The 57671-nt window shown below is 42.1% G+C and carries 44 protein-coding genes (2 of these 44 cut by a window edge); 12 read left to right on the top strand and 32 right to left on the bottom strand.

The window, feature by feature from the left end; all coding sequences use genetic code 11:
• Together M3629_RS23480 and M3629_RS23475 are read right to left on the bottom strand one after the other, a co-directional pair.
• Positions 1-1310 carry the 5' portion of a sensor histidine kinase gene (locus M3629_RS23480; protein ID WP_251510775.1) on the bottom strand. The gene continues 67 nt to the left of window position 1, outside the view, so the window shows 1310 of its 1377 coding nt (coding positions 1-1310); it begins with the start codon at positions 1308-1310; its stop codon lies off the left edge, out of view.
• The gene (locus M3629_RS23475) at positions 1303-2001 is read right to left on the bottom strand and encodes a response regulator transcription factor (protein WP_251510773.1); all 699 of its coding nucleotides are present in this window, start codon (positions 1999-2001) and stop codon (positions 1303-1305) included. Before M3629_RS23475 ends, M3629_RS23480 begins: the two co-directional genes overlap by 8 nt.
• 159 nt (positions 2002-2160) lie before the next feature.
• On the opposite strand from M3629_RS23475, the gene M3629_RS23470 reads away from it, so the two are divergent.
• Both M3629_RS23470 and M3629_RS23465 read left to right on the top strand, forming a co-directional pair.
• A complete protein-coding gene (locus tag M3629_RS23470; RefSeq protein ID WP_251510771.1) occupies positions 2161-2991 on the top strand; it encodes a TVP38/TMEM64 family protein in 831 nt (276 codons plus the stop codon).
• 122 nt (positions 2992-3113) lie between these two features.
• Positions 3114-3740 (top strand): GNAT family N-acetyltransferase, encoded by a 627-nt coding sequence (locus tag M3629_RS23465; protein ID WP_251510769.1) that lies wholly within the window; start codon positions 3114-3116, stop codon positions 3738-3740.
• A gap of 139 nt (positions 3741-3879) precedes the next feature.
• On the opposite strand, the gene hemG is transcribed toward M3629_RS23465, so the two are convergent.
• The 5 genes from hemG to M3629_RS23440 all read right to left on the bottom strand — a co-directional run bounded on the left by hemG (position 3880) and on the right by M3629_RS23440 (position 10317).
• Positions 3880-5436, bottom strand: a complete 1557-nt coding sequence (gene hemG, locus M3629_RS23460) for a protoporphyrinogen oxidase (RefSeq protein ID WP_251510767.1) — start codon at positions 5434-5436, stop codon at positions 3880-3882.
• A 24-nt stretch (positions 5437-5460) separates the two neighbouring features.
• Positions 5461-6651: a TIGR04053 family radical SAM/SPASM domain-containing protein gene (locus tag M3629_RS23455; RefSeq protein WP_435368261.1), complete on the bottom strand. Its 1191-nt coding sequence runs from the start codon at positions 6649-6651 to the stop codon at positions 5461-5463.
• Positions 6652-6838: 187 nt separating this feature from the next.
• Positions 6839-7999 carry a cobalamin-independent methionine synthase II family protein gene (locus tag M3629_RS23450; protein WP_251510766.1) on the bottom strand — a complete coding sequence of 387 codons (1161 nt, stop codon included), beginning with the start codon at positions 7997-7999 and terminating at the stop codon, positions 6839-6841.
• Positions 8000-8146: 147 nt separating this feature from the next.
• Positions 8147-9256, bottom strand: a complete 1110-nt coding sequence (locus M3629_RS23445; RefSeq protein ID WP_251510764.1) for a winged helix-turn-helix domain-containing protein — start codon at positions 9254-9256, stop codon at positions 8147-8149.
• A 491-nt stretch (positions 9257-9747) separates the two neighbouring features.
• Positions 9748-10317 carry an SF0329 family protein gene (locus tag M3629_RS23440; RefSeq protein WP_090923218.1) on the bottom strand — a complete coding sequence of 190 codons (570 nt, stop codon included), beginning with the start codon at positions 10315-10317 and terminating at the stop codon, positions 9748-9750.
• A 229-nt stretch (positions 10318-10546) separates the two neighbouring features.
• On the opposite strand from M3629_RS23440, the gene M3629_RS23435 reads away from it, so the two are divergent.
• Positions 10547-12697, top strand: a complete 2151-nt coding sequence (locus M3629_RS23435; RefSeq protein WP_251510762.1) for an ATP-binding protein — start codon at positions 10547-10549, stop codon at positions 12695-12697.
• Positions 12698-12701: 4 nt separating this feature from the next.
• Positions 12702-13388, top strand: coding sequence for a response regulator transcription factor (locus M3629_RS23430; RefSeq protein WP_251510760.1), 687 nt, complete (start codon positions 12702-12704; stop codon positions 13386-13388).
• A gap of 261 nt (positions 13389-13649) precedes the next feature.
• Here M3629_RS23430 and M3629_RS23425 read toward each other — a convergent pair whose 3' ends face one another.
• Positions 13650-14651, bottom strand: a complete 1002-nt coding sequence (locus M3629_RS23425) for a tRNA dihydrouridine synthase (protein WP_251510758.1) — start codon at positions 14649-14651, stop codon at positions 13650-13652.
• Between the two features lie 289 nt (positions 14652-14940).
• On the opposite strand from M3629_RS23425, the gene M3629_RS23420 reads away from it, so the two are divergent.
• Both M3629_RS23420 and M3629_RS23415 read left to right on the top strand, forming a co-directional pair.
• Complete coding sequence (locus M3629_RS23420) at positions 14941-15159, top strand: DinB family protein (RefSeq protein WP_353056772.1); 219 nt, start codon at positions 14941-14943, stop codon at positions 15157-15159.
• A gap of 110 nt (positions 15160-15269) precedes the next feature.
• Complete coding sequence (locus M3629_RS23415; RefSeq protein WP_251510756.1) at positions 15270-15476, top strand: DUF2536 family protein; 207 nt, start codon at positions 15270-15272, stop codon at positions 15474-15476.
• Between the two features lie 223 nt (positions 15477-15699).
• Here the strand turns inward: M3629_RS23415 and M3629_RS23410 are convergent, their stop codons facing one another.
• The 18 genes from M3629_RS23410 to M3629_RS23325 form a co-directional block, all read right to left on the bottom strand.
• Complete coding sequence (locus M3629_RS23410) at positions 15700-17664, bottom strand: ABC1 kinase family protein (RefSeq protein WP_251510754.1); 1965 nt, start codon at positions 17662-17664, stop codon at positions 15700-15702.
• Between the two features lie 794 nt (positions 17665-18458).
• On the bottom strand, positions 18459-19586 hold the full coding sequence (locus M3629_RS23405) for a glycosyltransferase (RefSeq protein WP_251510752.1): 1128 nt from the start codon (positions 19584-19586) through the stop codon (positions 18459-18461).
• Between the two features lie 6 nt (positions 19587-19592).
• Entirely contained in the window at positions 19593-20981 is a 1389-nt protein-coding gene (locus M3629_RS23400; RefSeq protein WP_251510750.1) for a CDP-glycerol glycerophosphotransferase family protein, read from the bottom strand.
• Between the two features lie 48 nt (positions 20982-21029).
• Complete coding sequence (locus M3629_RS23395) at positions 21030-22382, bottom strand: glycosyltransferase family 2 protein (protein WP_251510748.1); 1353 nt, start codon at positions 22380-22382, stop codon at positions 21030-21032.
• Positions 22383-23629: 1247 nt separating this feature from the next.
• On the bottom strand, positions 23630-24874 hold the full coding sequence (locus M3629_RS23390; protein ID WP_251510746.1) for a glycosyltransferase: 1245 nt from the start codon (positions 24872-24874) through the stop codon (positions 23630-23632).
• 11 nt (positions 24875-24885) lie between these two features.
• Complete coding sequence (locus tag M3629_RS23385) at positions 24886-26202, bottom strand: glycosyltransferase family 2 protein (protein WP_251510744.1); 1317 nt, start codon at positions 26200-26202, stop codon at positions 24886-24888.
• A 38-nt stretch (positions 26203-26240) separates the two neighbouring features.
• The gene (locus tag M3629_RS23380) at positions 26241-27587 is read right to left on the bottom strand and encodes a Gfo/Idh/MocA family oxidoreductase (RefSeq protein WP_251510742.1); all 1347 of its coding nucleotides are present in this window, start codon (positions 27585-27587) and stop codon (positions 26241-26243) included.
• Positions 27584-28369 (bottom strand): adenylyltransferase/cytidyltransferase family protein, encoded by a 786-nt coding sequence (locus M3629_RS23375; RefSeq protein WP_251510740.1) that lies wholly within the window; start codon positions 28367-28369, stop codon positions 27584-27586. Before M3629_RS23375 ends, M3629_RS23380 begins: the two co-directional genes overlap by 4 nt.
• 2 nt (positions 28370-28371) lie before the next feature.
• Positions 28372-29592, bottom strand: coding sequence for a hypothetical protein (locus M3629_RS23370; RefSeq protein WP_251510738.1), 1221 nt, complete (start codon positions 29590-29592; stop codon positions 28372-28374).
• Positions 29593-29620: 28 nt separating this feature from the next.
• Positions 29621-30763, bottom strand: coding sequence for an FkbM family methyltransferase (locus M3629_RS23365; RefSeq protein WP_251510736.1), 1143 nt, complete (start codon positions 30761-30763; stop codon positions 29621-29623).
• A gap of 1 nt (position 30764) precedes the next feature.
• Positions 30765-32165, bottom strand: coding sequence for a glycosyltransferase family 2 protein (locus M3629_RS23360; RefSeq protein ID WP_251510734.1), 1401 nt, complete (start codon positions 32163-32165; stop codon positions 30765-30767).
• Positions 32152-33318 (bottom strand): LicD family protein, encoded by a 1167-nt coding sequence (locus M3629_RS23355; RefSeq protein ID WP_251510732.1) that lies wholly within the window; start codon positions 33316-33318, stop codon positions 32152-32154. The genes M3629_RS23360 and M3629_RS23355 overlap by 14 nt, the downstream gene beginning before the upstream one ends.
• Positions 33302-34867: a hypothetical protein gene (locus M3629_RS23350; RefSeq protein ID WP_251510730.1), complete on the bottom strand. Its 1566-nt coding sequence runs from the start codon at positions 34865-34867 to the stop codon at positions 33302-33304. Before M3629_RS23350 ends, M3629_RS23355 begins: the two co-directional genes overlap by 17 nt.
• A 53-nt stretch (positions 34868-34920) precedes the next feature.
• Positions 34921-35772: a LicD family protein gene (locus M3629_RS23345; protein ID WP_251510728.1), complete on the bottom strand. Its 852-nt coding sequence runs from the start codon at positions 35770-35772 to the stop codon at positions 34921-34923.
• Positions 35762-36490 (bottom strand): glycerophosphodiester phosphodiesterase, encoded by a 729-nt coding sequence (locus M3629_RS23340; RefSeq protein ID WP_251510911.1) that lies wholly within the window; start codon positions 36488-36490, stop codon positions 35762-35764. The genes M3629_RS23345 and M3629_RS23340 overlap by 11 nt, the downstream gene beginning before the upstream one ends.
• Positions 36490-37800 (bottom strand): metallophosphoesterase family protein, encoded by a 1311-nt coding sequence (locus tag M3629_RS23335; RefSeq protein ID WP_251510726.1) that lies wholly within the window; start codon positions 37798-37800, stop codon positions 36490-36492. Before M3629_RS23335 ends, M3629_RS23340 begins: the two co-directional genes overlap by 1 nt.
• Before the next feature lie 60 nt (positions 37801-37860).
• Complete coding sequence (gene glf / locus M3629_RS23330; protein WP_251510724.1) at positions 37861-38961, bottom strand: UDP-galactopyranose mutase; 1101 nt, start codon at positions 38959-38961, stop codon at positions 37861-37863.
• Positions 38961-41555 (bottom strand): hypothetical protein, encoded by a 2595-nt coding sequence (locus tag M3629_RS23325; RefSeq protein WP_251510723.1) that lies wholly within the window; start codon positions 41553-41555, stop codon positions 38961-38963. Before M3629_RS23325 ends, glf begins: the two co-directional genes overlap by 1 nt.
• Positions 41556-41913: 358 nt before the next feature.
• Between M3629_RS23325 and M3629_RS23320 the strand changes: the two genes are divergently transcribed.
• Both M3629_RS23320 and M3629_RS23315 read left to right on the top strand, forming a co-directional pair.
• Positions 41914-42798, top strand: a complete 885-nt coding sequence (locus tag M3629_RS23320) for a GNAT family N-acetyltransferase (protein ID WP_251510721.1) — start codon at positions 41914-41916, stop codon at positions 42796-42798.
• Between the two features lie 203 nt (positions 42799-43001).
• On the top strand, positions 43002-44867 hold the full coding sequence (locus M3629_RS23315; protein ID WP_251510719.1) for a leucine-rich repeat domain-containing protein: 1866 nt from the start codon (positions 43002-43004) through the stop codon (positions 44865-44867).
• Positions 44868-45044: 177 nt separating this feature from the next.
• Here the strand turns inward: M3629_RS23315 and M3629_RS23310 are convergent, their stop codons facing one another.
• Positions 45045-49022 carry an S-layer homology domain-containing protein gene (locus M3629_RS23310; protein WP_251510717.1) on the bottom strand — a complete coding sequence of 1326 codons (3978 nt, stop codon included), beginning with the start codon at positions 49020-49022 and terminating at the stop codon, positions 45045-45047.
• A gap of 335 nt (positions 49023-49357) precedes the next feature.
• Here M3629_RS23310 and M3629_RS23305 point away from each other — a divergent pair, with 335 nt between their 5' ends.
• Positions 49358-50191 carry a helix-turn-helix domain-containing protein gene (locus M3629_RS23305; RefSeq protein WP_251510716.1) on the top strand — a complete coding sequence of 278 codons (834 nt, stop codon included), beginning with the start codon at positions 49358-49360 and terminating at the stop codon, positions 50189-50191.
• 102 nt (positions 50192-50293) lie between these two features.
• Here the strand turns inward: M3629_RS23305 and M3629_RS23300 are convergent, their stop codons facing one another.
• The gene (locus M3629_RS23300) at positions 50294-50743 is read right to left on the bottom strand and encodes an InlB B-repeat-containing protein (RefSeq protein WP_251510714.1); all 450 of its coding nucleotides are present in this window, start codon (positions 50741-50743) and stop codon (positions 50294-50296) included.
• 293 nt (positions 50744-51036) lie between these two features.
• Here M3629_RS23300 and M3629_RS23295 point away from each other — a divergent pair, with 293 nt between their 5' ends.
• Positions 51037-51447 (top strand): serine hydrolase domain-containing protein, encoded by a 411-nt coding sequence (locus tag M3629_RS23295; protein ID WP_285888985.1) that lies wholly within the window; start codon positions 51037-51039, stop codon positions 51445-51447.
• Here M3629_RS23295 and M3629_RS23290 read toward each other — a convergent pair.
• A complete protein-coding gene (locus M3629_RS23290) occupies positions 51432-51761 on the bottom strand; it encodes a CPCC family cysteine-rich protein (protein WP_251510910.1) in 330 nt (109 codons plus the stop codon). The two genes, M3629_RS23295 and M3629_RS23290, sit on opposite strands and share 16 nt — an antisense overlap.
• 281 nt (positions 51762-52042) lie before the next feature.
• Positions 52043-52627, bottom strand: a complete 585-nt coding sequence (locus M3629_RS23285) for a TetR/AcrR family transcriptional regulator (RefSeq protein WP_251510711.1) — start codon at positions 52625-52627, stop codon at positions 52043-52045.
• A gap of 158 nt (positions 52628-52785) precedes the next feature.
• Between M3629_RS23285 and M3629_RS23280 the strand changes: the two genes are divergently transcribed.
• Complete coding sequence (locus M3629_RS23280) at positions 52786-53721, top strand: ketopantoate reductase family protein (protein ID WP_251510709.1); 936 nt, start codon at positions 52786-52788, stop codon at positions 53719-53721.
• A gap of 133 nt (positions 53722-53854) precedes the next feature.
• On the opposite strand, the gene rlmD is transcribed toward M3629_RS23280, so the two are convergent.
• On the bottom strand, positions 53855-55570 hold the full coding sequence (gene rlmD, locus M3629_RS23275) for a 23S rRNA (uracil(1939)-C(5))-methyltransferase RlmD (RefSeq protein ID WP_251510707.1): 1716 nt from the start codon (positions 55568-55570) through the stop codon (positions 53855-53857).
• 186 nt (positions 55571-55756) lie between these two features.
• Positions 55757-56641, bottom strand: a complete 885-nt coding sequence (locus M3629_RS23270) for a diacylglycerol kinase (RefSeq protein ID WP_251510705.1) — start codon at positions 56639-56641, stop codon at positions 55757-55759.
• 566 nt (positions 56642-57207) lie between these two features.
• Between M3629_RS23270 and M3629_RS23265 the strand changes: the two genes are divergently transcribed.
• Positions 57208-57671 carry the 5' portion of an NPP1 family protein gene (locus M3629_RS23265; protein WP_251510909.1) on the top strand. Its footprint extends 235 nt past the window's final position, so 464 of the gene's 699 nt are visible here — the first part of the coding sequence; the start codon lies at positions 57208-57210; its stop codon lies off the right edge, out of view.

The following is a 57671-nucleotide window of genomic DNA, read 5'->3' as shown; positions in this document are numbered from 1 at the left end:
ATGGGCATTTCGATCTGTAAGATAAATGTGTCCTTTTGCTCAGATATCTTCAGTGTTCCGTTATGCTGTTCGATGATTTTCTGGCAACTAACGAGTCCGATCTCGTTACTGTCCTTCGTTCTGTCGACAGGTTTAATTCGATTCCGCGTGGTCATGATTAAGGTTTGTTGCTCTATAGATAAATCGATATCCACTGGATGAGAGCGATCCGCGTATTTCTTTATATTCGAAAATATGTTATCAAACACACGACGGATTGCTACCAGGTTCAACTCGATCAGAAAAGCCCGCTCCCCATATTTCTGCTTCGTCTCAACATTGAAATCTCCCATTAGGGCCAGCTGCTCATCCAAGAGCTGATCAAACAACTCCCGCCCATCATAGATTTCGGATTCCACTTCCTCTTCCTCTGACGCAGAAGATACCGTGAAGTACTCGAACAGCTTATCTGATAAAATCTTGATCTGATACGCTTTCTCTCGGCTATTGTGAATATACTGGTGCAGATCCTCCTGTGTCTTGTATTTGCCCAGTTCAATAATATCCATGTATCCAAGCAGAATCGTGAGCGGTGTGCGCAAATCATGAGAAATCGCCGTAATCAACTCTCGATTCGCACTTCTCACCCTCTCCTCGCTGCCGAGCCGTTCCACAAAAGATTTTCGCATCTCGTCAATACTCCATGCCAGCGATGACAGCTCGTCGTTACCTGACACCGTAATCTTATAATCCAGATTGCCGCCTTCCAGTATTTTGATTTCCCGCTCTAGCTTGCCAATATAGGATATTTTCCGATTAATCATGAGCAAGAACGCAACAATAAACACAATCAAAGCTGCGAATACCGTCAAAATCAAAAGCAGGTTATAGTACTGATATTCATAGAAACCAACCAGATAAATCTGAGCCGGCTGATCTGCAAACTGGACGGTTGTGATCGGTGTTCTGGACGGTAAGAACTGAGTTATTAGCTCTTTATTTATCTCAGGATCCGCTTCCGTGTTGGATGCATAAATCAATTTATCCTGTTCAAATATGAATAGCTCCAAGTACCGCTCCCCACGAATCCATTCCGAGAGTCTCTGATGATCCTGCGTGGACAAGTGCTCACTGCTTACCATGGTCTGGAATCGTCTCAGCGCATCCTGCTGCCTGTTTTCGATAAACGTCGATTTGCTGAGATAACTGTCCAGTGCCGTCTCACCAACCACCTGCAAGACGATGAATGTACCTACGGCAACGAACAGCGAGAGAATTATGGCAAGTACCAGCTTGAGCTTCAGTTTTTTTCCGATGAGCAGTTTATTCAATTTTGTACCCCTTCCCCCAAACGGTCTGCACATATTTAGGATGCTGCGGGTCGTCTTCCAGCTTGTTTCTCAAATTCCGAATGTGAACCATTACCGTGTTATTACAAGTATAAAAATAAGGCTGCTGCCACACGCTCTCATAGATATTTTCGGCTGAGAAAACCTTTCTTCGTTTGGACGCCAAGAGCAACAGAATCTGATACTCAATTTCCGTCAGCGAGATTTCTTTCTCACCGATATACACCGATTTCGCATCCTTGTGAATGGTCATATCCTTCACCGCAATGTTCTCAGCCTCTTCGATCTTCTCCTTGCCCCGGTAGACATAATATCGGCGAAGTAGCGCTTTGACCCTTGCCACCAGTTCGGTATACGAGAACGGCTTGGACAAAAAGTCATCGCTCCCCGACGAAAAGGCTAGTTGTTTATCCGAATCCTGTGTTTTTGCTGTCAGGAACAGGATCGGCGCACTCGTTTTTTCACGAATCTCCAGACATGCCTTCAATCCAGACTTATTAGGCATCATCATATCCAGAATAATCAGATCTGTCTCTTCCGTTACTTTATCTACCGCGTCTTGGCCGTCGACGGCTTCAATGACTTCGTAATTTTCACTTTCCAGTAAAATCTTCACGATCTCACGAATCTCACTATTATCATCTGCAATTAAAATCTGCTTGTTGTTGTTCATTTGAAATCCCTCCGTTCATTCCAGTATAGTCTGCGTGTTTTAACAGAGCCAGCGGATCAGGATTGCCTTAAGAATTCTTAAGAAGTTAATTAGGTATCTCTTCATGTTTTCGTTTTATACTGTTAATAGTCAAAGTAATTAAAAAAGGAGTCCTCAGCTATGCCGCAAACTTCAAAACGTATCGTGATGAAAGTACTGCTGGGTCTGATCGCTGTCGTATCCACAGCTCTGCTGATCTATTATGCACCAGCTATCATTAAAATCATGTCGTCGATGGATAATTTCAGAGCTTATATTCATTCAACGGGACACTGGGGCCCGATCATGTTTATTTTATTTCAAATTCTACAGATCGTCGTTGCGCCTATTCCCGGAGAGGTCGTACAGATTGCCGGTGGATATATCTACGGTACTGCACTCGGCTCCTTCTATACTACGGTCGGTCTGATCATAGGATCAGCGATCGCATTCTATTTCACCCGTTTTATCGGTCGTGACTTTGTATCGCGCCTGCTACGGAAGCAAAATATGAAATGGATGTCATTCATGCATGATGAGCGAAAATTTGCTGCCTTTTTATTTATCTTTTTCCTCGTTCCCGGGTTGCCCAAAGACATGCTCGTCTTTGTCGCTGCGCTGACATCCATCAGCTCTTTACGCTTCTTCACTATTCTGCTGATTGGACGTTTGCCCTGGATTATCGCTTCGGCCGTGGTAGGTTCCAACCTTCATATGCAACAATATACCATTGCCATCATCATATCGGTTATTGCTGTCGTTGGATTTATATTCGGATACATCTACAAGGACAAATTAATGAATCTGTTCTCCAAAGCGGATAAAACGAATCCGACAATCGAGAATATGGAGAACAATGAAGATAGTGAGATCAAGGAGATAAACGAGACAAAGGGAGTCCATACGACGTTAAAAACAAAAACTGCGCCTGCTTTAGTTAAGCCGAGAGACTTGGCACCGAAAAAAGGATAAAGATTACAGAAGATTTGAATACGTACGATGTCATCACACACACAACAAAACACGAAATACGGAATATGGAATATGGATTAGATATGCATGATCTATTTCCGTCATCATTGGAGGAATCATATATGCAAAACATTGTAACGGATCGATTGATTTTACGTAATTTTGCCGTAACGGATGCTGCCGGATTGCTCGAATATACCGCGAATCCACGAGTGAACTGCTTTATGGATCATCAGATGTCAACACTTGAGGAAGCAATCGCTGAGGTAGAGAAACGAAGCAAGGACGACTCCCATATCGCCGTCTGTCTGAAAGACAGCAATGAAATCATTGGAGAATTGTTTGGGATGACAGAGGGCCATGATCCAGATCCAGATCCAGATTCAGATTCGGACTCGAAATCGAAATCGAAATCGAATTCAGACTCAAAATCAGACCCAGATACGTATAGTGTCGGCTGGAATTTTAACGGGAGGTTTGAGGGAAAAGGATACGCCAGTGAGAGTGCTCGTGCCTTCATGGAATACCTCTTTATGGAGCAGGGAATTCGGAGAATTTACGCTTACGTGGAAGACGATAACTTTCGGTCTCAGAAACTATGTGAGAAACTCGGCATGCGCAGGGAAGGTCTGTTCCTTGAGTTTATTTCTTTTGTGAAAAATGAAGACGGCACGCCCAAATACGAGAACACGTATCAATATGCGATATTAAAAAAAGAATGGCTGGCGCAGCAGGCTACTGCGAAATAGCGTGATCCAAATCCCCGGATCGTGTGAATATATTCCTTGAGCCGATCATTACAGCGTAAGTAAATTCAGCGCCCTGCCAATAAAAAAAGCGGCAGCTTCCCCCGATTGAATTTCGGGACAGGCTGCCGCTTCTTTATGTTTATCTAGTTCCCAACAACTTGCCAATGACTTTCTCCGCCATAGCCTTGCCCTGAGAGATACAATCCGGAACGCCAATTCCGCGGTAACCTCCGCCACCAACGTACACTCCAGGCATAACATCTTCCAGTAACTTCTCAACCTCTGCGATTCGTTTTAGATGCCCGACTTGATATTGGGGCATGGATAACGGTAATCGGTTGATCTCTGTAAAAACAGGCTCTGCGGAGATCCCCATGGTATCCTGTAATTCCCGGCGTACTTCAGCAATGATTTCTTCATCGGTAAGCTGATGACTCATCGGGTCACGGCCGTATTTCCCCACATAGGCTCGCAAAAGAATGTGACCTTTCGGCGCTGTATGCTCCCACTTAGATGATGTCCAGGTGCAGGCTGTAATTTTGCGTTCTTCCTTGCGCGGTACAACAAAGCCGGATGCATTCAGGGAAACACCCACATCCTGTTCGCGATAAGCAAGTACGACGTTCATCACCGAAGCATACGGGATCGCACGCAGGTGTTCTGTAATCGCCTCATGCTCATGTGCAAGCATATCCGCTGCTGCATACGCTGGAGTCGCAATCACTACCGCATCCGCCGCAAGTGTCGTTCCATTGTTAAACTGAACCGTATAACGTATAGTGTCTTTTCCTTGCTCTTGTTCTGCTTTCGACACACGGGAAATTGCCGTGTTCCTGATCAAATGTGCTGTGGAAGAAAGTGTCTGTTCAAGTTGCGTTACCACACCTTCCAGTCCGCCACGTGCACTCAAAAACATGCTTCGAGTGGCCGTGCCCGATGGTTTTGATGCGGGTTTGAGAGCTGGACGGGTTGCCGATATAGTTGTAGGTTGTGACGTAGACTCCGTTGTGGTTTGAGCCGTAGGCTTGACTGTTTGCTTTGGGGCGCGGCTTTTTCTCACACCCAGCATGCCCACGATCAGGCTACGGTGTTTTTGCTCCGTTTCCTGTAGCATTGGAAACGTTGCTTGTACACTCAGTCCGTCCGCATTGCCAGCATAGATGCCTGCCAATAGCGGCTCGGCGATCTGCTCCAGTACTTCATCGCCAAGGCGTCTGCGTAGCAGTTGCCCCAAAGACTCATCCTCCCTGCTCGACCTCCGCGGCAAAACAAGATCTGCCGCTGCTCGCACCTTGCCTCGAAGGGACAATAAACGCGTTGTTACGAAGGGTTTCCACTTCGTAGGCACACCGAGCATAAAGCCATCCGGGATCGGATGCAGTTTATTCCGATAGGCGATATAGCTATGCGACACCCCTGGACGCGTGCCAACAATCTCATCCCCCATGCCGAGCTCTTGCATAAGCTCAATGATCGATGTTTTCCGTGCGAGAAACGAATCGGGCCCCCGTTCGATCACGAATCCATTCCTTTTACCGGTGTGCACATGTCCACCGAATCGATCATTTTTTTCAACAATAATAAGTTCTGCTGCAACATCATTCGCTCTGCAAAACTGTTCGATATAATAAGCTGCGCTCAATCCGGTAATGCCACCGCCAGCGATGACAACTTGTTTCGTGCGTTGATTATCCATGCTACACTTCCCGCCATATAAACTTTAACGCAGCGCCGCCGGGATATAGGCACAGGAAGGATCACTGGCCATATAATCTCCCGTCATTGCGTACGCTCTTGCTCTGGAGCCACCACACATCGTTTTGTACTCGCAGACTGCACATTTTCCGTTCAATTTCGACTTATCCCTCAAGGTCTGCATCACCGGTGAATTCCGGTACACCTCAATCAGCGACTCATTCTTCACATTACCGCACACCACGGGCAAGAAACCGCTAGGATAGACGTCCCCCGTGTGACTTATAAACACAAACCCGTCCCCATCATTGACCCCTTGCGGTGCACGTCCCAGCATATCTTTGCGTTTGGCGAGACCCTTGGCAAGATCTGCATGATTTCCTGCGCTCTGCTCGGATTGAAGTTCTAAGCCTTGCTTGGAGTTCTGCTCTGAGGCCTGTTCTGCTCCTGCTTTCCGTTGCTGTATCATTACCCGTCTGTAGTGAGGCGCCTCCGTTGATTTCACGCCGTAAGGCATCTCATGAGCAAGCTGCACCATCCACTTCATGACCTGTTCATGCTCTTCCGCTGTGATCATATCTTTCTGCTGAGCTCTGCCTGTCGGAATGAGGAAAAACAGACTCCACAGCACAACGCCCATCTCTTTCACCTTACGGCTGATGGCCTCCAGATCGTGGAGGTTATAACGGGAAACGGTCGTGTTGATTTGAATCGGAATGGCTGCTTCCTGCAAAAATCGAATGCCCCTCATCGTCATATCATAAGAACCTCTGGTTCCGCGAAAATGATCATGAATCTCGGCCGTTGACCCGTCCAGACTAAACGCCCAGCGGGATAAACCGACTTCCTTCGCCTGCATAATTGCCGCTTGAGTGACCTTCGGGGTGGCACTAGGCGTCATGGACACGGGTAGCCCCTTCTCCCGAATCGCATACTCCGCCAGTTCAAACAGATCAGGCCGCATTAGCGGGTCACCCCCCGTGAAAACAAATAACGGTTGTTCCTGCATAGCAGCGATATCATCTATCAGCCTTTTTCCCTGTTCGGTGGTCAGTTGACGTGGATCAGCCCTATACTGGGCCTCTGCCCGACAATGTACACATTTCAGCGCACATGCCCGGGTCACTTCCCAGATCACGATGAACGGATATTGGGTATAATCACGTGGCTTCATCTGCGGCCTTAACTGCTGCATTTGCGCCTTGATCTGTGGCATCGTCATCCATTCTCCCCCTATCTACATGCCATTAAGTGTAGAGCAGATGTCGGGTAAGGAAAGTGAGAAGAATCACAAAACAGACATAACGATCACGCGGCAACGAATCAGGCAAAATAAAAAAGCGACCTCTCCCGAATCCTGCTCGGAAAAGATCGCCCTATGAAAATATCTATATGTTATAGAATTAGTTGCCCCAGTATTGCTTCGCAATCTGCTGACCCTGATGAATCTTCGCCCACTGCTGGGCTTCGCTCAGTTCGTTCCCGCCATCACAGGACGCAAAACCACATTGGTGAGACAGCAGTAGCCTATCTTTGTCAATGATCTTGGAGGCTTCGTCCAGCAGACGAACCACGCGCTCCTCATCATCGAGCGTACTTGTTTTGGAGGACAGCAGACCCAGTACAATTTCTGTATCCGGTCTGTCTTTGAACACTTCCAGCGCTTCGATGGAACCCGCACGATCATCATCCCACTCCAGGAAGAAACGGTCATACTTCAATTGCTTCAGGAACAGATTCGCAATCTTCACATACGATCCGCCGCCCATGTTACGGGAGTCATAGTTGCCGCGGCAGTTATGTGTCCACATTTTCAGACCCAGACTATGACCGAAGTCAATGACCGTATTGTTGATATCGATAAACTCCGTGGCGAGACCCTGTACTTCCTCTTGATTAATATGCTCTCCGGTAAACGGCGAGTTCGGATTGTCATCGGCAAACAGCTCCCAGAGACAGTCATCCATTTGCAGAATTTTACCACCCGCAGTTGCAAACTCCTGCACAAATTCCTTATAAGCACTTACCAAGCCGGCTTTCAGCTCCTGTGTATTCTGGTATACGGCATCCTTGCCCCCAATGTTGTCCGACCACGATAATTCACCGAAAATATGGGACGGCGATGGAATGCAGAGTTTGGTCTGCTGGTCACCCGCTTGGTCTTGCAACTGCTTGAACAGTTGAATGAAATGATGATTCTTGCCGCTCAGTTGCCCCGTAATACGCAGCCCGATATCTTTACGTGTTTCATATTTAGAAGTGCCGTCCACATCCCGGAAAAAGTACCCATGATCCGCAATATACCGCTCCACTCCGCCAAATCCCCACACAAAGTCGAGATGCCACATCGATTTGGAAAATTCGCCGTCCGTGATAACGGACAAGTCGTTCTCAATCTCTTTTTGGATCACTTGTTCAATCGCTTTCGTCTCACATTGCTGGTATCCTTGAAAGTTTTCATAGAATGGATACTGGATATCATCCCGGTGTTCAATCTGTGCTTTATATGTCAGCAGCTCTTCCGGCCGCAATAAACTGCCTACGATCTGGAACTTGTCAGTCATGTAAATAACCCCCTCGTTGTATATGATTATCATATCACGCGGAGCGGGGTTAGAAGAGATACCAAAAATGTATGACTGGTTATAGCTTCAGGCTATAACAACTAGGGAACAAACACATGTATGCTCTTCAATTTTGATGTTTAGTTTTTAGTCTTTTCCCTCTATTGAAATCGTCTCACAGTCATTGAATATTGCAAACCGCTCGAAACATTCCTTCACCACGGCTACAAGTTCTTCGGTTGGCTGCATGTCTTTTTCGTACCAGACATGTTTAACAACAAGCCTTCCAGATTTCCGTTCCACGATAATCTCGGCTCTCCCAATGAACCGGTCTCCATACAGTAAAGGCAACACATAATAACCAAATTTCCGTTTGAGAGCTGGCGTATAGATCTCCCATTTGTAGTCGAACTCAAACAATGCATAAATAAGCTTTCTATCCCACATTAAATTATCCAGTGGAGCAATTAATTCGCAACGCTCTTGTAACTCCGGATTTTGCAGTATGTGTTCAATCATAGGTAAGTCTTCTGTCCGGCAGTATAAACGTTCCTTGAGTTGTTCTACCTCAACAGCAATAATGCGATCTTCCAGCAATAGCTCATGAAAAGCCCTGTTCCGCTGCTCTGTCTTTAACCCCCATATATTAAGCCAGGCATCGGATGCACGATTCCACAGTAAACCAACCGCACCGATTCGGCGCGATACTCTCCACTTGTGATGATCTAATTCGTTCAATAACGGTTCCGGGGCGTGCAATAAATCAGATTGTATGTGCTTCTCAGCCAGATCATAATATTTACGTGTTCCTTTTTTATGATGGATAACCAGTTCACCTGTCGAATACATCTGCTCCAACACCGAGCGCGAAACATTGTTCCCACTACTCCAGTGAATGGCTGAACGCCAAGTGAAATCTCCTTCTAGTTGCAATGCATTTAATTCATTCGAACTTACCGGACCAACTTGCTGTATGTAATCCCGTACTTGCCTTGTGAGCGTCTCCATCTGGGGATAGCTTTCGGCATGTTGCCTGGACGCTTGTCTGTACCGTTCGAAATAAGGCCAGTCCTCAATAGAGATTATAGCGAGATTCTTATCGGGATAATCCATCAGTAATCGATCTTCATACAATAACTCTTCGAGCATGTTCTTGCTAAACCCACGAATGCGTGACTGCAATACTAACTCGGCATTTTTTCCACAGATATCGATAGGATCATATTGAAGACAACCAACCTGTCTTGTAAATTCCATGACCCCTGACTTTCCGACATATTGATGCTCCCCCAATAACCCATGCTTTAACAATAAAAATCGCCTGGCTTGCCGTCTGGTTAATTGTATCATTGGACGTATTCACCCCTTAACAAGTTCAACCACAGTCATCCCCCGAATATGTATAAAATATAGCATGAACAAAACGTATGTTCTTATTATATTTTATCTTTGTTGAAGTATAAAAACAATAAGTAGTACAACATATTTTGTTCTAAACTACATTAGATTCTCTACTCTTTGAGCTTGCCGATAATAACCTTTGGTTGGCTAAGTTACAGCGTTGCGGTCCGATAAACACAAGTAGACCGCCCCCTTACAAAGGTCGCGGTCTACTTGGTCGTGTATGCTCTTGTTTGAAGCCCACCGCTCTTAGAAGCGGCTATTTCGGCAAAGAGTCGTGTTACAGCACGGCTCTCTTTGCTTTATAAGCTGTTTGTAAGCTTGATTTAACATGCGAAATAACGATTTCACACTGTCCTGCGGCGCAGTTCGTAAAAATACTGCACGGCAGAGTGCTTCATTTTAATCGAATCCGACATGTTCAGAATCCGCTTTTTGCCCACCCGTCTGTCGATCAGCGCCAAAATATTGAGCAGAATGTCATTGCTCTCCAGATTGTCCTCGATTGAAGTGGCCAGAAACGTTGTTGCTACCGACGTAAAATTCGATTTGCTCAATGCGGCTTGAGCCGCTAACAGTTCCTTAGCATGAGATGTGCTTTTTCTACCTCGCACCATGATCTCAAGTCGTTCTTCCGGTACAGCCCCTTTCGTTTCTTTACGAATGGCTTCAATCTCTTCCATACTTACAGGAATTACGATATTGGGATCATTCTTGATCTCCTGATCGGTCTGATACCACCGTATGGGTGTCGTCGTATCCGCCATATTAAGGATATTCTTCTGATCCACGGTCAGATAACCACTCCCTGATTTATCCGGTGAATAGCGGTAACTGGTTGCCCGGTACGCTACTGTGCCGGCCAGTGCGGGGCTAAGGAAACTCTCTAATTGTTGTTTTAATTTACTCCAGGACATAGTTCCTCCTATTCTCAGAAAAGCTTCAACAGAACATTTACATAAAGTATAGCACAGCACAACGATACGCCCCTCTAATAGCTACAGCACAAAAGAATAGTTCACCTTTGAAGTCATCCGGGTCTTTCTTGAAGTTTTTATCTCCATGACTCACACATTTTCTTTTGTTGATGCTATCATGAAGATATTCAGATATTTATAGCGAATTTTGTAGATTGGGGTCAACTTCATGTTCAGGGATATTCTGCGAGTCAGTTCTCGTACGATCTTGCTTCACATCATTTTTGTCGTTGTTATCGGTTTGGTCATAAGCTACGCCGTGATGTCTGCACCAGATTCCCCTCCCGTTAGAAGCGAACAAGGCATACTCGATTTAACTCAGGGTCATATTCGTACAAATCCTGTACAGTTAGAGGGAGAATGGACATTCTACTGGCATCAGTTGCTTTCGCCTGAGGATATACGAAGTCGTATGGAAATGGGTGGACAGTCTGACCGATATATCAATATACCTGGATCATGGCTAGGCTACCGATTGGATGGTCAAGAATTGACAGGAGAAGGCTTTGCCACTTTTCGTCTGCTCATTAAGCTTAGCGAGCAGGACAGAAATGAGCGACTTGCGCTGCGGTTACCTACCATTTTCCATGCTTATAAACTATGGGTGAATGGAGAACTGCTTGCAGAAGCAGGTAGGGTTGGTCAGGACAAAAGTAACATGACACCGCAATTGGCAACCAAACTGGTGTTCTTCCAGCCCGAGAGCGATACGGTAGAACTCGTGATGCAAGTATCCAATTTCTATCATAATCGTGGCGGTATCACCAAAGAAATAGAACTAGGTGGCAGTAACGTATTAACGGTCCAGACTAAACTGAAGGTTGCCACAGACATGTTTGTAACAGCAAGTCTGCTCGTCATTGGCTTGTATAATCTGATGTTGTTCTTGCTCCGCCGTCAGGACAGAGCACCGTTATACTTTGGTCTGTTTACCTTGTTGTTTGGCATCCGATCCATGCTGAATGGCGAGCTGATGTTTACACAATTTTTTCCTGATTTCCCGTGGGAATTGCAGTTTAAAATGGAATATCTGACTCTTTGTCTTGGTGGGTATGTCATTACCAAGTATTATGAATGTATTTTCCCGAATTATGTCTCACGATGGTTCCGTCTTGGCAGCCGAATCGTAACGGGATTACTCTGCCTGGTTGTTGTCATAACCCCTGCACTGATCTATACCAAAATGTTAATGTTGATTGGTGCGGTCGTTGTTCTTCATATGGCATATCTGATGGTTGGGCTAGCCAAAGCGGCTATGCAGCATATGGAGGGAGCTCTGATTTTCCTGCTCGTATCCGTGGTTGCTTTGGTTACGGTGATTAACGACTTCTTATACTTCAATGAGTGGTCGCCAATCGGAAATACTTCTCCAGCAGGTCTGTTGATATTCACGATTGCACAGCTGATTCTGCTTTCATCCAGATTTACAAGGGCCGCAACAAACGAGGTGCGGATTGCCCGTGAGCTTCAGGAAGCGAATGACAGGCTTACCGATATGAATATCAATCTGGAGCAACTGGTGAAGGAACGTACACATGCATTATCTGCGGCTCACGAAGACCTGCGTACGTCGTATGAGCAGTTACTCCGCTCAGAGCATGGAAGAAAGAAGCTACTTGCCTACATTACACATGATTTGCGTCTGCCGCTGTCCAGCATGCTTGGTTATGTCGAGGCGGTAAAAGACATGGTAAAGCCAGAACGCAATGAACAGTACCTAAAGTATATTCGTGATAACACGATACGGATTAATCATATGATCGGGGAGTTGTCCTTCTTGTCTCATCTGGAGACAGGACAAGTGGAATACCACATGGAGCCGGTTCATGCAGCCGACTTCTTACATCGTTTTTATGAACAATATGAGCTGGTTGTGCTTGACGCAGGATTGGATTTCACACTGGACATCGGCAGAGGGGAAGATCAACGGGTTGACTTTCCGCACATTGAGATTGATGAGCAAAGATTAGAGCAGGCTTTGTTTAATCTCGTATCCAACGCGATGAAGTTCACCTCTACTGGTGGAATCATACGTCTTGCTCTAGCCGTGGATGAGACAGAAGATCCCTCTATTGTGATCATTAGTGTACAAGACTCTGGCATGGGTATTCCCCCGGATCAACTCGAGCAAATCTTTGATCGCAATTACCGATATGATCGGCCAAGCACGGACATGAAAGTGGAGGGCAGTGGACTCGGACTCGCGATTTGCAGGGAGATTGTTCAGGCACATGGGGGAAGCGTTCATGCAGACAGCGACGGCGAGACGGGATCGATATTTTATATATCGCTGCCGCTCTATTCAATAGTAGGAAGGTGACCACATGAAGGACTCGTACAAAATTATGATCGTCGATGATGATCCCCATATATGTGAGATTGTTCAGGCGTATTGCGAACGTGAAGGTTTTAATTGTACTTATAGTCATACCGGGACAGAAGCCATGCAGCTGCTTACATCGTTTAATCCTGATTTGATTGTACTGGATGTGATGCTAGCCAATGAAAACGGCATTGACTGGTGCAGGAACGCAAGAGGCTACACTGATGCGCCGATCTTGTTTCTGAGCAGCCATGAGGAAGATGAGGTGAAGATCAGTGCATTAACGGATGGCGGCGACGATTATGTGACCAAGCCGTTCAGTCCAGGCGTACTCATGGCCAAAATCAAGGCTCATCTTCGCAGAGTATCGTCAAGCAGGCGGGAACAACTGCTGGAGTTACCAGGGTTGCAACTGGATTTCTATGCTCAGTCCGTCAACATAGGTAGTAAAACCATTTTTTTATCCAAAAAAGAATTCAGTCTCCTGTCCTATATGGCACAGAATGTGAACCGGGTTATCTCGGTCGATACGTTGTTCAATCTCATCTGGGGCATGGAAAGTCTGGAGGATACAAGAACGGTCGCTGTACACATCAGTAATTTGCGCAAAAAAATAGAGGATGACCCTCTCCATCCGGAGAGAATTATTACGATTCGGGGAGCAGGATACATGTTGGCCTCGTCATAGCCATTCCGTTAGTTTTAGCTCAGTGATTCGCTGGTTTGGCGCCAGTCTTTAATAACATTTCGTGTACCTATGAGGCGTGTACTGGAATTTCTGGTCAATGTGATTGACTAAGAATTCAAGTAACGTCTTTTTATTTTAAATGGACATAAACTGCGTGGATTGTAAGGTTGTAACGAGATTCCAGCCGTCCGGAAAATATAAAAAGCCCAAGCGATGGTTCCACTTGAGCAATTCAGAATCGAATATCTATTCATCCAGGCATTACATGCTGCTTCCCTCTACCTCAGCCTTCTCTACCTGTTCCTTCCTTACAAACTCATCGATCAACTCACGTACTTTAGCGGTTGTTTTGGCGTTCATCAAGTTACCTCTCAGCTCACTTGCACCGCGGAATCCACGAACGTAAATCTTGAAAAAACGCGCCAAGGGACTGAACGAACGAGGTTCCAGTTCCGCATATTGATCATGCAGATCCAGATGCAGCCGAAGCAGATGAAGGAACTCCTCCGTTGTATGCTCCCTTGGCTCCTTCTCAAACGCAAACGGATTTTGGAAAATGCCCCGTCCAATCATTATGCCGTCCACACCATATTGCTCTGCCAGTTTCAAGCCAGCTTCCCGGTCGAGGATATCCCCGTTAATGGTAAGCAGTGTATTCGGTGCAATCTCATCCCTCAGTTTTTTGATCTCGGGAATCAACTCCCAGTGGGCATCCACCTTGCTCATTTCCTCTCTTGTGCGCAGGTGAATGGACAGGTTCACGATGTCTTGTTGCAAAATATGAGTTAACCAGTCGCGCCACTCATCGACCTCAGTGAAGCCCAGTCTTGTTTTGACACTCACCGGCAATCCCCCGGCTTTTGCGGCTTGAATAATCTCTGCGGCAAGGGCAGGTCGGCAGATCAAGCCGCTTCCTTTGCCATTCTCCGCTACATTCGCTACAGGACAGCCCATATTAATATCGATGCCTTTGAAACCTTCCTTCGCCATGCCAATGCTCATCTCACGGAAAAACTCCGGCTTGTCTCCCCAAATATGCGCAACGATCGGCTGCTCATCTTCGGTAAACGTTAACCGCCCGCGCACACTTTTGTTGCCCTCCGGGTGACAGTAACTTTCCGTATTCGCAAACTCGGTAAAAAACACATCCGGTCTGCCCGCCTCACTGACGACATGCCGAAATACAACATCCGTCACGTCCTCCATCGGCGCCAATATAAAAAATGGTCGTGGCAATTCACGCCAAAAATTTTCTTTCGTCATATCCAAAACCTCTCTATACATACTAGGGAAATTATTTATCCCGAAATAGCCAATCAGTTGTAGCTCAATTATATCACACCCCTGAACGAAGCATACTTCTCCTGTAAACTGAAAATATTTGACATTATTATTCAATGAAGATATTATAGACATGTTTAATCCTTAATTAAGAAGTGAATAAGTAACCGCTTATAAAGGAGATTAATGAAAATGGATGTACTAACGAGTCAATATGAAATGATTAAACGAACGAGAGAGTCTCTCTTCCGAATGTGTGAGACGATTTGAGATGACAGATTTGCTGGTAGATGAATTCCTCCTTCATTTCAGAACCAACTGGAACGCCGACAATCAAGTCAGTTGGATGAGTGAAACCGATGAATTAAGCGAATTATGGCTTCTTACCCATTGCATAACCCATGAATTTCATCTTCGAGGGCAAATTACGAAAATCGCAAGAATGCTCGGAACCATTCCTCCCAAAATGAATTTATCTAAAATAAAATAATCACATGCGGTTTAACTGGTTTTCACTTGCTGATCCCCAGAAGCTCAACTACAATGAAACTCGGGCAGCTCATTATTAACATTCATATAAAGTGGAGGTCTACATCACATATGGAAATTTCATTAGATATCATGAAGGACAAGGTTGAATGCCTTCAAGCTTATGACTTTCAGGAACTGGAACGAGCAATCGATGAACGGATAGGCGTGAACAAAGCCCTTCTTTTACGTGTAAAGCAGGTTCAGCATCAAACTACGTTTGATCCCGTTCGCAACAAAATGTTGTACAGTGCTGTGGTTCATTTTGCGGTAGATTGATGGGTTCATGTGAAGTTAATATACCTTTACGTGATGTCGGATTACGCACAAAAAACAGGTCATCTATAAGATAACCTGTTTTTTTAAGGCATTTATATAGAACGCCATCGATACAGGATCAACAAGTTACTAACCACTTTTCGCGGGGATACTTATGTGAGGCATTAGGATTCTTTAAAGAGCCATCTTCATTTCGATTGCGTTCAATCCTATCCATCGTCTCCTACACCTTCGGTTTTAACTGTTTAATTACAGCCATGATCAATATGATCATGCCTACGCCAAAACCAGATATCGATAACGGAGCAAGTAAAAATCGCATCGCTTCACCCTGTACCACAAAGCTAGCAAGCATGACGACCATACAGATTACCGTGAAGATCCCTACGGTCAGAGTGCCCATAAAATCATGCAGTGAATGATTTTCCTCACGAGCAATCGTAATTTTATTGTCCTTCAGAATAGGCAGTTCCAATAACTTCGGAATGTAGTCCGTAATCTGCTCTTTGACCTTTGTTAAACGCTCTTTGACTACTTGTCCTTTATCCATATGAGTTGCGTAAGATTGACTGGTTGCGGATAAAGAGTACGTATCATCTACAGATGACAGCGTCCCATCCAACGTAATGATGGCTCTGAATGCTCCGGCAATCGTAGGTTTTAATGACATCCCCATCTCTGTGATCATGGACATCATTCGTTTCATCATGACACTCGTCGGGTCTGGTGAGAAAGACGCTTCGGACAAAAGTCGGCTCAGACGCTGTTCAATCAACTTTTCATCGAGCAAATGCTTATCCTCACAAACTCGTGTCAAACCATTCGCCATCTCTTTCGTATCTCGACTGCTGTATCCCATCAGGAAGCTTAACATCCCACCTCGTTCTTCATCTGTTAAGTAGCCCACTGAACCAAAGTCGATCAGCGCAACCTCTCCATCAACGGTCAGCATCAGATTTCCGGGGTGCGGGTCTGCATGAAAGATACCTATCACTAGAATCTGATCCAAAAATGCATGCATGACCCTCTCCGAAACATCGCTTGTCACCGCTTTCGTGAAGCTGGTTCCTTCGATATATTCCATGGTCAGGATCTGTTTTGTCGAATATTCCAAATAGATTTTAGGAACACGAATACGAATGTTGTGTTCTTCGAATGCTTTGCGAATCAGATTCGTATTCAAGGCTTCGATATCAAAATCCGTTTCCTCGATCAAATTCTGTTTGAACCCTTCAGCAAGCTGGACTAATTCCAGTCTTTTGATTTTGACAGAGCGTTCGGATAGCCATGATACAAACTGGATCAAAATATCCAAATCGACCGTCATTTTCTGCTTCACATCAGGTCTTAAAATTTTGACAACAACCTTCTCCCCCGCCAATTTCAGCTTCGCCAGATGAACTTGTCCAATCGAAGCCGCTCCGATGGGTTCCATGCCAAAGGATTCATATGTTTCATCCATATTGCCGATCTTGTTGTCGATAATCGCTTTCAGCTCCTGTGGGCTTAGCGGTTTCACCTGATCATGTAAACTGGAGAAGGCTTGGATGTAGTTTGCAGGTAACATGTCCTTTTTGGTCGATAACACTTGGGCAAACTTCACGAATACACCACCCATGTTATCCAGTACCTCAGCAATAACATATGGCAGTTTGGCATGATCCTGCTGAATCAAATGAGCCAAACCTTTGCGTGAAATAATCCAGAACATATGCATCATCCGCCGCAAGGCACGAATTTTATTCAAGATGTACAGGAGCGGATTGGTCGCCTGCAATATTTTAAAATTAAACAGGTTAAGAAGTATGTAGGCATAACACGCGATGAATATAACAAGCAACGGATAATAGATAAACATGACTCTAAAAATCTCGGCATCTGGTGGCGCTATCTTTTGATTAAAATAGGTAAAAGAAAGGACGAGCGTTACAATTGATGTACTGAATAATATCGCTAAGCTGAGCTTCAACTGGTTACTTTTGAACGTGCTGATATTCCCGATGATAAAATAAATCAGAAACGCTGCCACCAAAATACTGCTCAAATAAAATTGCTCCAACACCTGAAGTAGCATGCTCACCACAAGAGCACTGGCGAACGAGATCAGCACTTTATGTTTCCTGTTGAACAACGATGTAAGTAGCAGAAATACAATAAAACACACGAGTAATGTAACAAAAAAGAACATTTTACATCCCACCTGTTATGTAATGGTATTGTGTGAATGCGTAAGCAATTTAAATTCCATGGAAAATTACCAAACATGAGTGCGGGGTTCACGTCATCCTTGTTGAAATAATTCCTGAACTCCGACACAGCTTGTACATCTCTAGGCCGTTCTCACTCAATATAACACACCAAACTTGGACTTGGGATGGTGATCAAAGAAAGGGCCAAACTATAGCTTAATTAAGCTAGGTCAAACACTCTTCTCTCATATTAGGAAAAACAAAGAGAACAACACAAATGACCTCCACTGCAATGGAGGTCTAGATTTAATGTAGATTGTACCTGAATGGAATGGCTATTCCTCAAGATGATAAGAGCGCAATGCAACAGCTTGTTCGCACAGGCTGTCACGCCCCTTGTAAACATATCTTCGTTTCTTGCAACTTAAAGAATAATTATATTCTTTTATCGTTTTTTATTCCCATTAGTAAATCTAATATATCATAAAACTTGTAATCCCCCCTGTTGCTATTCCATTTACAACTTCCCAGAAAGGAACCTCTTTTAGCTCGTCAACATTTTTGTAGTGTATGGACAATAAAGATTCTTCAGAAACTTCAAATGGAACAAAACAAACCTTATTTCTGTAAGGGAGCTCTACGAAACGATTTGCTATATCTTTTTTCTCTGTATACATCTAGCTGTAATTAGTAAATCAAACTCAATATTTCTTAATTCTTGTTTCGATTAATTCTCCCCGACTCTATTATTTCTGTTTAACTCCAATCGAAAACGTGCACGTACATTCTATTTTCAAATTTCAGCTTGGCCAGAGTAAATTTTTTCGAGCTCATGAATTTGATTTGTGAGTGAATAGCCAGCATTCGCCACAATATCTTTACAATCCTTCCGATCATAACCTTTAGATAATTCAATGATAGCGTCATGCCAAATGTCAATATCTAAAGGTAGAAATTCCAGATTTGCTGTTATTTTTGACTCAGGCATAATATCGGCAGTAACCAGGCATTTTAAACCTGAAGTTTGTGCTTCAACTAAGGTAAGATCTAGCCCGCCAAATCTAGAAGGATTACAGAAAATATCCATAGCTTGCATCAGTCTGGCTACTTCGATATCTGGCTGCTGTCCAAGTAACAACACACGATTATCCAATCCATGTGTGGATACGGCTTCTTTGATGGAATTAAAATCCTCACCGTCTCCAATGAGCATCAGTTTTACATTTGGAATCAACTCGCTAATTTTAACAAAAATATTTAATAAAAATTCATGGTTTTTTTGATAGACAAATCTTCCAACATGGCCAATAACAAAAGAGTCTTTAAGCCCAAACTTCTCTCTATATTCCTCACGTATCCCTGGATTATAAGCATATTTGTCTATATCAATGGCATTTTTAAGGATGCGGATTTGCTCCTTTGGGATTTGGGAACCATACAGCCAATCCGCAGCCAATTGAGAACAAGCCAAGAAATGCGTAGCATGATGCGGCATAAATAGTTTTTTTTGCTCCTCATGCATTTCTATTGCCTTTTCTCTTAACTCTGGATCTTTTACGCCAACCATGATGTTATGCGCATGTACAATGATGATCGGTATGCCTAATTCAATAGCAATCTCTTCAACCAAAAAACTTTTCCAATAACCGGTATGCAAATGAATAGCATCGTAACCCTCAGATAAAATAGCTCTTATTTCTGAGATGAATTGCTCTCGATCTTGCTCAGCATAACAAGAAACATAATGAATTTTGCACCCTTCTGTCGTCAATTCATCTTCAAAATCAAGGAATTTACTAAATGTTACAAAATCAAATTGAAATTTATCTTTATTAATAAAATCCCAGTTTCTCATCGCATAATGTGTTATTCCACCACGTTGATTAACTATTGGTAGTTGGAGTACCTTTATTTTTTTCATCTAAACTTAATCCTCCAATACTTTCGACTCTTGTCCATCCAGTTCTAACAAGTTTCGTGCGAGGGCAAGTACTCGTTCCGAGGAGTTTCCATCAGCATATTTATGAGTTATACGTTTTAAACGTTCTCTATCTTTCTTAAACTTATCCTCACCGTAGAGTGATTCAATAATAGCTTGCTGAAGCTGATTATAATCAAGAACTATTTCTCCCGGCATCCAGGCATCATATGGCTCTAGCATTAAGCCCCTTGTTTTACTGTACTGATCAAGGTCCAACGGAGTAAGTATAATTGGTTTATCAGTGAGCAGAAAATCGATAATGATAGATGAATAATCTGAAATCAGTACATCCACAGAGTTTAAGATTTCATATAGGTCAACATCACTGGTATGCAGCATATCATCTGTGATCTCGATAATATTCTTTGAATCTTTGAACATTTTTCGATTAAGCTGTACAGCATGTTGTTTATATAAAAAGAGAATATCATTTTCATCCAGGAAATCATTGAATATTGTCTCATCATACCCAAGCATGTCATTAATAAAAGCCGCACTGTCACCATTTTTAGTATATAGCGACTCTCTGTAGGTCGGCACATAGAATAAGATTTTACGCTGTTTTACAGGCCCTATCAGTTGTTCCAGCATTTTTTTGCCATCGGATTTGAAGATCATATCGTTACGAGGATAACCAGTTATATTAAATTTATTAAAATCCAGATGTAAACAGGAACTCATAAAAACACTATACAAGTGTGACATCGAACACACTGCCGTTTTCTTTTTGAAAATATCATGTTTACTACTAGCAAGGCTCCTCTCATTTTTTTCCTGACTCATAAAGTAAAGTGCTTTGATCGTGAATCCATGCCACAATTCTATGGACTTCTTATTACCACACTGCTCACTATATTGTGTAATAATTAAACTACTTGATAGATAGTGATAATAGTATTCTTGGTTCTTCTCTGAGTCTTTCAAAAGCACAACGTTAATATCATCGTATGGGTTACTATATACTAATGCTTTTGAAACAGCACCAGCATTATGGTGTCCCACAACACATATTTTATTAGGAATCTCTTGTATGAACCCATATTTGCTCAAATCTATACGGGTCAACTCAGCCGTCCCATATTTGCTAGGAATGTAGAACTCTTTAATCCCCATTGCATATAGTTGCTCAGCTATTTCAAGATGATAACTACTTGTTATAATGACAGATACATTCATCTTAGATATTTGTTCTGGACTAATAATCGTTAGTTCCGAAAATGTTGTTCCGTGTTTCTCAGGATGGTTATCCGCAAAGTAAGCGATATTGTATTTATCTTTTAACAACGAATAGTATGACTTACCCAGCAATCCCGCGCCAAAAAGGACGAACTTCATATCATCACACTCTCTAGAATTGTATTTTGAATGTTCTTTCTTATTTATCTATTGTTTCACAACTAATTCTACGAAGCACTCAGCACTTAAATCATTGAGCACATCCTGAAAATAAAATACATTTGCATTCGTTTTACGCAACTCATATTCCACATTCTGATTCCCATACAAAAATATGATAACGGTATCATCCCTCTGAAGTGAATCAAAGTCTGGTCGCATAAGTGGAATTTCAAAGAGATGATCACCCTGTTGGGCTTTAATATCCCATATTTCATTAGGTACTACATTACACTTCACAAAATCCTCTAATGTATACTTAGCTACGAAACCTGCGCCATAAGCAATCAAACGACCTTTTGTCCCACGAACAGTAGATAAGGTATCCTTTTTCTCAGGAGAATACTGTGTCAGATAATTACTAACCGCATTAAAAGCCACAGAAAATCCTACTTTTTCATCAACATACTCATTTAATTTACAAGGTAAGAAGTGAGCTTCATTTATAGCCTCTACAAATTTATGAACATAATTTTGTTTATAGCTTTCTAACTGTTGATTACGGCTTATCCGTCTTATAACAAAAGAGTGTTTACATACTGTCAACAAAAATAAATAAAACTCCAATTTTTGAAAAGAGTCTAAACAGTTTTCTAAAGTATTCTGGGACAACAATCTTCTTGTTTCCGCATATTGACTAATCTGTTCAATGTCGATTTGTGAGGTTACGATGGAATTGGCTCGCAAAATATACGAGTATAAGGGTTTGTGTAGATGAATGATGGACTTTTCTGAGGATAGGATTGGAATCCATATCTGATCCTCTTGTGTCTGGCTTAGATTGGTAATGAAATTTTTAATTAAGTCTAATTTACGAATCAATACACTTCGAAACATGAGTACTGCAACAGAGGTTGAAATTTTCCTCATAATATATCTTGCCAATAATTTCTGGTTTTCATTGGATACTATAGTGTATGATGAGATGTGTACTGCTGGAGCATAACCAATATCCCAACGATTTCTTACCTCATCACAAACCACGCAATTCACATCAGGAAATTGATCCAGTGCATTAACCATCGATGAAACGTATTCCTCATGTAACAAATCGTCACAATCAGGTATACAGACGAACTCACCTGTCACCAGTTTCAAACCATTCTTAACCGCTGCTGCCACTCCCTGATTCTCTTGATCAAAAATAATAACTTCATAACCTCGGAATGTTAATTTTGCCGTATATCGACTAATCACATCTCTAGTTCCATCAGAACTGCCATCATTAATTAGGATTACCTCAATGTTATCCCACTTCTGGTTCACGACGGAATCAAGCATGTCAGAGATATACTTCACTTTGTTATAGCATGAAATGACCATGCTTACTCTAGGTTGCATAAGTTTTCTCCTTTCAGCAATAACTCAGTGCAATTATCATAAACTGAGGGAAAGTGCTTTAGGCTATGTGAGTTAGCAGTTCATCATAAGTAATGATGATACAGACAATTTTTCTAATATCTTTCGTAAGTTGATAAACTATCTCATGATTAGATGGAAGAAGCAAAATCGTGTCATTTACATTCAAACTTTTAGGATCTGGTACTTTAATGAGCCTCCCATCTCCATTGATATCCCATAGTTCGTGTGGTTCTAGTGATGTATTGCTTAAATATATAAGAATTAAACGCCCATTTTTTCCTAGGGCACTCCAAGCAACGATTGGCCCTGAAATTTGGTTAATATGTTGGGGCTTATTATCAAAAATATTATTCACAATAGCCTTAAAAAATAGCTTTAAATTTGATATCTGTTCTACATGGATCTGAGGAGTAGGATTAACACCTCATAACGAAGTAATTTAATTCCTCACAACCTAAGTGGTATTCCAAGGATGTCGACTGATGAAACCGTTCCATTAAGCTCAAACTTCTTGTCAAACGCCCTAATTTAGCCAAAATGAGAAGTTTCATATTATTCGAATACATCTTACCTAGCCACTCTATTGTACTATTAACAATTAAATAATACTGCTCATAATATTTTTCACAATCATCAAATGTCTTCCGAATTGACATTTGTGTATCATTTTGTTTATAACGGTAAAGCGGAAGCGAAAGATGCTTAATCTTCCCCTTATTTGCGGCTAAAGGTAATACATATTGTGGTTCTTAAGTTCGATTGATTTCATGGTAATACTTATCGATAACACCGCTTTTTATCAAATAGCTACTGCGCACCATATATACCCACACCATATCTATGATTCTACCCAGAAGAAAGCTATCAATTATTTTGGATAATCTTCTTTCATGATCGTTCACCTTAAAATAACTGTGGTATACACTGCGATCATTATAAACATACCAAAAATCACAAGCGTCCCAGTCGTAATCCTGGTTTAAAGATAGCCACCCCGCCATGGTTGAGATATATACTCGGGTTCAAGTTCTTCAATGCGTCAACTTGAAATACAAACTCACCAGTTATTTACTTTATAACCTCATTAACAGCAGCAGGTAATCCTTTATCTCCCTACTAAATAGTGATTAATTCAAATCCTCTAGCTGCAAGTTTTGTCATATATTCCGTAATGACATATGGAGTGTCATAAGTAGACCATAATCATCAAAAGAACCTTTCCTTACTTAGTTACACTTGAATATTTCCAAATATTTTTTTATACCCTCAGTTCCGTCATAGTTTATATTGCCTTGAGAAATCCTTATTCGCTCCTTATTATTCTGAAGTAATTCAGCTATGGTTTCACCTAATTCTTCAGCATTATGACCACATATTTTACCGTTAACATTATGCTCTATTTGTTCACTGGCGGAAGAGAAATTTGTCGTCACGATTGGACAATTCATACTCATGGCCTCTTCTATGGACAGAGGACGACCTTCGAAAACAGAGGTTTGTACATACAAAGTACAGTTTTTGTAATATGGGAAAGGATTAGATTTCTCACCAACCAAAAAAACATGGTCTTGAAGATGCATCTTATTGATTAGACTCTGACATTGCTCAGTATATGCTTTTACATGGTAACTTCCAAGAACAAACCAGCGAAAGCTGATATCAGCATTTTTTAATTTTGAAGCAGTTTCAATAAGCAATTCAATCCCCTTTTGCGGATGAATCCTTGCAATCGTTAATAAATTATTGCTACCTTGTTGATATTCTGCTGGATAAAATTCCTCTGCCTGTTGAAGTATAAGATCCTTATTATTAATATTAATTAAAACCTGTACGCGATTAGCTAATTCAGGAAAATAGGAAACGAAAGAATCTGCATTTTGTTTTGCAATACAAACAATTCCGTCCATTATGTTATAGTACTTTTCTTCATAGCGGTATATGGAGTCATCATTCTTTTTAAATTCAATCCCTGCTTTGATATCTAAATGCATGAATACAAATTTCTTCTTAGCTGAAACCTTTTCAGCTACTATTTTCAAAGGAAGCGTATTTGTAAATGCTACAGCGATATCATAACCAAGATATTCCGGACATATCGTTTGCAGCAAATTCCAATTATCTTCAAAACGAGAGCCAGGAGATTTCTTTTTGAATTCTGGATCCATATTGCGTTCGTGGATAAAGTTTTTTATTTTGACACACTCACTTAAACCTGAAGAGTTCAGTTCCTCCATAAGCTCAGGTGACCATCTAGAGTATTGTCTCAAGAATGGGAGTACATTCACATGCTCTGGAATCATGTCAAACATTTTTGCATGGTCTTGATCATCATCAAAAAGCAAAAGATCCAGTTGGTACTGATCCGAAGGGAATAACTCACAGAAGTTTAACAGAAACCTTTCCACACCACCACAAGTTATAAACGATGAATACACTACCAGCATTTTAATTTTTGTATTATCTGTATTCATAAGTCACAACCTTAGCTCAAGTAGTTTTCTTTAATAAAATGTGAAACGTAATACTGAACTTCCGATGCACTATATACATCACATGGCGAGCTTTGTTTAACATCCTCCAAGACTTGCTCAGATAGAGGGAATACTAGAACTACATCATTTTCTGAAAGACTACTAAAATCAGGCTTTTTAACCGTAACCCCATCACCAGTGATGTCCCAGAGTTCAGTTGGCTTCAACGGAGATTGTTCTAATAACGGGAGTAGTGTTTTTGCTGCCTTACCTAAGGCTCCGTATCCAATAATTCGCTTGTTTAATAAAACGGGAATATCATTATAAGGAACATTGAGAATTTTATTTTTTACTGCAAGAATAAATGATTCTTCTTTTCCAATGATCGACTCATTAGTTAATGGCTTGGTAACTTTACACACTTTATTTATCGTTTCGACCAGTTGATCGATAGCTTCTTCTAAAAATGAGTGACCATCCTGCATTCCTCTCGCATGTCGATACAAGTTGATATGCTTTGATAATAATGAGATATCAGTAATCTTCCTTTTCTTATCATAATTAGCGATACTTTCTGGTATCTGATCTAATGCAATTTGACTCAGCCTGTGATATTCATCATAAAACCTCTGAGCCTGATCGAATCTCACATGATGAGAATGTCCGATATCTCCTACATTAAAATGGTATAAAGACATAGGAAAATATTTATACCTCCCAGGATACAATGTGAGCGGGATGATAAAACCTGGCTCATGTGAACCCTTGGTATCTGTAAAATAGTTTTCAATAATATTGCATTTTTTTAAGTATTCAGCTCTCACTAAATAAACCCATACTTCTGAACGGATATCGGCTAACAGATATCGCTCGGTATATAGAGGTTCCTCCGCATTCAGATTACTAAACTGAAGTCGTTTGAACTCTTTATCTGTACCTGTCCCCGTGTAAAGAACCGCGTCACAAATACAGTAGTCATATTGGTCATGCTCATCAAGAAAACCAGCCATAACAGATACATATTTAGGATCTAGCTCATCGTCACTATCGACCATACATATATAATCACCAGTAGCCAGAGCAAGACCTGCTTTGGCAGCAGCACATACTCCGGCGTTGATTTGATCCTCTATAATAACCTCATAGCCCCGCTCTCGGAACATAGGCTCATACTGGCTGATCACATCTCGAGTACCATCGGTAGAGCCATCATTCACAAGGATCAATTCAATGTTATTCCATTCCTGCACGAGAATGGAATCAAACATTTGACCTATATACTTCACTTTGTTATAACATGGCATAACCATGCTTACTTTACCTTGCATAAAATCACCTTCCTTTCACATCTACATCATACAATGTCTCAAGATTCTCCCTTTCTCTCCTGCAAAAACCGTTCCATAATACTGGCCATCGTTATTGATTCTTCAGGCGTCAATTTATAGTTCCGTCTTGCGAGTTCATTGATATTGCGAACAAAATCAGCAAGCTCAAAGCGCATTCCAAATCCAGGGAACGGTGCGGAGAAACTTTCGTTATTCTCCAGGTTCTCATAACATACTTCGAATGTTTTGGTTAGCCACCAAGGTGATTTCACTTGAATATATCCTTTGGTACCAGAAACGAGTAATTGTCCCTCACTTTTAACACCTATGCCGGTTTTCACGGTAGCCATGGCGTCATCAAAACGGAAGTAAGCTTTTGTATAAATATCTACACCGTTACTGTCTTTGAAAAAGTCAAATCTCAGATCATTGAATTTGGTTCCTAACAATTTAAGAATAGGTAATAGATTATAGCTGGCAAGCTCAGTAAAACTGCCTCCCACCGTCGGAAGATATTCTCTAGCCCCAGGCTCACTAGGCACAAGTTTGGTGAATGTTGCTTCCACATCATAAATCTTACCAATGCGTCCACTCTTGGCGATAGCCAGAAGATTCAGAAAACTTGGAGCGTACGCGGTCTTGATCGCTTCCATTAATACAAGTCCGGTCTGTTGTGCCAAATCGTACAGTTCACGGGCTTCATTTTCCCTCAACACCATTGGTTTTTCACAAAGGACGTGCTTTCCTGCAAGCAAAGCCTGACGCGCATACTCATAATGGGTTTCGTGAGGTGAAGCAATATAAACACTATCAACCTCATTAAGAAACATGTCATATTGATCAAATGCTGTAGCCAGTTCAAATCGTTCCGCAAATGCTTTCGCGCTACTCAGACGAGGGTTGTAAACGGAGGATGCAGTGATTCCACTCACGAATTTCACTTCAGACAATGTTCTCTCCGCTATACGCCCGCTTCCAACAATGCCAAGTCTAATACTTCTATTACGTTCGATCCGAAGTTCAGTACTTGAAACATCTTTTGTTCTTTCGAGGTAAACCACGTCACAGTATTCATTTAAATAATCGAAAGTTCCACGCCAATCGGAGCCTACAACAAAAATATCAACATTAAATTTTTGAACATCTCCGATCTTCTGGCTCTCATGATCCTCCACAATGATCTCATCCGCATAGCCGCAACTTCGTACATTGTCTATACGACGCATGAGAGAATCAACCACATTCATCTTCCCGCGTTGAATGTCATATTGCTCTGTCGTAACTCCTACAATAAGATAATCCCCTAAAGCTTTGGCACGCTCAAGCAGCCTACGATGACCTTCATGAAATAAATCAAACGTTCCATACGTGATCACTTTTTTCATATGATTCTCCCCGGTTGTATTCCTAATGAACGTAAACGCATTAAAATTTGTGAGTGGTACGTTGTAGAAGCAATTACGATCCGATCATATTCCATATCGAAAGAACATATTTCCTCAGGAGTCAGGCAACGTTTTCCTTCAAAAAAACTACCCGTTTTGGCATAAGTATCAGCAAATGCAACAATCTCACAAAATTGCAAATGGTTGAGCTGACGGGCATATTGAACGCCCACTTGACCAATCCCATAAATAATAATTCTCTCTTTTTTATTGACTTTATCAAAAGGAAATAAATAGTGAATTCCATCATCAATTCTAGCAGGTTTATCAGCATGTTCAGCTTTAGGAGGCAAAGTAAGAGCTTGTAAACGACTAGTAGAAATGTTCTGTGTATAAGGAAAAAAAACTAAGTCCACTCCCACTTCTTTCAGTTCTGACTCATCATGTCCCCATCCGTCTGCGACGTGGTCATCGCCACTGAACATCACATCAAACCCATACTTTTCTAAAGCGTTGAATTTATAGATCAATGGTTCTGTAGTCACATCAACTTGGTCTACATATTGGAGAGCACCTACAATCTCCATGCGTTCTTTAAGTGCAATCGTAGGCCATTTATTTTTACGTTTCATAATTAACTCATCTGTGAGAACACCAACAATTAACCTGTCACACCGTTCCTTTGATTGACGTATTAAATTGAGATGCCCGATATGGAACATATCAAATGCTCCAGAGACATATCCCACATTCCAGTGTTTGCTGGTATCGGTGGCTAACATGTTTATTCCTCCAAAATATCAAACTGTTGTTTGTGTTCATCATAGAATTGATCCATTAATGCTGGGTTACTCAACTTGCCGTAACTATAATGGCCTGCCAATACATTCTCAGCTATAACAAATGAATAAAAATGAGTCAGACTCAAGAAAAATACAGCCAGATCAAATTCATCGCTTCCTAAACCCGTTCCATCCATCACTCTAAATCCGCCCATTTCTTCCCATATCTTACGTTTAAACAATATTGCTCCAATGGAGAAACGATGAGGGCACACTGAGTAAGAATAAGGCATATCTCTGAATTTCTTAGCTGTCTTGTCTAAGGGAAGGGTTTGTTCCCATAGAAAAACAGTTTCTTCAACTTTCCCGCCAAAATGAGTATTAAAATCATAGTACGCTCTTCCGAATCTTTCCTCGTACTCATTAAGGCAGCCCATTTTCTCCATAAAACGAATATGTCCATGTACATTTACAGGAATCAAAGGAGCTACTAGACCCACTCGGTACCGAGAGTTACGCTCAGCGTCAATATGAGTGTTAAGTAATCCTTCAAAAAAACCTTCACTTATAAACATGTCCTCATCCAGCTTATATATATAATCGGCATTTGGATGAAGTTTGATAGCGATATTTTGTATTAATGATAGATTGTTCGTTTTTGTTGATAGATAAGACCAATTATTTTTCTCACATATTTCACTCAGCTCAGGAACATATTTACCCGAAGACATTATGCACACATCTATATCATTCGGTACAAAACACTTAATACGTTTGAACACAATATCCCACAGCTTTTCTTTGTATCCGGCAAGTACCAACAACGTTTTGGTATGATTCTTTTGCTTATTTTCAAATGTAAAAGGATCATAAAGCTTTTTAGCTGTAAAAGACCCCCAATTGCAGACGATAAGCTCACAACGATCCAAAAGCTGAAGTTCCTTTAGTTGCTTTGATAGCTCATTCGTTAAAGAAGGTACCGTGACAATGATACAGAATTCATCCTCTTCTTCACAAAGTGCCAGAGGAGATACAACGGGAATATCATGTATCATTTTACCTTGTGCTTCACCAGAGTTATCACAGATACAGAAGATATTATCCAGCTTCTCGTATTGCAAAAATAGTCTAGTATACTGCCCGGCAGGAAAAAGAACGAGTTTCTTGTTTTTAACTGACGAAAAGTCGTTCAGTGTTTCCCCTTTTATATAAAAGCTTTCCATATGTTTTGCTCCCCACAAAGAAAAGTTATTATTTTAGTAAACGTTCCGAAGGAACGGCATAGAGAACCAATTCATACGGATGTTTTGAATATTTCCTAATGAAAAAGTGATAGTCTGTAAGTTGATTTTGTAAATATAATGGGATTTCGTACAAGTCCTCACCTTTGTGATACAAACAAACCGCCAGTATCGGCCTGTGCTTCTTAATAGTTTCTTGTGCACCACGTAAAGCTGCAAGTTCATATCCTTCTACATCCATCTTGATGTACGTTGGAACAATATCTGTTAGTTCACTGTCTAAGGTAGTTACTTCAATGGTGACCTCGCTAACGTTATCTGTAATTCGATGCCCCAAAGGGTCATCTGACAAATAAAAGAATGTCGAGCCACAAGTATCTCCTACAGCTTTATTTAAAGCTTTTACCGGTATGTTAACTTTCTTTATTGAATCTCTCAATATTTCAAACGTTTCGGGAGCTGGCTCGAACGCTGTAATTCCACGTAACTTCGGATACATACTGGAAAATTGGATGACCGTGTCACCTGTATATGCGCCACAATCAATAACATAATCGTCCGCTGTAAGCTCGAACAATTCGGATGCGAGGTATTGCCATCTCTCATCGAACCACGGAACAGATAATGCCTTGAGCTTCAATACACTCTCAATAAAATCATAGTAGTTGCTCTTAGAAAGATTATCTTGCAGTAGTGACATCACCTCGATACACCTTGAACTATTCGTTTTGCACTCCTTGCTAAATTCCAGCGCTCGAGTAACATTAAAAGGGATGAAATAAATGTCTGAAGCATTGAAACCGATCTGAACCATCTCATCCAGGAATTTATTTTGTACTTCCATATTGTGATTCAGTACTGCAGGTGTAATCAGCAGCAATACATTAGATTTCACACTACCTTGCGGATTAAACACCGGTAGTTCCTCACGCATTACATTCGCTCCGCCTATTCCTGCATCAACAAAAAAATCAACGTTCACTCCACTCTCACGAAAATAGTTAAGCCAATTGATTCCCCACTCTCCGGCTCCATATAATGCGATTTGCTTCCCGCTTGATACTGCGTCCTTCACCATATTGATTAATTGAGGAGCAACAAGAGAATCAATGGGAGTATCTAGAAGATTTTTCAGCTTCGTTTCAAAGGTCATATCAGAACTTCCTCTCGGTATTCTCGGAATAGATCAGTACACAATCTGAAGCAATCTCGGAAAATGTATTGCGACGAATAAACGCTTTAACAAGTGTAGAGTCAATGATTTGTACGCCTTGACTTCTCTCTTGTACATATTGAAGAATTTCAGGTGCTCCTGGGAAAATGATAATTATATCTTCACGTTGAAGTTCATTAAACTTAGGCTGGGTCACCACGTTGCCTCTATGAGTACTGCTCGAATCAGCACTCATATCCCAATATAAATTAGGCTCAATCTTAGTCCCTGTGAGTAAAGGTAAGATGGCAGATGCGACCTTTCCAAGCGCTCCATATGCAATGATTCTGGAATTGCTTGTAGACTCAATGAAACTGAATTTATCGGGTTCCAATATTAGTTGATCAAGAACATCCATAAGCTTCATATATGCCTTTGATTTGAAAATATCAGGAGCCAAATGCGGCTTTGGATCAAATAGCTCATCAATCAATGAAGTGGTACTATCCGCAATTCCATCAATATATTGATCTCGGTCACTTACAGCCTGAACTCCTAAATCCATATCATTCAAATGATATAAACAGTCTTTTACTTTACCTAGTCTAACTAAAGCTAGTAATCTATTTTTCTCATCTTGGCTTATATCCGCGCGCTCAATAGACCATTTATACAGATAAGAGTAGTCTGTGTAATACTTGTCCACCTTCTCGTAGGAATCAAAGGAATACATATCGCTAGCAAAACGATTAAATCTATACAACGGTGCATCAAAGCTCTTCAGCTTTCCTCCACCCAGCATAAGAGGTACAGCAAAGAGAGGCTCGTATGTTTTTCTCCGTTCAACGCAAAAATTTTCTACAAGTCTGCATCTTTTCAGATAACTTACTCTCGACATGTATACCCAAGAAGTTGTGATAATCTTTCGTAGAATATGTCTTTCTAACAATTGTTTATTATCGGACATCGCGGCTGCACTTGTAATTTGCCCGGGTTCTACTTTACCCTCTCTCACGAAATATGGCCGGTATGAGCATGCAGCCCAATCATAATCTTCATGCTCGTCTAACCAACCTGCCATCACGGAAACGTATTCCGGTTCCAGACAATCATCGCAGTCTACAAGACAGAAATAATCTCCCGTCACTTTCAAAAGGCCAGCATATACAGCTGCACAACAGCCTGCATTCATTTGATCCACAATAACAACCTGATACCCTCTGGCTTGAAGTCTGGACTCGTATTCACTGATAACCTCACGAGTACCATCTGTAGAGCCGTCATTAACGAGAATGAGCTCGATATTGTCCCATACTTGAGCCATTACACTCTCTAACATTGTTCCGATGTCATTTACTTTATTGTAACAGGGGACAACCATACTCACTTTACTCTGCATCATTTAAGCACCTCGTATATTTTAAACCGTCTATGAAAAAGTAGTATTCCTGCACTTGCATTTCCTCAAGCTGTTTGGCTATCTCTTGATGATAAATACTTGCAATAATAAGCCTTGAATTCTCCTCCATTAGCGCAGGTAATTCAGAAGGGGAACGTACCGGGATGCCATGGGCAAAACTCCCCCATGCATCCTTTCTATTATCAAATGCACAAACAACATTGACTCCTTTACTGTAACGCTCCATCCAAATGCGAAGGCTGTCACCTGCGCCGAAAATATACACATTCTTATTTTCAATGCCATGCAGCATATCCGTATAACGACAAACATAATCCTTGTAAGAACGACTCATATCAATGAGACTAGACTTCCTAAGCTTAGATATGCGGTTCTTCTGATCTGGCTCGTACAGCCCTCCAGGATATGACGCGATAAGTGTTTCCTTATAACCTACAGGGACAGGGATCTTTATCCCTTCAAACTCCATTTCAATACTTTCAGAGAACCATAGCTTATCATAGACCCTCTTCCCATATTCTCCTCTAAGAACAGGCATTGCGTAATATAGCTGATTAGAAAACTTGGAGCAAAAACGCTCATATCGCTCCGCAAGAACGTCGTATTGTCTAGAAATCCCTCCATGACTGAAACAAAACTCTTCTTTTTCTTCGGGTATTTCATTCCCCTCACACTCATCAAGGCCCGCCGAAGCATACATTTGGTATTGCATTTTTATAACGGTATCCTGCATCCGCTTGGCAGTCTCACCGTCTGGCATGTCATCCAGCGGAAGGATATCTATATAAGCGCCCATATGCCCGCCACGAGTGTTCCCGTTGGGAAAGTTCGCAAGAACAGCCGTATCGCTTCTTCTTAGACGTATAAAATGAGGAGCCGCTCCAGGATCATTATGAGGTGTTTGGAGGAAATAAGGCTCATCAAACCAATGCTTTGACAATCTTAGACGGTCATACTCTTGACGTGGCAGGGCGATATCAACATCATCATCCCACGGAATAAAGCCTTTATGACGTACCGCACCAAGAAGTGTGCCAAACATAGAAAACCAAATTAATCCTTCTTTTTTGGCCACCCTTGCGAACTCTTTAAGAATATCAAGCTCGACAATTTGTAAATCATTTAATTTGTTCACCGATTAATTCTCCCAAGGTATATACAGGTATATTTGTTTTCTCTTGCAGGTCCTTTTTAATTGACTCTCCTGCGTAAAGACTGACAATTAAAATGTCACAATTTCCGAGAGCCTTATTGCTCTGAATATTCTCAATATTATAGAGGTTTTCATCTAAAATCGTTTGCACCACAACGCCTCTATCATCAAAGATTCGCTTTAATGTCATCCCACGTGTGCCAAATCCATATATAGCAGGTGATTTCTTTCCCATACCTTCTAACACTTCAACAACAGGCAGGAACTTATAGTATCGGTGTGTAATTTGAGATCGCTTGACAATACTTAATGAGGTCTGCTCTGTAGCCATCTCAAGAGGAAGCGTTATATCACCAAATACTTCTACGCGTGTTTGGAAATCGGCTTGCTTGGATAATTGTTCAAACTGATCTGTAAGCCCATAACGTTCTTTTAACATTTCAAGCCATAAGTTTGTGCGAGCGTCTGCGCTGAACGCTGGAGAGTAGAGAAGCGACCATATTGCTCTTGTAAGGGCAACATTAGGTGAGACATTTTCCCAGTAGTATTCCTGATCTATAAAGATAAGCTCATCATTTTTTTGATCATAAAAACAATTGGCGGGAATGAGCTCCCAAAAGCATTTTCCGTTCTGAGCAGATTTCATAATAGCTTCTTGAATTCTATCAAACTGGGACAACATCTCATCCACTTCAAAAATCCCATTGGACAGTTTATTTGCCCAATAATCCCATAAGGTAGGCAAGTTGAGACGCGGCATGACTAATGACTCTCCGTCTATCTTCATTTGAATTATATTTACGCCGAGTTGCATCAGTTCTTCATGATTACACAGTGTCCTGAGCAAAGCCGCTTTTCCCGCGGGGTGAAGGGCTGACTTTCTGACTGTTCCGTCATTGCAAACCGTTGTCGCAAATCGTTTAGCAGGTTCACGATAAATCGTAATCGCTGCATAATCGACCGTGCAAGGCAGGTCATCCGTACAAACTCGTGCCTCAACGAAATATGCTCCGCACATAAACTCAAATGCTCCACCACGAATGACTTCACGGTATAGCGAGCGTTCGTCAAACTGCAAGTACGTGTCATCACTTAAATACGGAATAAATCGTTGATTCAAAAATTCATCTGGAAGGTAATTTTCTGAGTATACCTCTCGTGTGAAATAATGATCTGTTAATGGGTAATACCACTTTTGACCCTCAAAACCAGCAAGTTTCAAACGAGTTTGTAGCTCTGCCTTACTCGGGAGCGGATGTTCCCCTCGCCCAAACAATGTATCGTAAGGTAAACCTGTGTTTGTTGCCCGCTTTCCTGCCCAATACCGCAAGGCAAACGGATTCTCGTATACCAAAAGCAAGCGTCCATGAGCTCCCAGCTTTTGTTTATAAGCTGCCAAAGCCTCAACTGATAAATCCTTTGGGTCCATGACCATTTCATAGGTAACTCCGTCTTCAAAGGGATACCAACTGAATACGGAATCTTTCCATGGAGAGTTTTCATAGTATTCTCTTAATTTACTGCTTAACATAGAAAACACTACCTTTTAATTAATTTGTGAAACGAGTTGACGTTCACAATACATTACCATTTGTCTAGAAGTCTATAATATGAAACGGGATGCGACTTTCGTTTACTCTCAGGAGGAAGCTCCATGTAGTCGCCAAATTTATGCTTTAAATATGCATTATAATCACGATGCCCCAATAACTTAAGGTTTTCGAAAGAATACTCGGCAGTTTGCTCAAACCACTCTTTCATCCCTTCGCTGTATTTATCAGGAGCTGGGAACGTAATTGTTCGCACACGCTTGCTGATTTTTTGATTCCCTCTATCCGTAAAATGCTGTAAGTGATTAGACACCTTTTCAAGCGGTATTCTGCTCAACAGAGAGTACACGCCTCTCATGACTGGGTTACGGTCTGTCTTTTTACCTACTTCTGACCATAAGATTTTCCGGATTATTGTGCAGTGAAGGTTATGCAACTTCTCAGCAATTTTCCCATCAGGAACGTTGTCGAAGGGAAAAATATCGATGAAAATCCCGGATTCATAGGGCATGTGAGCCTGTCCTTCCCTGAGAAAGTACGTGTCTTTCCTTCTAATCTTTCCATATCCCCATCGATAACCAGGAGTTGCCCGCATATCTTGAAAATAAAACCGGCTATGATCTAAATCCGTTTCACACACTTGACGAAACTTTTCATATTCTTCTCGAAGCAGACCAATATCCGCATCATCATCCCACGGAATATATCCTTTATGGCGAATAGCCCCGAGCATCGTACCGCCAATCATCGCATAATTAATATTATTCAGACGGCATATTCTATCCACTTCTGCTAACATTTCAATTTGTATCTGTTGAACGGCTCTTAGATCCTCTGGAGTAAGCGGGCCTTTTTTCATACGATTAAGTTTCATCTCATTTTCCATAGGCCAGAACATCCTTTGCCCAGTCAATTTGATTAACCATTACTGAATCTACCCCAATACTCTCTGCGAGCTTCAGCTCCTCATCGTTCGTTACTGTCCACGGACGGATAAGTATTCCCCTTTTATTACAATCTTCCACTAGAGAAGGATACCGCAACATATGCACACTCGGATGTAGTGCTTCAGCACCAACCTTTTCGCATTGCTCCCCTGTGACTAAGATTCCCCCACCACATAACAATGCGGTTCGTGAAGATGACTCCAATCGTTTGATTTTCTGAATAGAGTAATGGTTGAATGATGACCACACAATCCGGTCAGACATTCCATATTGTTCAACGACTTTTAATGCGATAGATTCAATGCCGTCATAGTAAATAACTCCTGTTTTTAACTCAATATTTAGGGTCAATCCTGTTGACTTCAACAATTCTAACACTTCTGCCAATGTAGGAACTTCCATAAACATTGGTTCAGTCAGACCCCTTTTATTAAAATTAAGCTTCTTGATCTCGGATAATGTAAAGTCCTTTACCCATCCTTGACCATTGCTGGTTCGGTCCACGGTTTCGTCGTGAATAACAACGACTTCTCCATCTTTGGTGAGCTGAACATCAAGTTCTACCCCGTCGGCCCCCATTTGAACTGCCAATTGAAAACCCTCTAGCGTATTTTCCGGTGCAGAGGAATAGGCCCCACGATGACCCCAGATTTTCATTAAAGCCACTCTGCCTTTCCATCTAAGATGATCTTATCGTTACCTGCACCGAATCTCACGAAACGAATTTGCCGTTTCCTTGTATTGACAACCATAACGTCGAATGCTTCTTGTGAAGAATCTTCTAATTTCCGATGAGGGGTGACAAAACCTGGCGACTTATATTCTGTAAAAGCTTCACACTTTGAATTCAATATCGATAAAATTGGGAAACCCTCTATGTTGTCAATTAAATCACCATGATTATGACCGTTGATGAAAGCTATAATCTTACTGGAATGTTCATGGAGTATCTCCATCAATTCTTCTTCGCCACGCATTTCTTTTGCCCAGTATTGTAGACGCCCCATAGGTGCAACATGAGAAAAGATGATAACTTGCCATTCCTCTGGTATGCTCACCAATTGTTCCTTCACCCACTGAATACATGGCGCACTGTACCCATAACGAAGAGCTTCGTTCGGATCAAAAGAATCGAGAAAAATAAAACGTAGTCGTTGGTCTGCAAAATCAACAGCATATCGCGGTTCATCTCTGCCCAGATACAGTTCGCACTGCTCTTTCAAAGAAAAGGGCTCTGGATTATTTTTAAAATAGTTCGTGTCATGATTCCCCAGTGTCGCCCATACAGGAACATCACACTTCCTTAGATCGCTGAGAATCTTTTCAACATAATAACGACTCACCTCACGTGTGGTCATACCGTCTGTAAAGTCACCCAAGTGAATAATTCCATCAACATTCAACTTTTGATGAAGCTTTTGGATAGCTGCAGACGTATCATCCCATGTTCCATTCACTGTATAGTGCGAATCCGCCAAGAGTAAAAAGGAAAGCTCGCCCTCTTCATGAAGATTCATAACGCGCTCCGAAACACGCTCCACTTCTTTCTTCAACCAAGGCTTCATTTCATACAGATAAGGCTGCTCTCTCTCGAACGAAAGGATTTGATTGATATCCTCATCGTTTTTGAATTCTGTTCCGTCCATTTTCCGCAAGCATATCCGAAAGTAAACACACTCTGAAAAAATGTAATCATCTTGTCTGTAAGTATCCCCGTTTAGATCCTGTCGATAAATCGTCCAGCTCTCTTCGGGGGCATAATCATAGGTGTAGATCCAGCGATCTTCGATCTCTGGCTCATAGGTTGCGACATTAAACTTAAATTTTGAATCCAAAAGCCTTATCTGATCTCCAGGCTGTGCGAAATAAAATACAGGAGTACTCAGCATTTCCGGGTGTCCCAGTTCTTGCAGGCCATCACCTGCCCGTATCTTCATCCCTGCTAGACCCATCAATGAATTCTTCAAAGCTTTCCTCCTCCGCTTCTCGACCTTGTCCTTCGCCATCGTTGTGGCACAATGTTAATCCTACACCTCTCCCAGTTCATTTCTCGCTGTGTCCAGCGCGTTCCTTACAATTTGCCACATATCATAATATTTATATTCAGCTAGCCTTCCGCCAAAAATGACGTTTGTTTCTTGATCCGCCAGCTCTTTATAACTTAAATAGCTTGTATTATTTTTCTGGTTATTGACCGGATAATAGGGCTCGTCTCCTTGTTCATACTCTTTTGAATATTCACGTGTAACGACGGTTTTTGGCTGCGTACCAAATTCAAAATGCTTATGTTCTATGATGCGGGTGAATGGTGTCTCCTGATCTGTATAATTCACAACGGCATTACCTTGATAATTCGGTTTGTCGAGGACTTCAGAGTCAAATTTCAAAGTACGATATTCTAGTGCTCCGAACCTAAAGTCATAGAACTCATCAAGCATGCCTGTATAAATAGTCTTCGTAGCCATTCGATCAAAGTTTTCTCTTGCTTCGAAATAGTCTGTATTCAATCTAACTTCGCTACCTTCAAGCAGCTTTTCAATAATTGGCGTATAACCACCAACAGGTATCCCTTGATATTGATCGTTGAAGTAGTTGTTATCCCAAGTGAAGCGAACGGGTAGCCGTTTAATAATAAATGCTGGAAGCTCTTTACAACTGCGTCCCCATTGTTTTTCCGTATAGCCTTGAATCAGCTTTTCATAAATATCGCGTCCAACCAATGAGAGCGCCTGTTCTTCGAGATTTTGTGGCTCTTCACAATTCAGGCGCTGTGATTCTATTCTTTCCGCTGCTTCAGCGGGATCTGTAACTCCCCATAATTGATAAAAAGTATTCATATTAAATGGCAAGTTATATATCTCACCTTTATAATTCGCTATGGGTGAGTTCGTATACCGGTTAAAGGTTGCAAAACGATTGACATATTCCCATACTTCTTTGTCGTTGGTATGAAAAATATGTGCTCCGTATTTGTGTACATTAATCCCCTCTACCTGCTCTGTATAAATATTTCCCCCGATATGATTGCGCTTGTCGATTACCAAACATTTTTTATTCTGTTTGATGGCCTCGTGTGCAAACACGGCTCCAAATGGTCCTGCACCTACAATCAAATAGTCATATTTCATTATCCCAGCACCGCCTTCTTCGAATGTTCATAGATTTCAATTCCCGCATTACCATCAGCATGTGCGATATGTGCAAGTTGGAATTCGGCTTGCTGTTTCAGTCGTTTGGATACCCATGACTCAAGTGAAGGCTTAGAAATCATCTGCAACAGATTTTCAAGAGTGGCAAAGTAGGGATGTTCCCAAAAGACACAACTGTTGGAGTCGTTAATATGTTTCTGTTGTTTATGCATAGAGAAATTGCCCATATTACTTGAATCGACTGTGAGTGTGATGTACTCTTCACGTAGAATACCTGTACTTGGTTCAAATTGAATAAATCGGTTACTATGTTTTTCTGTAATATAAACACGATCTGTAGCACTTGATGACACGTTAAAATATCCAGTATGAATGTTTTCGGACGGCTGATCGCTGCCTTGCAAACTAGATGGACAAAACTCATCTACATAAGAATACGAATCGTTTAGCAAACTAAACTTAACCATCTGCTGTACACTAGCCGGGACTAAATATAAGGAATCATTAAAATATAATATTTTTTGAAATGGACCTAATTCATCTGCAGATTTGATTTTAAAATTTGGTTTGTATTTTAGAATTGAGTTATCTTCTACATTAAAGCTAACTAATTCGGGACTTTCCAAGCGCAACAACCAGTAGCGGTTATTAATTAAAACTATATCTGAATAGCCATATTTCCCATTTCCCAAGACATTCAATGTAGTACCTTTTTGGATTAAATCAATCTCCATAACTGCATCAGCATTAATAAATGCCAGGACTAGTAAATGCCGCTTCTTATCGTAAACACCATTTGAGAAAAAGCCTAGTTCAGGATTCCCCTTCTCTATGGCAGCATCCACCCACTCATCTATAAGCTCCGTACTGTTATCCTCCAGATTGAGTTTGACAATACCCGGGTAGTGTAACGGAATAAAGTAGAGTGCGCCATCGCATTCAATCATTTTCGAGAATTTACTATGAACGTTATAGTTTATATCTTTTGGTGCAGGTAAATCAATATAATCAAAAGCGGACTCTACTATATCGTATACAGCGATCGCACCCGCAGAATGCGGAGAGAAATAAAGTTTATTTCCACTCTGATGAATAGAGTGATACACTCTCCAGTCCAGCATGTTATCATTCACAAAATTCCCCATATGCTCCACATTCCATGTCTTCTTGTCTAATCGAAAGAAACCGTTCATATGCAACGTTAGAAAATATAAATATTCCTCTGTATCACATATACTTCCGATGCTAAGATGATTACTTAATTCTTCATTTTGAACCATTAGAGGTTTGGGCATGCATTGGTACATTGGAACTAATGAGGTTGCATCTCCGTAAAAAGCAGAGCTCAGTTTCAGGGCCCGATGTAAATCTGCAGAATCATCATAGATTCCATAGCCCTCTAACTTATACTCTTGGATAAGTTGTGTATACTCTTCCAGAAGCAAAGGACGCATGGAGCTGTAAGTAGCCTCACTCAAAGGGTGAGGCCGCCACCAAAGAACGACATCATTATGGTTACGAAAGATATCAAATACAGACCGCAATTTTGCAATATACTTTTCATTCCCTTTAAGGATGGGGCCTATTGAGGTATTGTAGAGTACAATTTTTTTCCATGAACCATCAGCTCTTTCAATCAACTTCTTCCACTCATCTGGTAAGATAAAACCTTCTGATTTGGAGTTTATTATTTTATCAAATTTCGGAGAACCGGATGCCACGATCTTTTCCTCCAGTTTCCCGAATCCACCCACGAAGTTTTGATCTTGTTCGTATGCTTGAATGGCATTAACATAAGCTTCACGAACTTGATCAGACTGCACAAATATTTTGTCAGAATATACAAGTCCCGCTGAAAGAGCGAGTTGTTGTTCAGTCTCATTGGATGTTACAAAATAGGGAGAATAACATAATAATTCAGTGTATTTCTTCAATTGATTACTATAGTAATCTGGATGAACCGTAGTAATTACATTACCACTGTCAAAGGCATTATGAATGAAGCTAATATCTGGTCGTTGTTGCTCCATGTTATAATCTTTCCAATGTACGATAGGTACATATTCAGGAAATTGATGCCCTTCATAATGCGCCCTTCCTAACTCACCGCCAGGGAGTCGGTCAAAATAAGGAATCGGAACGACGTAAGCATCACAAGCAGGGTCCTCTTTTGCAGCAAGCCAAATTGATTCGAGCGCATCCCACATCGATGCCTTATATGGAAAAAATGCAACCTCGATTCTATTCGGCTTAAGTTCACTGTTAATACTCTCTTCGATCGCGATAAGTTCTTGTTTTAATCGATTGGTAAATTTTTCATCAGTCGTTTCGATCACTACGGCCACATCATACAAACTTTTGTGGTAGTTCGTTAGCAATCTAACCGTCTGTGTGTCTTCACCCTCTAACTTTTCGATAAACTCTCCGATCTGTACCACTGCATTTTGGCAGTCTATCAAAAGTTTAATTACCGTTGAGAGATCTCTATTTATAAAATGTTGATGAATCTCATCAATCACTCCATACAATGATTTCATTATTTTAAGAATTTTCCTTTGTTGGTATTTTCTCATCTATAGTTTCCGCCTCTGCCGAGATCAAACAGTGTTTGCATATTTTTAGACACTGCTGAACATTTTTATGTTATATAGGTTTTATCGGTATAATTCTCCTATTATTGAAGTGTAAACCCACATTTTGAATCTGGTATATTGTACAAATTAAATATGAACAGATTCATGTTCTATCACTTTTTTAGTACTAATAGGTATAAAAGAACTGCCATAGGCAATTCTTTTCTTTATTACTATTAACATGAAGTTGTTAAAAGAAGGTTTTTAAACTCATTTGCTGAATAACATCTAGTAGAATGGTAAGTTATAACTGTTAAGTATCAATAAACTTGTTAGATATCCAAGAGGAGAAAATACCATGCAAAATTTGATCTTTACAAAAGATTTTAAAAACAATGATACACTTCGGAAAAGTTTTTTTGAGCTCGCTGCAAGTACGTTTGATATCCATTTCGAAAATTGGTACCAACATGGATGCTGGGGCGAAGGATACATTCCTTTCTCGTTTGTAGATGGAGATCAGATTATTGCTAATGCATCCGTGAATATTCTAGAACTGGTCATCCACGGAGAGAAGAAAAAAGCAATTCAAATCGGAACGGTGATGACACATCCCGACTACCGCGGGAAGGGTCTATCTGCAAGTCTAATGAACAAAATTTTGGAGGAATACGAAAACAAGTATGATCTCATGTACCTTTTTGCCAATGAATCCGTTCTTGATTTCTACCCCAAGTTTGGGTTCAAACCCTTAGAAGAACATTTATTTTCAATCGACTTTCATTGTTCAGCTAACCCATTAGAATCTGCGAACCTGCGGAAACTCGATGTAACTGACACAGAGGATTTACATCTTATTCGGCAATTCGCGTCGCAACGACTGCCTGTTTCCAAGCGGTTTGCTACCGACCACACTCCCGGCATATTCATGTTTTATTGCTTGAATGTGTTTAATGATGATATTTATTATTTGGAAAACCAAAAGGTCATTGTCATTTATCAGAAAGAAAACAGCAATATCAACCTCTTCGATGTTGTCAGCCTAAACGAAATCAATATGAAAGATATTTTGAATACGATTGCAGATGGCGATACAGAGAAAGTAACGTTTCATTTCACCCCGGATGAGGACAACGATATGGATTTAAAAAGTACGGTGACCAACGAAGGTCTTTTTGTAAAAAACCATGGTGATAACCTCTATCCTGTACATGTTAAACATCCAATCACATCCATTGCTTAGTGGACTTTAAACTAAAAACAGTCCAAAAAGGAGCAGGTTTCCCCTGCTCCTTTGTTATGTGAAACTTCATTCTGTTATTGAACGTAACACTTTAGGACGATAAACCAGTGTGTGTGCCCGGCCATCTATGATAAATCATTGGTCTCAAGCCAATAAGCAGCACAACAAGACTTACAAACATCATCTTGAAGGGGGAGGCATCCATGGCATTTATTCCGTTAAACTGTCCCAATTGCAACGGAAGAATTGAATACAAGGAGGGGCAAGTTTTAAAATGTCCGTATTGTGAAACAGAGCTTTTATTGAAGCAAAACCATGTCTATTATGTAGACCAAACCATTAATCATTACCACGGAACGCCTCCTAAGGCAGCGCCGAAGCCAAACGTCTCCGTAAGGCTACTACTGATACTGATGTTACTCCTATCAGGTGCCATCGGTGCTTATTTTTACTCCAGTACGAGTTCCACGCTTCAAAAAACAGAAGCCAATCTGCCTGTACACAAGATGCCGGAAAGCGAGGTTCTGCTCTCCTTTTTACGGGACATCTTTGATAAAGGATCTGCCTTGCCGACAGAAGAGGAACTCGCTCGTGTGCGCTATCTGACCGTAGATTATCTGGATAGTGACCAATGGCAGTTTACCTATAGCTTCTCCGATCCCTTCAGCGATGAAAAGGCTGAAAAGATCACGTATGTTACTCAGGACAAGAAACTGAACACACAGGAGATTGATCAGCGAGATTTTGAAGCCTTCACAGGACTTACGGCACTCGACTTGACGGGAACCTATGAAATTGCCCAAACGGATCAAACCACGTTTGCTCATATGTCTGGATTGAAAAGCTATGGTGGCGCTTTTAACGAATCCTTTAATTCCTTTTCCAACTACTTTGGTGACAAGTCTAAAATTACGCACCTGACTACCCAGCTTCGTAGCAATCAGGAACTAGCCTTACTGCTGGAATTTCCTAACCTGAACTCTTTATCGATCACCTATGTCGATGAGTCCATCACGGATTTTCACCTGTTAAACAAACTGCCGCTCAAGTCCTTGTCGCTCACTTTTGTCAATGAACTGGGATGGTTGTCATCCATGACCGGGCTAACATCCTTATCCATCAACTACAGTGAAGCCACAGACTTGCAGCCTTTATATGCCTTAACCCAGCTGCAAGAACTTCAGCTTTCCTATTTGAACAACGTAAAGTCCATCGATTTTGTACAAAATATGCCTGCTCTACAGAAGCTGGACATCGAGAGTTTAAACTTTTCCAGTCTGGAACCGTTAGCTGGTAAAACCTCGATTACCAAACTGCGCCTGGCTTCCTTAAGCAAGCTTAGTTCAACAAAGGCCATAAATAGTCTATCCTCATTGCGGGAATTAACGTTGTCCGGTTATTACGAGAATGCTGAAGCACTGACATTACCCAATGCAGGAAAGGTAGAAATTCCTGGCTCTTTCCTCTCCGGGCTGAAGGCACCGGCCGCAACTAGCCTGGCGCTTCGAGGCGGAAGCGGGGAGTTAAATCTGGCCACACTTGGGAAATTCCCGAAGCTGGAACAACTTTCCCTTTCCGAGATCAGTGAAATCACTCGTCTAAACGCTCTGGATAGCTTACCTCGCTTACAAAAAATAAACATTGATGATTCATCATTGTACAGTGAAAGTGATGCCTTATTTCGCTTGAAGCAGGTGAAATCGCTGGTGTGCTCCGAATGCAGGCTGAATTTCAAACAACAGGTAGGCGCGGAGAACAAAGTGCTTGAGCACCTAACCTTAGAGGAGCCCTATTTTAGCATAAACAATGCATCTGTCAGTGAAGTGGACCAGATGATGCCTTACTTTTCCAAGCTATCCGCTCTGCGTTCCTTTACCCTACAAGACAGTAACCTGGTTTCGCTTGATTTTATGAGCAACTGGCAAGCCATTGAAGAACTCCATCTCGAAAACAATGCCATTTCCGATGCGGAGACCTTAAGCAAGCTGCCCAAGCTGAAAAAAGTATATTTATCTGGTAATTCGGTGCAGAACAAGTCCTTGCTTGGATCGGACGTGAAGGTATATTAATTATCGGCTGAGCTACAAAGGGGATCATCTTCGCGCTTCGTAGTAGTTCGTTCTTATCCTTTTTAGCAATATTACGCACATTTCAATAGCAGGTTCCCTACCTCACCTCATACAGACACCTACAACAATAACCGCGCCAACATCGTTAGCGCGGTTTTTTGATCCTTGTTTCATTTCTCACTTATTATAAATTCTGTAGAGGAACACCGCAGCTTCTGCTTTGGTTGTGTTTCCTCGCGGATTGACTTTGTTATTGTTGCCTTCGATCAATCCTTCATGAACGAGGCTTGCTATACTATCCATTGCATACGAAGCCATTTTGGACTTATCAGAGAATTTGTCCAGGTTCGCAGTTGTCCCCTGATCATTCATCTTGTTCTTTAGTTTCAAAGCTCTTGCTGTCAGTACCATCATATCCTGCCTTGAGATCTTCTTATCCCCGTCAAATCTATCGATACCTATACCATTCGCAATACCATGGGCTTTGGCAATGGCAATTTCATTATAATAGTATGCCTTCTCCGGTACATCGCTAAAATTACCATTTACCTTTGCAGTCAATCCAAATGCCCTGACAAGGGAATATAGGAAATCTGCTCTTGATATATCGGTTGACGGATGGAACGCCTCCCCCTCTGTCTTGATAATATCCTTAGAAGCAAGCACTTCGACCGCATTCCTAGCCCATTCGGCTTTACTGAGATCTGAGAATGTCTTGAATACGTAAGCTACCGCATAGCTGTTGAATTGAGTAGTAGTGAACGTTATCCTATCAGTCTTGGGATCATAACGTCCGCTCGGTAAGGTTCGCACATTCCCACTTTCGTCAATATCCCATACAACAATTCGTTCGTTATTATTCAGTTCGTCTGCAGTCGGTTTGTAAGGTACAGATACCGTTACTTCGGTTTCAGGATTGCTCCAGACTGTTTCTTTACCGTCTAGTGTAAGGATGAACAGTATGAACGGTCGATCACCTAGAGCCAGCCTTACTTCCGCCGGGAGCTTAGACTTGTCGCCTTTTGCAATTTCCAGAGTGACTTCCTTGCTATCTTCAGCTATGCCAGTCAACATGTTTCCCGTTATTACAACTTCACCTAATTCAGTGGAAATCGCGAGCTTTTCATCCTTTGTTCCATTGGTCAATGCTGCAGCAGGCAAGCCCACCGTGTATGAATCCACTCCGTGCTCCACAGGTATATCTATGGTGGCATTGTTCGCCAGTAGCTCCTTTGTTTTTGTCAGATCCAATGTCATGGCAGATGTAGTTCCATTCTTCACCGCTTGCTTCGTAGCTACTGTCTCACCCCGAACAACTGGGGATGCCGGTCCAGGCGCTGTAGGCGTAGATGGATTGGACGGAATCCACGGTGTGCCCGTTTTGCCGTTCGCTACTTTTATCGTATACGTTTTAACCGTACCGTCTGAGGCTGTTACCTCTATCTTTATATCCGTTGTTGTACCAGGTGTTAGTGATATGGCTGCAGAAGCTGTACCACTAGCAACAACTGCGCCGTTCACTTTGAGGGTTGCTCTATGATCCGCTGCTGTGGCAATCACGTTCATACTGTTGGCATCCTGTAAGGAAACCGTATATTCGGTATTGGCTTCATTGAAAGCGGGTTGAAGTGTTCCCGCACTAAGTATCAAGCCGCTGAGATTGAGGTTCACATTCACTTGACCACGGGGTGTATAGATGCCGAGATCGCCAAGATCAATTGCATCGCTCTGGATTTTCTCATATTCACCTTCATAGAATTCATCCAGATAGGAATGTCCAAGAATGAATCGGTCTGGATTCGCGGCCCCATAATAACCGGCATTGGCATTGCTTTGACTGTCAAACAATACATAACTCCCTTGCCATCCTGAACCTGCTACGCCCCAGCTGATAATATGGTCGATGTACGGTGCAAACTTATCGAACATTTTGTACAGCAGCGCGTACTGATAACCAAGGGCATCCGACTGTTTGACATTTAGCGTTGCGGGAGCAACCGCCCCCCCGCCGGGGGTAGTCGTTGGCATCTTAAGATCCAGTTCGGAATAAGCAATACCGGACAGAAGACCCTGATCCACGAGAGAGGCATAGAGAGCTACAGCATACTGGTTATCACTTGCAAGCGTTTTTCCAATCGTATCGTGACCCTGGATACCGATATCTTCAATAAGGGGTCTTCCGTCATATAACGGATCGGAGAGCCATGCGGTGTTCAGTGCGCGAACCATGTTGTATACCGTTCTCGCCTTGGTACGATTGGAAATGTCATAATCGTTGTAAGTCAACTTTGGCGGATCACTCATGATATAGGCATCTATGCTACCGGCATTGTCGTTCCCATCCATTTTCATGTACTCGGGAAGGTCAGCATACTTAGCTTTGTAAGCCGCCGCCATCTGGGCGTTGGGAGCTGCAATGTGCGCATATTTGAAAAGCAAATAAATGTAATGCTCCGATATCTCGCTGCCAATGACATCATCTGACATTGCTGCAAGCCAGTTCGTATTTTTAAGTGTCTGTCTCCAACTGTTCGGGTCCTCTTGAATCGTCTCGCTGTGACGACTTTCGTGAACCTCTTCATTGAGTACGTCCCATGAATTGAAGGGAATAACTCCTCTGGATATGCTTGAGCCATACTTCGTATCTGTGGTCAGAAAGTGCCGCATTACATACATCGTATGGTTAAACTGCACTCTTCTAGCCATTTCTTTGTCTACCTTAACCGTGGTTGTAACACCGTTACCTAACCCGTAATAGTCGGTTGTGCCATTGTATCCCAACGTAATGGTCGCAGGGATCATCTGTCTCATCCATGCAGGAGCCTGGTTGTACCATGCCAAAACGTGGCCGTGGGATTTGTATTGCCCGGGGGTTCCTGAATCCCGGATTGACCGATAAGCGTTGGTCGGGAAACTGTATTCTCCTAGACCCGGAGCAGTGGTTGCACCGCCCAGCGTATCGCCAGTAACACTTTTCAGCCAATTCGGGCCGCGGGGATGCGTAGCATCGGCTTTGAGATTGTTGCCATCGACAAAGATTTCGTAGTGATTCGCTCTGGTCCCGGTTACTGCTCCAGTTCCGATCGTGCCCACCATAAACTTGCTATTGTCTCTGTTGTAGATATCCTTTAAAGGTGTAACGGCACTCTGGTTTTCCTTGTTCACTGCGCTAGGGAGCGAAATACCGTTCGGGTCTGGTTGGGTTATTTTGATATTGCCCACCAGAAGCATACTAGTCTCGGCAGGACGTCCGTTCTCACCATGGAGCTCAAGAATGAAGTTAGAGGACATGCCTGTTGTAGCCGTAATACTATGATGCTTCAATAACCAGGTTTCACCATTGTAGTTGCTAACCCAGTCGGGATTTAGGTTGTTGTATTCATAATCCCTGAGGTAGGCATCGATGTCATTGCCCGCATTTCGGATTCTCCACCTCATGAATTTGCCTTGGGCGCTCTTCGGATAATACACATCAAAATCAATCGTTGCTCCCTCAGGTATGCTTACACTTGGGGATAAGGGAGATTGAATGGACATCCCGCCAAAGTTACCTGTCCCGTTATGGACATAGTTAATCCGAAGTACATCTGCTTTGCCTTGGGAATCTACAAAAGGATACGGAATCATTTCGAACGTGCCACCCGCAAAATCAGCAGGAACACGGCTGTCAAGGGGTGGATTTTTGGCAGTCCAGACATTGGTGGGCTCTGTGATTTTGACAGCTAACTTACCCGGACCTGGATCAAGACGAAAATAGGGATCTGAACCATCCGATTTGATGCTGGCAGTGAAATGAACTATAGCGTCCTTCAGTGTGGCTATGGCCTCGCCCGCAGGCGTGAGAGGATGACGGGCCAACTCAATCGCATGTTCAAGATTTTGGAGTTCACCTGTGCTCACCCAAGGGAAAGCTTGGTTTACATCGGAGCCGTCCCCGGACTGACTTACTTGGAGCGGGAACTCTTGATTGCCCGCTTTGAGAGCTTCAGCTTGAGCAATGAGATCGTTCAGTTCAACATTCTGTTGGGCAGTCATGTCAACGGTCAGTTCATCTTCAGCCGCGGCAGCCGGCACAGTAGCAAAGGTACATACGGAGAATAGCATGATAACAACAAGCATGCGGGAGACGTGGATTAAACACTTTTCACGGTTCATCTTTATTTTCCCCTTTTCTCAGAGCAGCTTCTGAAAATGCGATTTAGAGCCGCCTGCTTAATATAGTATGGATTGAAGATTTGATATTTTTCAGCATTTCCTTGTTCCTCTTGTACCGACTTTATAGAAGGCTAACGATGTATAACACCCCCTTCTGATGTTGGGAGCTACTCACCGATGTTGTAAACGATCTCTATGTCACTCTGACTTGATGATTGATAATATGATATACAGTCCTTATAATTAACTCCATGGATGAAGTCCAGATGCTTTGTATTTTTTTAGAAAACGGTTACATTTTATAATTCTCTCGTCACACAAAAACGGAGATGATTATGGACTACAAAGAAATCAATCCGCAAATCGATTATTTCATCAACAGGCGCTCTACTCCAAACTGGATGATTGAAGATGCAACAACGAACTTTATTGATTTGACCTATTTTACAAACGGGAAAGCTCTTTACCAGGTCAATGATGAATATGTTGAAGTTAATCAGGGTGATCTCATTTGTATTCCGCAAGACAGTCGACGTAGCGCAACTACCGATGCGAACAATCCGATTGAGAGTTTTGCTGTCAATTTTCAACTATACGATATTAAGGGCAATCATGTTGAGCTTCCCTTTCCCCTCGTAAGTCATATCGGCTTCTCCGAAGAATTATTATCTTTATACAATGAACTGACACTTGTATGGTTGAAAAAAGTACCCGGTTTTGAAATCAAAGCTCGCGCATTACTCTTGATGATTCTTCACCAATATTTCAACCGCTTCTATTACAGAGTTCACGTTCAGAACGTAGACAGTAGAATCCAGAAAAGCATCACATATATTCTGAATAATCTCCATCATCCGATTAAAGTAGACGAACTTGCCCATATTGCCGGCGTAACTACGGCCTATTACGGAACCCTTTTCAAAAAGTATACCGGTTCTTCAGTAAAGGAATATATTAATAAAATGAAGATCAGCAATGCGGAAAATATTCTTCTTAGCGGTGAGTTTTCCGTCAGAGACGCTGCATATAAATGTGGCTTTGAAGATACCTTCTATTTCAGCAAACTATTCAAAAAAATCAAAGGGTATCCCCCTTCCAAAATCCTATTGGACAAAAAGATGACCGCATTGATTATTCCTCAACCAAACCGTTGCTCTACTCAGGAATAACCGGGATTGAATAATGTCTTTTTAACGTAAAAGGCCGACTGCACTGAGTTTCAGAGCAATCGGCTTTTGATTTAACTTTTCATGTTTCCGTCAAACTATTTATTAGAATTCAGTCCACTTTGCGTATATGGGAGTCTCTACTGCTGAGCCACCATTAGTCTCGAAATTCACCGTATAAATACCACTCCAGATTGCAATTAAGGTGAAGTTCCCTGTCACCGGTGTTTCGAAATCGTAAGGAATTTTAGTTGAGAAATTTTTAGTCCATCCGTAAATGATATTTCCGGGATTGGATGGAAGTTCAGAGGGGTCAGGTGCATGAGCCACATCGCCCTCAACCACGATCTTGCGAAGCGCTGGAGTCCTGTCAATGCCTGCGTCGAACTTGACCGTAAACAGAGCCTTCCACTTTACATGCAGCGTCATATTCGCCGTCACCGGAGTTGCAAAGTCATACACGGTGGTCAATCCTTCATCGCTGTACCAACCCCCAAACACATAACCTTCCCGCACCGGTTCGGCAGGGGTCGTAACTAAACTTCCTTCGACCACGGTTTTCGGATCGACTACTGGTTAGGAATGAATACCTGAGTTTTGCTCGACTTTTTGATAAAATGATATAGTTCAAAATTCAATAGATGGGATTAATCTCACAGGTAAGGTCGCTTAGTTTAATAGCTTTAATGGCAAATGAAAAAGGAGGTCTCTACAGACCTCCTCGTTCTATTTTACCCCACTGGTGAAAAAACGATAAGACTTGTTTTTCCAATAAATACTTATATGATTAAAGATACAAATTGGGAACTTGGAGGATAAATCATTGCGAACTCTAGAAAGCGAAATTCATGATTTCTTTATATCTTTGGAAAAGAACGAAGAATACAGTCTCCAAGTTCATACCCTCATATAAATACGGTGATCAGATTCAATTGCATCATTTATTAACACATTCATCTGGGATTCCCAATATCACACAACTCCCTAATATTAAAGAATTAATGAAGCAACCCACGACAACCGAGAAAATAGTTCATTTGATCACGGATTTACAACCTGAATTTGTTCCAAATTCTACTTTCCAGTATAGTAATTCAGGTTATATTTTACTGGCGTACATTATAGAAAAGATTACAGGATTTACTTATGAACAATTTTTAAGTAAACACATCTTTTCACCCTTGGGAGTTAAAAATTCAGGCTGCGATAACCATGAGAAAATTATAGCTAACAGGGCGCAGGGCTATGAATACGATTGAACAATATCATCCAGTTCCTTTTCGAAGGAGTCGATTTCATGCCATATTTGTTGGGCAGATTCAATATTTGCGGTTTTAAGTTTTTCAAATGCATGAAGTAATCTTTTCTTTGTTTGAACTTCTTTGTCCATTTGGTTTAAAATTGTTTGTCTATCTCGATACATGACGTAGTGTTTTTTGAAGTTCTCACGAGCCTCAGTGAGTGAATAGTCTTGATTGGGTCCGCCCCAAACTTCATCTGCGTGCGGATCATCTTGTCCATCGTCTTCCCAATTACATAAACAACAATTTTCCCAACCTTGTCTTTCCTCCAGTGTGGGATAGCCACAACAAAGGACAATTAAATCTATTCATATTAGCTACTCCTTATCATCTTCAACTAGGCTTTTCGAGACAATGGTTGTTATATTTCATTTACCTTTTGAGTAGTGCCGTCACATTTCATTTCTTACCATCAATATTAGACATTTACATGCACCGTATGCCGGTAAAGGTTCTATTATCAGGTTTTTTGTCATAGTAGCAAAAAACGCGCAGAATTCGTTGTCGCATATATTGATTTATCTGCTGTCTTTTTCCTCGTACCCATAACTTTTTATTCGATTCGTTGGCGCCCCGGATTGCCCGATCCAAAAATATGATATGGCGTTATCCCCTTTGCAAATAGGCTATCAATCAGTCCGACCAACTCTTCTGGTGATAGATCTTTGCCGTTGCGTATCCAAAGGCGAAACATTGATATTAATGTTGATATGTAAAACTCAATGATATATGGTGCCAAAGCATCATCTGTTGGAAAATCCACGATGAGCCGTTCAAAGGGAATTTCTCTTTTCAAGCGTTCCACAAAATGTACAGAGCCATAGTCGCCCAAGAGGGCTTTCAGAATTGCAATGTCCTCTGCATTTTCCAAGCACTGCAGCGCATCTTGGAACGTATGTGTAGAAAACTCTCTGCCTGCCATTTCCTCGTTAATGGAATTCAAAATGCGTTCTTCAACACAGTCCAACAAATTATAGATATCTGTAAAATATTGATAAAATGTACTGCGGTTATATCCTGATTGGTTAGCAATCTCTTGAATGGATATTTTTTCGATTGGTTTCCGGCTATATAAATCGCAGAATACATTTATAAATGTCTGCCTTGTTTTGTCCGTAATTTCAGGTTGCTTATGCATGGTTTTCCTCCATTTTCTGTTCAATCTGTTCACCCCGTCATACGACAGATATTAAAAATCTGATGGTTGATGACCATATAATGAATCCATACAATAACATTATACAACACGTTGTTGGATTATTAACAAGGACGAAAATATTTTTTTAAGGAGGCCATATGAGAATTTTATTCTTTGGTAGAGGTTTAATATCGACCCAGTATGCTTGGGCTTTTGAAAAGGCAGGGCATACCGTCGAGTTCTACGTTAGAAAAGGGAGAAAAGCAACCTTCGGAAGCCATATAGAGCTTGAAATGTGGGACGCACGAAGAGGGAAACAGTTCATACAGGAAAGCTGGAACGTCCAACTTCATGAGGAGATACGTCCAAATTATGATCTCATTATTGTAAGTGTCAACACGGAACAACTTGCAGAGGTAGCACAATTACTGTCGACTGTTGCAGGAACCACCCCTGTCCTCATATTCAATAACATTTGGCAAGAATTGAAGTCAGCGATCTCCCCCTTGTTTATGAACAATGTTGTCTTTGGCTTCCCGGGAGCAGGAGGCGGCATCACGAACAATAGACTTAGAGGCGGCTTTTTTAAAATGATATTTCTTGAAAAACCACGGGTAGACACAGAACCAATAAACAACAAGGTCAAAGATTTATTTGAAAGTGCCCATTTTAAAATTAGTTGGATAAAGGATATGCAAAATTGGCTATGGAATCACTTTGCCATGAACGCAGCTATGGAAGCCGAAGTGTTGAGACGGGGAAGTTTTCCAGCACTCTTGAATCATCGTGACTCATTCGCCAATGTTGGGAAGAATATGAGGGAAATTGTACCTGTACTTAAAGCAAGAGGTGCAAAAATGGATATGATTTCTCTACTGCTGACTAAAATTCCACCACCACTTCTCGGTATACTTTTTAACAAGGTTATTTTTGCAAAGGGTAGCTTAGCACGACTTTCCATTGAATATAACAATACCAATGCAGGTTTTTCAGTAATTGAAGTTGTGAAGGAGGCCAAAAAGTCAGGGATATCTTTACCCCGTCTTACTGCAGCTCTTGAAAACAATAAACGACACAACGTTATTAAAAACTGATCCATCCGACGAACAGAAGCTATAACCAATGCTTTGCGCTGAACATATTACTTTGGCAAAAATAACAATAGCCCGAACTTTAGAAGCTTCGGGCTAGATAGCTATTTTAAACAGGTACATGGGCCCCAGAACTCTATACCCGGACTAACATCGCCACCGACTCCACATGCACCGTATGCGGGAACATATCCACCGGCGTTACCTCCACGGTGCGATAGCCGCCATCCTCCAGCACTCTTAAATCACGTGCCAGCGTACTCGGATTACAACTCACGTACACCACGCGTTCCGGCTTCATTTCCAGGATGGTATCAAGCAGACGCGGGTCGCAGCCTTTACGCGGGGGATCGACCACGATGACGTCGGCTTCGATGCCCTGTTCTTTCCAGCGAGGGATGACGTCTTCGGAGGCACCGACTTCGAACTTCACGTTCTTCATCTCGTTCAGCATCGCATTACTGCGCGCATCCTCAATCGCCTCGGGTACAATCTCTACCCCGTATACCTGATCTGCATGTTGCGCCAGGAAAAGAGAGATCGTTCCGATGCCGCAATACGCATCAATAACCGTTTCTTTCCCGCTAAGCCCGGCGTATTCTACCGTTTTTCCATACAGCACTTCGGTCTGCACCGGATTGACCTGGTAGAACGAACGCGGAGAAATTGCAAATTGCACATCCCCGATATAATCATAGATTACATCCCGGCCCCACAGAACACGGGTCTCATCGCCGAAAATAACGTTCGTCTGCTTTTTGTTCACGTTCTGGCAGATGCTCGCCACTTGCGGAATCGCTTCACGGATACTGCCGATCCACTCGTCTTTGTGTTGAATATCCCGGCCGTTCGTCACCAGAACGAGCATCATCTCGCCTGTACGGAACGCCTTTTTCACTACGACATGACGCAGCAGGCCGCGGCCTGTTTCTTCGTTGTATGCACTTATTCCAAGGTGGCTGCCAATCTCCTTCACCTTCGCCACGACTTCATCATTATGCTCGTGTTGAATAAGACAGGTCTCCATGTCGATGATCCGGTGACTACCTTTGGCATAAAAACCACCCACCAAACCGCCCTCGGTTACACCGATAGGCACCTGTGCCTTATTTCGATAACGCCACGGCTCCTCCATACCCATCGTTGGCAGGACACGAATCGCGTGTTCTGTATCTTCTTCGTTCATGACACCTTCAAGACGCAGACGAGTGCGATTACTCTCGTTGGTTTGTACAGTTTCATCACCTGTTCGCTCATCGAATGGAGACTGTTCCGAACGGTTTGCCCAAGTCTCATCCTCCTCCATCACGTTCAACTTCCCGATCCGCTGCAGATTATCGATCACAAGCTGACGTTTCCATGCCAGTTGACCAGCGTAGCTCATATGCTGAATCTGGCATCCACCGCATTGATCGTAGATCGGACATGGAGCGGATACACGATCCGGACTGGCTTTGACAATCTCCAGCAACTTGGCGTATCCGTATTGCTTCTTCGTTTTCATCACACGCACGCGCACGGTTTCTCCAGGAAGGGCACCTTGCACAAATAGTGTGTATCCGTCCGCACGGCCCACACCTTCACCGTCATGATTCATGCCAATGATCTCAATGACGGTTTCTTCATTTTTGCTAACGGGTAATCCTTCAATTGGTGAAGATTCACGTGCTCTGCTTTTGGAACGCGCACCAGAAAGAGATGCAACGTTTGGCCGCACCTCTTTGCCTGACTGACTTGTAGATGGACGAGTTGATTGACTTGGCTGACGAGAAGCTGAAGCCTTCCCTTTCCCTTGAGGAGCAGCCGAATTCCGGCGGTTTTTTCCACGACCGCTGCGGTTCGTATTAGACAACGTACATTCACTTCTTTCTCATATAGTTCACCGCCTGCAATGACGGTGAGTTAATCTAAGCTTTTTTGAACTGTAATGAACTTTTCCGTAATTTTCATAATCTTTATAAAAAGGACTACCTTTTTCAAGCCAAAAATAACGTTCCAAAATTCTAACGAATCTCAGAGACGTTATTTTGATGAAAACTTACCGATGGAATAGCTGCAGATGATGCTTTAGATTCGTAAACTTTGCTGGCAAGGTACCGCCCAGCTCACCGTCTAGATTCAGTTGAACGTAGCCTGGTGAATTGACTTCCATGTAATCTGTCTGGAAATGTACAACCTTTTTGTCGTTCAGATGCTCTCCGCGTAACGCCAAAGTAACAAGACGAATCATGTCCGCCAGGTTACACTTGCGTACACCTATGACATCGAACAACCCATCATCAATGGTCGCCCCCGGAGCCAGCTTCTCGAAGCCGCCAACGGAGTTCGTATTGGCAATGAGGAACAGCATGAATTCATCATGAATTTCTTCCTGACCATTCGCACGAATGATTAATTCCTGCGGGGACAGGCTTGCCATTTTCTCAATCCCCTTCATATAATAGGCCAGTTGCCCGATCATCGTTTTCAAACGACTCGGCACTTCATAGGTCAGTTCGGTTAACGATCCGCCGCCTGCGATGTTGATAAAATACCTGTCGTTCGCCTTCCCGAGATCCAAGGGACGCGTCTGCTGCTGAATGACCAGGTCCACATAATCTTCCCATTGTCTTGGAATGCCGAGCGCACGCGCAAAATCATTGGTCGTCCCCAGAGGAAACACACCCAGTGGAGGGCGATTGTCCCGTTCAGCCATACCATTAATAACCTCATACAACGTACCGTCTCCACCAGCAGCGATAATCATGTCATATCCGCGTTCAATTGCCAGTTCCGCTTCCCGGGTCGCATCGCCTTCCCCCGTTGTAGCATGACAAGAAGCCTCAATACCACCCTGATCCAAACGTTGCAAAATATCAGCTAGACGTTTCTTCATTTCTTCCCGGCCTGAAGTCGGATTATATATTAATCGAGCTTTTTTCATCTGATACGCCACCTATTCCACATTATCCATGAGTCCGAATGACTTCATCTTCTTACGCTGCATCAGTCCACCAAGGGGAATCATTCAACTTAACACAACCATGAACTTTCGTTAATCCTGCGCAAACACTATATATTACTATGCCAGAGGAATGACGTCCCATTCCAAAAGCTATTGCTTCTATCATATCATCAAACGTAAAGATGTCCTAGCCTATTCCAGCCGTGATTTTTGCATAAATCCTAACACCAAAAGTCCCTTACCCTAGTAAACAGTCAAAGTCATCTTGAAACTGATCTTTCCAACTTCTTTTGCAAAAAAACCACTGATCTTCCATTCTGCCCGCTTGCACAGGAATTAATCTCCGTACTTTCTGCTGTCCACGACTAATTATATTATGACAAAAATATACAGCAAATTTACAAATCTCAATATAAAAATATAACCTAAATCAATATTTTTCCAGTATCCTGGATATACAGAACACATCCATACATAACTGACTTCACCCTACTACGTTTACAAAGGAGAATTGAACAATGCAAAAAACCAAAAAACTGGTACTGATGCTAATGGTTACCCTCCTCGCCTATTTACCGATAGGCACCGTTGCGGAGGCTGCCGTCATTAATCATGACCAAGTCGTCGGTTTTCAAGAAATCACCCCTGTAACAGCCACCCAGATCACAGCCAAACGTTTTCAACCTTTTCTGAAGGTCTATCATGGATGCGTGCCGTTTCCAGCCGTTGACGCACAGGGCAATACCAGCGCAGGTTTGGCAACATCCGGATCACACAATGGCGGATGCAGCTCCAATCTGGGTCAGGTCTACTCCCGTTCTGCTTGGCATAATGGCGTATGGGCGATCATGTACGCATGGTACTTCCCTAAAGACAACCCATCTCCGGGATTTGGACATCGTCATGACTGGGAAGGCATCGTCGTATGGGTAGACAATCCGGCGGTTGCCAATCCGAAAGTACTCTCGATCGCCTATTCAGGTCATGGGCAGTTCACCAAAGTTACACC

The sequence above is a fragment of the Paenibacillus polysaccharolyticus genome, from assembly GCF_023714295.1.
Taxonomy (GTDB): domain Bacteria; phylum Bacillota; class Bacilli; order Paenibacillales; family Paenibacillaceae; genus Paenibacillus; species Paenibacillus polysaccharolyticus_A.
This window is presented reverse-complemented; position numbering and strand designations above follow the sequence as displayed.

What these genes read in the sequence shown, in the direction of transcription:
- M3629_RS23475 (WP_251510773.1), bottom strand. Translation starts at nt 2,001, where the DNA reads ATGAACAACAACAAGCAGATTTTAATTGCAGATGATAATAGTGAGATT.
- M3629_RS23320 (WP_251510721.1), top strand. Translation starts at nt 41,914, where the DNA reads ATGCAAAATTTGATCTTTACAAAAGATTTTAAAAACAATGATACACTT.
- M3629_RS23450 (WP_251510766.1), bottom strand. Translation starts at nt 7,999, where the DNA reads ATGACTGACAAGTTCCAGATCGTAGGCAGTTTATTGCGGCCGGAAGAG.
- M3629_RS23270 (WP_251510705.1), bottom strand. Translation starts at nt 56,641, where the DNA reads ATGAAAAAAGCTCGATTAATATATAATCCGACTTCAGGCCGGGAAGAA.
- M3629_RS23385 (WP_251510744.1), bottom strand. Translation starts at nt 26,202, where the DNA reads ATGCAAGGTAAAGTAAGCATGGTTATGCCATGTTATAACAAAGTGAAG.
- M3629_RS23395 (WP_251510748.1), bottom strand. Translation starts at nt 22,382, where the DNA reads ATGCAACCTAGAGTAAGCATGGTCATTTCATGCTATAACAAAGTGAAG.
- hemG (WP_251510767.1), bottom strand. Translation starts at nt 5,436, where the DNA reads ATGGATAATCAACGCACGAAACAAGTTGTCATCGCTGGCGGTGGCATT.
- M3629_RS23430 (WP_251510760.1), top strand. Translation starts at nt 12,702, where the DNA reads ATGAAGGACTCGTACAAAATTATGATCGTCGATGATGATCCCCATATA.
- M3629_RS23325 (WP_251510723.1), bottom strand. Translation starts at nt 41,555, where the DNA reads ATGAGAAAATACCAACAAAGGAAAATTCTTAAAATAATGAAATCATTG.
- M3629_RS23440 (WP_090923218.1), bottom strand. Translation starts at nt 10,317, where the DNA reads ATGTCCTGGAGTAAATTAAAACAACAATTAGAGAGTTTCCTTAGCCCC.
- M3629_RS23345 (WP_251510728.1), bottom strand. Translation starts at nt 35,772, where the DNA reads ATGGAAAATGAGATGAAACTTAATCGTATGAAAAAAGGCCCGCTTACT.
- M3629_RS23420 (WP_353056772.1), top strand. Translation starts at nt 14,941, where the DNA reads ATGACAGATTTGCTGGTAGATGAATTCCTCCTTCATTTCAGAACCAAC.
- glf (WP_251510724.1), bottom strand. Translation starts at nt 38,961, where the DNA reads ATGAAATATGACTATTTGATTGTAGGTGCAGGACCATTTGGAGCCGTG.
- M3629_RS23340 (WP_251510911.1), bottom strand. Translation starts at nt 36,490, where the DNA reads ATGAAAATCTGGGGTCATCGTGGGGCCTATTCCTCTGCACCGGAAAAT.
- M3629_RS23465 (WP_251510769.1), top strand. Translation starts at nt 3,114, where the DNA reads ATGCAAAACATTGTAACGGATCGATTGATTTTACGTAATTTTGCCGTA.
- M3629_RS23350 (WP_251510730.1), bottom strand. Translation starts at nt 34,867, where the DNA reads ATGTTAAGCAGTAAATTAAGAGAATACTATGAAAACTCTCCATGGAAA.
- M3629_RS23400 (WP_251510750.1), bottom strand. Translation starts at nt 20,981, where the DNA reads ATGAAGTTCGTCCTTTTTGGCGCGGGATTGCTGGGTAAGTCATACTAT.
- M3629_RS23305 (WP_251510716.1), top strand. Translation starts at nt 49,358, where the DNA reads ATGGACTACAAAGAAATCAATCCGCAAATCGATTATTTCATCAACAGG.
- M3629_RS23295 (WP_285888985.1), top strand. Translation starts at nt 51,037, where the DNA reads ATGATTTCTTTATATCTTTGGAAAAGAACGAAGAATACAGTCTCCAAG.
- M3629_RS23280 (WP_251510709.1), top strand. Translation starts at nt 52,786, where the DNA reads ATGAGAATTTTATTCTTTGGTAGAGGTTTAATATCGACCCAGTATGCT.
- M3629_RS23365 (WP_251510736.1), bottom strand. Translation starts at nt 30,763, where the DNA reads ATGACCTTTGAAACGAAGCTGAAAAATCTTCTAGATACTCCCATTGAT.
- M3629_RS23360 (WP_251510734.1), bottom strand. Translation starts at nt 32,165, where the DNA reads ATGATGCAGAGTAAAGTGAGTATGGTTGTCCCCTGTTACAATAAAGTA.
- M3629_RS23370 (WP_251510738.1), bottom strand. Translation starts at nt 29,592, where the DNA reads ATGGAAAGCTTTTATATAAAAGGGGAAACACTGAACGACTTTTCGTCA.
- M3629_RS23380 (WP_251510742.1), bottom strand. Translation starts at nt 27,587, where the DNA reads ATGAAAAAAGTGATCACGTATGGAACGTTTGATTTATTTCATGAAGGT.
- M3629_RS23470 (WP_251510771.1), top strand. Translation starts at nt 2,161, where the DNA reads ATGCCGCAAACTTCAAAACGTATCGTGATGAAAGTACTGCTGGGTCTG.
- M3629_RS23435 (WP_251510762.1), top strand. Translation starts at nt 10,547, where the DNA reads ATGTTCAGGGATATTCTGCGAGTCAGTTCTCGTACGATCTTGCTTCAC.
- M3629_RS23285 (WP_251510711.1), bottom strand. Translation starts at nt 52,627, where the DNA reads ATGCATAAGCAACCTGAAATTACGGACAAAACAAGGCAGACATTTATA.
- M3629_RS23445 (WP_251510764.1), bottom strand. Translation starts at nt 9,256, where the DNA reads ATGGAATTTACAAGACAGGTTGGTTGTCTTCAATATGATCCTATCGAT.
- M3629_RS23405 (WP_251510752.1), bottom strand. Translation starts at nt 19,586, where the DNA reads ATGAAAAAAATAAAGGTACTCCAACTACCAATAGTTAATCAACGTGGT.
- M3629_RS23315 (WP_251510719.1), top strand. Translation starts at nt 43,002, where the DNA reads ATGGCATTTATTCCGTTAAACTGTCCCAATTGCAACGGAAGAATTGAA.
- M3629_RS23375 (WP_251510740.1), bottom strand. Translation starts at nt 28,369, where the DNA reads ATGTTAGCCACCGATACCAGCAAACACTGGAATGTGGGATATGTCTCT.
- M3629_RS23415 (WP_251510756.1), top strand. Translation starts at nt 15,270, where the DNA reads ATGGAAATTTCATTAGATATCATGAAGGACAAGGTTGAATGCCTTCAA.
- M3629_RS23390 (WP_251510746.1), bottom strand. Translation starts at nt 24,874, where the DNA reads ATGAATACAGATAATACAAAAATTAAAATGCTGGTAGTGTATTCATCG.
- M3629_RS23455 (WP_435368261.1), bottom strand. Translation starts at nt 6,651, where the DNA reads ATGCCACAGATCAAGGCGCAAATGCAGCAGTTAAGGCCGCAGATGAAG.
- M3629_RS23310 (WP_251510717.1), bottom strand. Translation starts at nt 49,022, where the DNA reads ATGAACCGTGAAAAGTGTTTAATCCACGTCTCCCGCATGCTTGTTGTT.
- M3629_RS23410 (WP_251510754.1), bottom strand. Translation starts at nt 17,664, where the DNA reads ATGTTCTTTTTTGTTACATTACTCGTGTGTTTTATTGTATTTCTGCTA.
- M3629_RS23425 (WP_251510758.1), bottom strand. Translation starts at nt 14,651, where the DNA reads ATGACGAAAGAAAATTTTTGGCGTGAATTGCCACGACCATTTTTTATA.